Annotated in this window: 50 protein-coding genes, 1 tRNA gene and 1 pseudogene (1 of these 52 cut by a window edge); 28 read left to right on the top strand and 24 right to left on the bottom strand. The window is 61.5% G+C overall.

Going from position 1 to position 57,671, the window contains the following annotated elements; genetic code table 11:
* From CO670_RS16430 to CO670_RS16415, 4 genes are all read left to right on the top strand, one after another.
* A protein-coding gene (locus CO670_RS16430) for a CDP-alcohol phosphatidyltransferase family protein (RefSeq protein WP_097591211.1) crosses the window boundary here: on the top strand, positions 1–39 show its end. Its footprint begins 573 nt before the window's first position; the window shows 39 of its 612 coding nt (coding positions 574–612); its start codon lies beyond the left edge, outside the window; the stop codon is at positions 37–39.
* A gap of 194 nt (positions 40–233) precedes the next feature.
* A complete protein-coding gene (locus CO670_RS16425) occupies positions 234–1,373 on the top strand; it encodes a PspA/IM30 family protein (protein WP_176538958.1) in 1,140 nt (379 codons plus the stop codon).
* Positions 1,374–1,378: 5 nt separating this feature from the next.
* Positions 1,379–2,026 (top strand): OB-fold-containig protein, encoded by a 648-nt coding sequence (locus CO670_RS16420; protein WP_097591209.1) that lies wholly within the window; start codon positions 1,379–1,381, stop codon positions 2,024–2,026.
* Positions 2,023–3,795, top strand: a complete 1,773-nt coding sequence (locus CO670_RS16415) for a flotillin domain-containing protein (RefSeq protein WP_097591208.1) — start codon at positions 2,023–2,025, stop codon at positions 3,793–3,795. Before CO670_RS16420 ends, CO670_RS16415 begins: the two co-directional genes overlap by 4 nt.
* A 22-nt stretch (positions 3,796–3,817) precedes the next feature.
* Here CO670_RS16415 and CO670_RS16410 read toward each other — a convergent pair whose 3' ends face one another.
* From CO670_RS16410 to CO670_RS16375, 8 genes are all read right to left on the bottom strand, one after another.
* On the bottom strand, positions 3,818–4,558 hold the full coding sequence (locus CO670_RS16410; protein ID WP_097591207.1) for a metallophosphoesterase family protein: 741 nt from the start codon (positions 4,556–4,558) through the stop codon (positions 3,818–3,820).
* Positions 4,559–4,560: 2 nt separating this feature from the next.
* Complete coding sequence (gene uraH / locus CO670_RS16405; RefSeq protein ID WP_097591206.1) at positions 4,561–4,917, bottom strand: hydroxyisourate hydrolase; 357 nt, start codon at positions 4,915–4,917, stop codon at positions 4,561–4,563.
* Entirely contained in the window at positions 4,914–5,414 is a 501-nt protein-coding gene (locus tag CO670_RS16400; RefSeq protein ID WP_097591205.1) for an ureidoglycolate lyase, read from the bottom strand. Before CO670_RS16400 ends, uraH begins: the two co-directional genes overlap by 4 nt.
* Positions 5,415–5,418: 4 nt before the next feature.
* Positions 5,419–5,781: a HepT-like ribonuclease domain-containing protein gene (locus CO670_RS16395; RefSeq protein WP_097591204.1), complete on the bottom strand. Its 363-nt coding sequence runs from the start codon at positions 5,779–5,781 to the stop codon at positions 5,419–5,421.
* A complete protein-coding gene (uraD, locus tag CO670_RS16390) occupies positions 5,778–6,278 on the bottom strand; it encodes a 2-oxo-4-hydroxy-4-carboxy-5-ureidoimidazoline decarboxylase (RefSeq protein WP_097591203.1) in 501 nt (166 codons plus the stop codon). The genes CO670_RS16395 and uraD overlap by 4 nt, the downstream gene beginning before the upstream one ends.
* The gene (gene puuE / locus CO670_RS16385; protein ID WP_097591202.1) at positions 6,278–7,201 is read right to left on the bottom strand and encodes an allantoinase PuuE; all 924 of its coding nucleotides are present in this window, start codon (positions 7,199–7,201) and stop codon (positions 6,278–6,280) included. The genes uraD and puuE overlap by 1 nt, the downstream gene beginning before the upstream one ends.
* A gap of 112 nt (positions 7,202–7,313) precedes the next feature.
* Entirely contained in the window at positions 7,314–8,021 is a 708-nt protein-coding gene (locus CO670_RS16380; RefSeq protein ID WP_097591201.1) for a DUF1045 domain-containing protein, read from the bottom strand.
* Between the two features lie 114 nt (positions 8,022–8,135).
* A complete protein-coding gene (locus CO670_RS16375) occupies positions 8,136–9,314 on the bottom strand; it encodes an FAD-binding oxidoreductase (RefSeq protein WP_097591200.1) in 1,179 nt (392 codons plus the stop codon).
* Between CO670_RS16375 and mnmD the strand changes: the two genes are divergently transcribed.
* From mnmD to CO670_RS16360, 3 genes are all read left to right on the top strand, one after another.
* Positions 9,313–10,038 (top strand): tRNA (5-methylaminomethyl-2-thiouridine)(34)-methyltransferase MnmD, encoded by a 726-nt coding sequence (gene mnmD, locus CO670_RS16370; RefSeq protein WP_097591199.1) that lies wholly within the window; start codon positions 9,313–9,315, stop codon positions 10,036–10,038. The genes CO670_RS16375 and mnmD overlap by 2 nt on opposite strands.
* A 70-nt stretch (positions 10,039–10,108) precedes the next feature.
* Complete coding sequence (locus CO670_RS16365; protein WP_097591198.1) at positions 10,109–10,357, top strand: type II toxin-antitoxin system ParD family antitoxin; 249 nt, start codon at positions 10,109–10,111, stop codon at positions 10,355–10,357.
* Complete coding sequence (locus CO670_RS16360) at positions 10,354–10,659, top strand: type II toxin-antitoxin system RelE/ParE family toxin (RefSeq protein ID WP_097591197.1); 306 nt, start codon at positions 10,354–10,356, stop codon at positions 10,657–10,659. Before CO670_RS16365 ends, CO670_RS16360 begins: the two co-directional genes overlap by 4 nt.
* Here CO670_RS16360 and CO670_RS16355 read toward each other — a convergent pair.
* Both CO670_RS16355 and CO670_RS16350 read right to left on the bottom strand, forming a co-directional pair.
* On the bottom strand, positions 10,653–14,039 hold the full coding sequence (locus tag CO670_RS16355) for a response regulator (protein ID WP_097591196.1): 3,387 nt from the start codon (positions 14,037–14,039) through the stop codon (positions 10,653–10,655). The two genes, CO670_RS16360 and CO670_RS16355, sit on opposite strands and share 7 nt — an antisense overlap.
* Before the next feature lie 71 nt (positions 14,040–14,110).
* A complete protein-coding gene (locus CO670_RS16350) occupies positions 14,111–14,383 on the bottom strand; it encodes a hypothetical protein (protein ID WP_097591195.1) in 273 nt (90 codons plus the stop codon).
* Here CO670_RS16350 and CO670_RS16345 point away from each other — a divergent pair.
* The 3 genes and pseudogenes from CO670_RS16345 (at position 14,382) to CO670_RS16335 (ending at position 17,851) form a co-directional block, all read left to right on the top strand.
* Positions 14,382–14,690, top strand: a complete 309-nt coding sequence (locus CO670_RS16345) for a hypothetical protein (RefSeq protein WP_088672958.1) — start codon at positions 14,382–14,384, stop codon at positions 14,688–14,690. The genes CO670_RS16350 and CO670_RS16345 overlap by 2 nt on opposite strands.
* 72 nt (positions 14,691–14,762) lie before the next feature.
* Positions 14,763–15,878: a DNA alkylation repair protein gene (locus tag CO670_RS16340; RefSeq protein WP_097591194.1), complete on the top strand. Its 1,116-nt coding sequence runs from the start codon at positions 14,763–14,765 to the stop codon at positions 15,876–15,878.
* Between the two features lie 246 nt (positions 15,879–16,124).
* Positions 16,125–17,851: pseudogene (locus CO670_RS16335) on the top strand (DEAD/DEAH box helicase).
* A gap of 156 nt (positions 17,852–18,007) precedes the next feature.
* Here the strand turns inward: CO670_RS16335 and CO670_RS16330 are convergent.
* A complete protein-coding gene (locus CO670_RS16330) occupies positions 18,008–18,910 on the bottom strand; it encodes a DMT family transporter (protein WP_097591192.1) in 903 nt (300 codons plus the stop codon).
* A gap of 538 nt (positions 18,911–19,448) precedes the next feature.
* Here CO670_RS16330 and CO670_RS16320 point away from each other — a divergent pair.
* From CO670_RS16320 to CO670_RS16310, 3 genes are read left to right on the top strand one after another with little or no spacing between them, the layout of a single operon-like run.
* Positions 19,449–20,858: a circularly permuted type 2 ATP-grasp protein gene (locus tag CO670_RS16320; protein ID WP_097591190.1), complete on the top strand. Its 1,410-nt coding sequence runs from the start codon at positions 19,449–19,451 to the stop codon at positions 20,856–20,858.
* A complete protein-coding gene (locus CO670_RS16315) occupies positions 20,858–21,799 on the top strand; it encodes an alpha-E domain-containing protein (protein WP_088687099.1) in 942 nt (313 codons plus the stop codon). Before CO670_RS16320 ends, CO670_RS16315 begins: the two co-directional genes overlap by 1 nt.
* Positions 21,800–21,811: 12 nt before the next feature.
* Positions 21,812–22,636 carry a transglutaminase family protein gene (locus CO670_RS16310; RefSeq protein WP_097591189.1) on the top strand — a complete coding sequence of 275 codons (825 nt, stop codon included), beginning with the start codon at positions 21,812–21,814 and terminating at the stop codon, positions 22,634–22,636.
* 312 nt (positions 22,637–22,948) lie between these two features.
* Here the strand turns inward: CO670_RS16310 and araD are convergent, their stop codons facing one another.
* From araD to chvE, 6 genes are all read right to left on the bottom strand, one after another.
* The gene (gene araD, locus CO670_RS16305; RefSeq protein ID WP_097591188.1) at positions 22,949–24,688 is read right to left on the bottom strand and encodes an L-arabinonate dehydratase; all 1,740 of its coding nucleotides are present in this window, start codon (positions 24,686–24,688) and stop codon (positions 22,949–22,951) included.
* A gap of 62 nt (positions 24,689–24,750) precedes the next feature.
* Positions 24,751–26,184 (bottom strand): aldehyde dehydrogenase family protein, encoded by a 1,434-nt coding sequence (locus CO670_RS16300; protein WP_097591187.1) that lies wholly within the window; start codon positions 26,182–26,184, stop codon positions 24,751–24,753.
* A 68-nt stretch (positions 26,185–26,252) separates the two neighbouring features.
* Positions 26,253–27,248 carry an AraD1 family protein gene (gene araD1 / locus CO670_RS16295; RefSeq protein WP_097591233.1) on the bottom strand — a complete coding sequence of 332 codons (996 nt, stop codon included), beginning with the start codon at positions 27,246–27,248 and terminating at the stop codon, positions 26,253–26,255.
* Positions 27,249–27,366: 118 nt separating this feature from the next.
* Positions 27,367–28,572, bottom strand: a complete 1,206-nt coding sequence (gene mmsB / locus CO670_RS16290; protein ID WP_088687094.1) for a multiple monosaccharide ABC transporter permease — start codon at positions 28,570–28,572, stop codon at positions 27,367–27,369.
* Positions 28,569–30,107, bottom strand: a complete 1,539-nt coding sequence (mmsA, locus tag CO670_RS16285; protein ID WP_088672949.1) for a multiple monosaccharide ABC transporter ATP-binding protein — start codon at positions 30,105–30,107, stop codon at positions 28,569–28,571. Before mmsA ends, mmsB begins: the two co-directional genes overlap by 4 nt.
* Before the next feature lie 99 nt (positions 30,108–30,206).
* Positions 30,207–31,271, bottom strand: a complete 1,065-nt coding sequence (gene chvE / locus CO670_RS16280; RefSeq protein WP_088672948.1) for a multiple monosaccharide ABC transporter substrate-binding protein — start codon at positions 31,269–31,271, stop codon at positions 30,207–30,209.
* A 270-nt stretch (positions 31,272–31,541) separates the two neighbouring features.
* Here chvE and CO670_RS16275 point away from each other — a divergent pair, with 270 nt between their 5' ends.
* The 3 genes from CO670_RS16275 to CO670_RS16265 all read left to right on the top strand — a co-directional run bounded on the left by CO670_RS16275 (position 31,542) and on the right by CO670_RS16265 (position 34,324).
* A complete protein-coding gene (locus CO670_RS16275) occupies positions 31,542–32,546 on the top strand; it encodes a LysR family transcriptional regulator (RefSeq protein ID WP_097591232.1) in 1,005 nt (334 codons plus the stop codon).
* A gap of 270 nt (positions 32,547–32,816) precedes the next feature.
* Positions 32,817–33,692, top strand: a complete 876-nt coding sequence (locus CO670_RS16270) for a Hint domain-containing protein (protein ID WP_097591231.1) — start codon at positions 32,817–32,819, stop codon at positions 33,690–33,692.
* 161 nt (positions 33,693–33,853) lie between these two features.
* Entirely contained in the window at positions 33,854–34,324 is a 471-nt protein-coding gene (locus CO670_RS16265; protein WP_097591186.1) for a hypothetical protein, read from the top strand.
* On the opposite strand, the gene CO670_RS16260 is transcribed toward CO670_RS16265, so the two are convergent.
* Entirely contained in the window at positions 34,325–34,606 is a 282-nt protein-coding gene (locus CO670_RS16260) for a hypothetical protein (protein WP_097591185.1), read from the bottom strand.
* Between the two features lie 196 nt (positions 34,607–34,802).
* Here CO670_RS16260 and iolG point away from each other — a divergent pair, with 196 nt between their 5' ends.
* Entirely contained in the window at positions 34,803–35,795 is a 993-nt protein-coding gene (gene iolG, locus CO670_RS16255) for an inositol 2-dehydrogenase (RefSeq protein WP_097591184.1), read from the top strand.
* Between the two features lie 227 nt (positions 35,796–36,022).
* Here the strand turns inward: iolG and CO670_RS16250 are convergent, their stop codons facing one another.
* Positions 36,023–37,246, bottom strand: a complete 1,224-nt coding sequence (locus CO670_RS16250) for an ROK family protein (RefSeq protein WP_097591183.1) — start codon at positions 37,244–37,246, stop codon at positions 36,023–36,025.
* A 227-nt stretch (positions 37,247–37,473) separates the two neighbouring features.
* Here CO670_RS16250 and xylF point away from each other — a divergent pair, with 227 nt between their 5' ends.
* The 5 genes from xylF (at position 37,474) to CO670_RS16220 (ending at position 44,647) form a co-directional block, all read left to right on the top strand.
* Positions 37,474–38,514: a D-xylose ABC transporter substrate-binding protein gene (xylF, locus tag CO670_RS16245; RefSeq protein ID WP_088672943.1), complete on the top strand. Its 1,041-nt coding sequence runs from the start codon at positions 37,474–37,476 to the stop codon at positions 38,512–38,514.
* A 257-nt stretch (positions 38,515–38,771) separates the two neighbouring features.
* Complete coding sequence (locus CO670_RS16240; RefSeq protein ID WP_097591182.1) at positions 38,772–40,085, top strand: sugar ABC transporter permease; 1,314 nt, start codon at positions 38,772–38,774, stop codon at positions 40,083–40,085.
* 14 nt (positions 40,086–40,099) lie between these two features.
* Positions 40,100–40,882 (top strand): ATP-binding cassette domain-containing protein, encoded by a 783-nt coding sequence (locus CO670_RS16235; RefSeq protein WP_097591181.1) that lies wholly within the window; start codon positions 40,100–40,102, stop codon positions 40,880–40,882.
* A gap of 531 nt (positions 40,883–41,413) precedes the next feature.
* Positions 41,414–41,487 (top strand) — tRNA-Arg (locus CO670_RS16230).
* Between the two features lie 268 nt (positions 41,488–41,755).
* Positions 41,756–44,647 carry an N-6 DNA methylase gene (locus CO670_RS16220; protein ID WP_141502315.1) on the top strand — a complete coding sequence of 964 codons (2,892 nt, stop codon included), beginning with the start codon at positions 41,756–41,758 and terminating at the stop codon, positions 44,645–44,647.
* 144 nt (positions 44,648–44,791) lie between these two features.
* Here CO670_RS16220 and CO670_RS16215 read toward each other — a convergent pair whose 3' ends face one another.
* On the bottom strand, positions 44,792–45,091 hold the full coding sequence (locus tag CO670_RS16215; protein WP_097591178.1) for an integration host factor subunit beta: 300 nt from the start codon (positions 45,089–45,091) through the stop codon (positions 44,792–44,794).
* Between the two features lie 546 nt (positions 45,092–45,637).
* Between CO670_RS16215 and CO670_RS16210 the strand changes: the two genes are divergently transcribed.
* A complete protein-coding gene (locus CO670_RS16210; RefSeq protein WP_097591177.1) occupies positions 45,638–47,026 on the top strand; it encodes a DUF882 domain-containing protein in 1,389 nt (462 codons plus the stop codon).
* 613 nt (positions 47,027–47,639) lie between these two features.
* On the opposite strand, the gene CO670_RS16200 is transcribed toward CO670_RS16210, so the two are convergent.
* Positions 47,640–49,268, bottom strand: a complete 1,629-nt coding sequence (locus CO670_RS16200; RefSeq protein ID WP_097591175.1) for a winged helix-turn-helix domain-containing protein — start codon at positions 49,266–49,268, stop codon at positions 47,640–47,642.
* Positions 49,269–49,503: 235 nt separating this feature from the next.
* Here CO670_RS16200 and CO670_RS16195 point away from each other — a divergent pair, with 235 nt between their 5' ends.
* Complete coding sequence (locus tag CO670_RS16195) at positions 49,504–49,830, top strand: GYD domain-containing protein (protein ID WP_176538956.1); 327 nt, start codon at positions 49,504–49,506, stop codon at positions 49,828–49,830.
* A gap of 62 nt (positions 49,831–49,892) precedes the next feature.
* Here the strand turns inward: CO670_RS16195 and CO670_RS16190 are convergent, their stop codons facing one another.
* Both CO670_RS16190 and CO670_RS16185 read right to left on the bottom strand, forming a co-directional pair.
* On the bottom strand, positions 49,893–50,891 hold the full coding sequence (locus tag CO670_RS16190; protein ID WP_097591174.1) for an ABC transporter permease: 999 nt from the start codon (positions 50,889–50,891) through the stop codon (positions 49,893–49,895).
* Between the two features lie 35 nt (positions 50,892–50,926).
* Complete coding sequence (locus CO670_RS16185) at positions 50,927–51,847, bottom strand: ATP-binding cassette domain-containing protein (protein WP_097591173.1); 921 nt, start codon at positions 51,845–51,847, stop codon at positions 50,927–50,929.
* 79 nt (positions 51,848–51,926) lie between these two features.
* On the opposite strand from CO670_RS16185, the gene CO670_RS16180 reads away from it, so the two are divergent.
* Complete coding sequence (locus CO670_RS16180) at positions 51,927–52,907, top strand: NAD(P)-dependent oxidoreductase (protein ID WP_097591172.1); 981 nt, start codon at positions 51,927–51,929, stop codon at positions 52,905–52,907.
* 42 nt (positions 52,908–52,949) lie between these two features.
* Positions 52,950–53,939: a substrate-binding domain-containing protein gene (locus CO670_RS16175; protein WP_097591171.1), complete on the top strand. Its 990-nt coding sequence runs from the start codon at positions 52,950–52,952 to the stop codon at positions 53,937–53,939.
* 41 nt (positions 53,940–53,980) lie between these two features.
* Here the strand turns inward: CO670_RS16175 and CO670_RS16170 are convergent, their stop codons facing one another.
* Positions 53,981–54,850, bottom strand: coding sequence for a LysR family transcriptional regulator (locus tag CO670_RS16170; protein WP_097591170.1), 870 nt, complete (start codon positions 54,848–54,850; stop codon positions 53,981–53,983).
* Positions 54,851–54,982: 132 nt separating this feature from the next.
* On the opposite strand from CO670_RS16170, the gene ampC reads away from it, so the two are divergent.
* Positions 54,983–56,137, top strand: a complete 1,155-nt coding sequence (ampC, locus tag CO670_RS16165) for a class C beta-lactamase (protein ID WP_097591169.1) — start codon at positions 54,983–54,985, stop codon at positions 56,135–56,137.
* Between the two features lie 1,159 nt (positions 56,138–57,296).
* Positions 57,297–57,503: a hypothetical protein gene (locus CO670_RS16160; RefSeq protein ID WP_097591168.1), complete on the top strand. Its 207-nt coding sequence runs from the start codon at positions 57,297–57,299 to the stop codon at positions 57,501–57,503.
* Positions 57,504–57,671 lie beyond the last annotated feature (168 nt).

The following is a 57,671-nucleotide window of genomic DNA, read 5'->3' as shown; positions in this document are numbered from 1 at the left end:
AGCGCCGGTATTCGCGAGGCGCGCACGGCGGGCAGATAGGAAGCGGAACCGATCCGCCGCCGGTTCGTCGGCGGGCAATGTGATCCGAAAACGGTGTCGAACGCTGCTTTTGCGAATTGCTCAGTAAACGCATCTTGTGATCTCTCCTTCTTCCAACGACAAGTTCAACAAAGGTTGTATTTTTCGTACGCCTCCTCTTGAAAGCACAAAAGCGGTGCTTTATGTTTTTATCCATGGCACCCACGAGCAAGACACCGCATCCATCGCTGCTGCGCTACATGCTGGCGCCTGACGAGCAGGCCCGCCAGGCGCTTGATGACACCATTACCGCCTATCGCAGGATGATCGGCATCCTGACCGAACTCATCGACGACAAAGCGGGCGCCAATCTCGTCGTCCTGCATGATCTTGCCTATGAAACCGTCCGCGAGCGGACCGGCCTGCCGGCGCGGCTGGTGACGCTCGGCCTTCGCGATTTCGCCGCCAATCGGGGCATCATCCCCGAGCCGCTGCAGCTGCCACTCGACGATAAGCTCTTCGCCATCAAAGGCCCCTCGGACCTGACGATCGCCACGGTGCACGGACGCGTTGCCGTGCCCTTCGACGTCGCGGGGTATTCCAAGGGATGGGAGAGTATTTTTCCCGCATACCTTGTAGCAGACCATGATCGCTACGAGATTAACATCGGCGTCACGCCGAATTCCGCTCGGATGGAGGAAAACATGACGAATGAAGGCATTCTTTCACGCATGGGTCGCCTGATCGCGGGCATCGCGAATGCGGCGATCGACAAGGCGGAGGGCGTCAACAAGATCGCGGTCATCGAACAGGCGATCCGCGAGATCGATGCGGCTGCGGAGGAAGCCCGCACCGACCTCGGCAAGGCGCGCGCCGAGGAATATCGCATCCAGAGCCGCAAGGACGAAATCGTCGAAGACATGAATGCGCTGGATGAGAAGATCCGCATCGCGGTCTCCTCCGGGCGCGACGATCTCGCAAAGGCCGGCGTCGCCCGTCAGATCGATCTCGAATCCCAGATCGCAGCGCTCGACAAGGCGCTGGCCGATGCGCGCGAGCAGGTGGATGAAGGCCAGAAAGCCCTGCAGGCGGTGCTCGCCACGCGCCGCGAGGCCGACGCCCGCCTTGCCGATTTCAAGCGCAGCATCGCCAAGCATCCCGAAGAGGCTCTCGCCGGCCAGAGCAGACCGACGCCGGGCGCAGATGCTGCCCGCGCCGCCGCGGCGGTCTCGCGGCTGACCGGCGTTCCATCCGGCGAACAGGCTCATAGTTCCGAACTGGACGAACTCGACCGACTGCACCGCGAGCAGGCGATCGAGGCCCGCCTCGCGCGTTTCAAGGCGGATAACCGGTAACGCCGATGGGACTTTTCCTCGCTCCTGAATGCCTTCCCTTTGCGATCGCCGCCGCCGTGCTTGCCGGCCTGACCGTGATCGAGATGCTGGCGACCGTCATGGGTTTTTCGATCACCGAGCTTCTCGGAAAACCGGATTTCCACGGCCATGACGGCATTGCGGGCTACCTGTCCTGGCTCAATGTCGGCGGCGTTCCCCTGCTCATTCTCCTGATGATGACGCTCGGCTTCTTCGCCATTGCCGGCTTCGCCATACAGGCGGTCGCCGTCGCTTTCTGGGCGCCGCTGCCGGCCGCCGTCGCCGCCGTTCCCGCCTTGGTGCTCACCTTCCCCATGGTCCGGGCCTCGAGCCGGACGGTGGCGCGGATCGTCCCGCACGACGAGACCTATGCCGTCGATCTCGACACCTTCATCGGCCGGACCGCGGAAGTGTCGCTCGGCCCGCTCGACCAGGGACTGCCGGGGCGCGTCCGCGTCAAGGACCAGCATGGAAACTGGCATGTTCTGAGAGCCAAGGCCGCCAAGGACGAGGGCCCGCTGAAGATCGGCACTGAGGTTCTCCTCGTCGATCGCAAGGCAGATGTGTTTATCGCCATTCCCGCACTCGCCGATCCGGCCGGCGCGGACAATCAATCTTTCAGGGAGCAGTCATGATGTATGACATTATTCTACCGGCCGGCATTAGCATCGTCCTGATCTTCGGCATCGGTTTTGTCCTCGCCTCTCTCTACACGCGCTCCAGCCGCGACGAGGCCTATGTGCGCACCGGCCTCGGCGGCCAGAAAGTCGTGCTCGACGGCGGCTCCGTCGTCCTGCCGATCTTCCACTCGATCGCCAGGGTCAACCTGAAGACGCTGCGGCTGGAAGTCCGCCGCGGCGAAGGCGATGCGCTGATCACCAAGGACCGCATGCGCGTCGATATCGGCGCCGAATTCTATGTGCGCGTGAAGCCCGACGGCTCCTCGATTGCGCTGGCCGCCCAGACGCTCGGCAGCCGCACCAACGACGCCGAAGCGCTCCGCATCCTGATCGAAGCGAAATTCGTCGACGGCCTTCGCTCGGTGGCGGCGACCATGAATCTCGACGCGCTGCAGGAACAGCGCATGGATTTCGTCAAGGCCGTGCAGGAAGCCGTCGGCGCCGACCTCCAGTCGAACGGTCTCGAGCTCGAATCCGTATCGCTCACCCGTCTCGACCAGACCGACATCAAGCATTTCAACGCCAACAACTTCTTCGACGCGCAGGGTCTCGCGGCGCTGACCCGCATCACCGAGGGTCGCAAGAAGGAGCGGAACGAAATCGTCCGCGATACCGAAGTCGCCATCGCCCAGAAGGACCTGGAGGCCCGCCAGCAGTCGCTCGCCATCGAACGAACCAAGCGCGAAGCCGAGCTCAACCAGGAACGCGACATCGCCAATAAATCCGCCGCGACGCGCGCCGAGACCGCCCAGCAGGAGCAGGCGGCAATACGTGCCGAGGAAGAAGCCCGCATCGCCGCGGAACAGGCAATCGCCGAGCGCGAGGCGGCCGCCAAGCAGGCCCGCGAAAGCGCAAACATCGATTCCGCCCGCGCCGTCCAGCAGCGCGACACCGAAGCCAAGCGTGACCTTCAGATCGTCGCCCAGGAAAGCGCCATCGCCGTCGCCAACAAGAGCCGCGAGGAGTCCGAGGCGAAGGCGGCCGCCGAAACGGCCCGCGCCACCGCGATTGCGGCAGAAGAAAAGGTCGGCACCGCCAAGGCGATCGAGATCGCCGAACGCGAAAAGCAGATCGCGGTCATCGACGCGCGCAAGAAAGCCGAAACCGAAGCCACGGCCGTGACCGTCGGCGCCGAGGCCGAGAAGCAGGCCGCGATCGACCAGGCGGAAGCCATCAAGACGCTGGCGACCGCCGAAGCGGACGCGGCGATCATCAAGGCCAAGGGTATTCTCGAAACCGGCAAGGCCGCGGCCGAGAGCGAGGCATTGCTCAACGACGCCCGTAACAAGTTGAGCGCCGCCATCATCGAATTCGAGATCACCCGCGAGCGCATCCGTATCATTCCAGAAGCACTCGCCGAGGCGGTCAAACCGATCGAAAAGATCTCCGATATCAGGATCTTCGACACCGGCGGCATGCTCGGCCGCGGCGGCGCGAACGGCGGAAACGGCATCGGCATGGGCGACGGACTGGCCAGCCAACTGCTTGCCTACCAGGCCAACAAGCCGATCCTCGACAAGCTTCTGAAGGAAGCCGGCTTCGAAGGCGACGACGCCATCTCATCCCTGCTTGGAAACCTCGATGGCGCAAAACCGGCCGCAGCACCGGCAAAGCCGGCGCTAGCGCCCGCGGCTCCGGTGAAGCCGGCAGCATCGACTGCTCCGGTCGCGCCTGCCGCATCCCCGGCAAAGAGGATCACTCCTTCGGCGCCCGAGAAGGAATGATCGCAGCGCGGGCGGGTGTGGACTATCTCAGCCAGCCCGTCGCCAGCGCGCTCGCCCATTCGGGCCGGCGGTTTTCCGCCGCCAGCCTCGACATGGCAAGATTGTTATAGGCGACGTTCCTGAACTGCCATGTCCATGCCGCACCCGTCTTCTCGAGAATGGCGTAGCCGGCCAGCGGATGGCCGGCTTCGACCTTGTGATAGTGCGGCAGATCGTCGTCATAGGCCGGGCAGCCGACGCTGCCGGGATTGACGATCAGACGGCCGTCCGAGAGACGGACGGCGCGCGGGACATGGCTGTGGCCGCAGAGGATCAGCGGCAGGTCGATGCCTTCGGCAAGCGCCTCGATCGCTTCGATCGGCTTCGGGAAGATATAGCCCTGCGGCGACACCGATTCCAGCCAGTAGAGATTGTCGTCCTTCGGCGTCGCATGGCAGAGATAGGCCTCGCCGCGATAGACCGTATCGAATGGCAGGCTGCGCAGCCAATCGAGATGGGATGGCTTCAATTGCCGGTAGGCGGCGGCATCCGACAGATGCATGGCATCAGGGGCCTGCTCGATCAGATAACGGTCGTGGTTGCCGCGAACCGAAGTCAGCCCGAGCGGTATCAGAATCTCCGCCGTCCGGCCCGCCTCCAGCGGTCCGCTGAAGAAATCGCCGAGATTGACGATCTCCTCGATACCCTGCGCCCGAATATCGGCAAGCACCGCCTCGAGCGCCAGATGGTTGCCGTGAATGTCGGCGATCGCGGCAAATCTCATCTCTAGCTGCCTCGATAGGTGGAATAGCCATAGGGCGAGATCAGCAGCGGCACATGATAATGCGCGGTGACATCGGCAATGCCGAAGCGGATCGGCACGAGATCGAGGAAAGCCGGATGCGGCAGCGGCGTGCCGCAGGCTCTGAGATAATCGCCGGCGTGGAAGACCAGCTCATAGGTCCCGACATGGAAATTTTCGCCAGATAGAATCGGGCCACCATCGACCCGGCCGTCGGCATTGGTCTTGACCGTCGTCACATGCCTGCGGATCTCGCCGTCGATCCGGAAGAGATCGATCCTTATGCCCTCGGCCGGCTTGCCGAGAGCGGTGTCGAGAACATGGGTGGTCAGTCCGGTCATAGGGCTGGCTCTCTGATGATGAAGGGGGTCTCGAAGAAGAATTCCTCGAGATTGTTGCCCGGCCCGTCGCGGTCGACGACCAGGAAATCCGAAGCCTCGCCGAGCGTCATCAGCGGATGGTGCCAGACATTGCGGCGGTAGTTCACGCCCTGATCCCCGCGCGCCAGAAACACCTGCGGCCTGCCAGGGCGTCCGTTCTCGTCCTCGGAAACGACGACGAGGAAGGGGCGGCCCGAAACCGGGGAAAAACTCTGGCTGCCCTGGGGATGGCGCTCCATCATGTCGACGGCATAGGGAAAGCTGCGCGGCTGGCCGCGAAACAGGTTGACGATGACGCGCGCGCCCTCGCCCGCCGCCTCCGCCACGGCCAAGGCATGAAAACGCTCCGTCGTGCCGCCATTGATAAGCCGCATCGAAGCCGGATCGGCTTCGATCACCTCGCCGAAGGGAGCGAAGGCGGATCGGCTGAGCGGGCGGATGTCGAGAAATTCGGACATGGCTTCACTCGCCTTGGGCATGCCAGTTGCGGATCGCGTCGATCGCCGAAAGCAATTCCGGCAGCGTGCGATAGGTCGCCTCCCACATCTCGACGGGATCGAGATCGAAGACGTCCTCGAGAATGCGATTGCCCGTGCCGCAGATTTTCGTCCACGGCAGGTCGGGATGCTCGGTGGCAAATTCCGGATGCGCCACCAGCAGGCGGGACGCCGCAGCACCGATGGTGAAGTGGCAGAATGCCACCGCCTTGAAGGTGAGCTTGTCCCCGGCGAAGGCCGCCCCATCCATTCCGCCGACGAAAGACAACGCTTCGGACGCCGCCTCATACATCTCATTGAGATAGTCGATCGCGCGCCGCTCCTTCATTCGGCCTCCGGCAGCATCGATGCCAGGCGCAGCAGCGCGATCCGCTCGACCTGCGCAGCCGCGGTCGCCAATTCCTCATCCCGGCCGTTGCCGATCCTCGTCTCGAAGGCCGAGAGGATATCGTCCTTGCCGAGCCCCTTGACCGCGATGATGAAGGGAAAGCCGAATTTTTCGACATAGGCCGAATTGAGCTCGGTGAAGCGGGCATGTTCGGCCGGGCTCAGCCGGTCGAGCCCGGCGCCGGCTTGCTCCTTGCGGCTGTCCTCGGTGAGTTCGCCTGCGATGGCGAGCCGCCCGGCAAGATCGGGATGGGCGCGCAGCACGCCGAGACGCTCCTCCGGGCTTGCGGCGCGGAAGGCAGCGGCAAGGGCCGCATGCACGGTTGATGCGGTCAACGGCTCCTTCACGCTGCCGGCGTCATAGGCGCGTTCGGCGATGAAGGGCGAATGTTCGAAGACACCGCCGAAGCGGGAAACAAAATCCTCGCGCGGCAGCATCAGAGCGCGTCCGGCTGATGATGCTTATGCCAGTGTTCCGCGATCTCGATACGGCGCGGAATCCACACCTTGTCGTGCTTCTGCACATATTCGATGAACCGCTTCAGCGCGGCCGCCCGGCCCGGACGTCCGACGAGACGGCAATGCAGGCCGACCGACATCATTTTCGGGCTGCCGTTCTTGCCTTCCTCATAGAGCGTGTCGAAGGCATCCTTCAGATAGGTGAAGAACTGATCGCCCGTGTTGAAGCCCTGCGGTGTTGCGAAACGCATGTCGTTGGTTTCGAGCGTATAGGGAATGATCAGGAAAGGCTTCCCGTCGACGCCCTTCACCCAGAAAGGCAGGTCATCGGCATAGGAATCGGAGGAGTAGAGGAAACCGCCCTCCTCCTGCACCAGCCGCAGCGTATTGTCCGATGGTTTGCCCTGATACATGCCGTAGGGCCGCTCGCCGGTGAGTTCGGTGTGCAGGCGCACGGCTTCGAGAATGTGCTTGCGCTCCAGATCCTCGGGGAAATCCTTGTATTCCAGCCAGCGGTAGCCGTGGCTGGCGATCTCCCAGCCGGCTTCCTTCATCGCCGCGACGGCCTCGGGATTGCGCGCCATGGCCAGCGTCACGCCATAGACGGTCGCCTGCACCTTGAGATCGGTAAACAACCGCCAGAGCCGCCAGAAACCGGCGCGCGAACCATATTCGTAGATCGATTCCATGTTGAGATTGCGCTGCCCCGGCCAGGCCGCCGCACCGACGATTTCCGACAGCAGGCATTCGGATGCCGGATCGCCGTCGAGGATCGAGCTTTCGCCGCCCTCCTCGTAATTGATGACGAACTGCACGGCGATGCGCGCCTCATCGGGCCATTTCGGATCGGGCGTCTGGCGCCCGTAGCCGACGAGATTGCGCGGATAGGTCTCAGATACCATTAAATCACCTTCTGAAAAGACGGGGAACGGTATCATCCGCAGCCGGAATGTCGAGACGGAAACTGCGCGGTGAAATTTATCCTTGTTTCACAGATGCTTAGAAGTCACCTGCTCAGGCGATCTTGCGCGCGCTGACCTTGCCCATCGGATGCAGCGAGTGAACGCGGAACGGACCGCCGGTGCCCTCTTCGATCATCAGCGCGACGTTGGAAACCATGACCGGCTCACCGAGGACAGGCCCGAAGATCGCCCGCAGCGCCGGCTCGATGCGCGGCATGTCGAGTGTATTGACCGGACCCGTCACCGGCATATGGAATCGGAACTCATCCATCACATAGGGATTGCCCCAGCGGTGGAGATTGGCGAACTGGGCGGCTGAAAGGCCGTCCGGGTCGTTCCGCTCGATCTCGGCTTCGCTGAGTGGCGCGCGGAACCGATCGAATTCCTGCACGATCGCCGAAGCGAGATACTGGATCTGCTCGCAGGCAGCGCTCGGCAGCAGGCTGTAGAAATTGCCGAGCCGGGCAATTTCCAGACGCGGCATCCGGAAGGGAAGAACCGTTCCGGAAAAACGCATGAGATCGCGCAGGAGTTGCGATTCCGACATATCGGAAGACAGATGGAACGGCGCCTTCAGAACGCCGTGGAAACCATAGCGTCTCGGTACGGCGGTGTGGAATGCGATCTCGTGAATGCCGAGGCCGCGAACCGCCGGCGGCTCCACCATCTCGCCTGAAAACACGTTTCGGCCAAGCCAATTGGCGGCCACGAGCGACAAAGGGTCGCTCGCCGGGGGCGTGAAGCAAATGGCATAGCGCATGCAATTTCCTCCATCAAGGAAGTGAGCGCCGGTGACTTCAGGCGCTGCCGATGCGCAAGCAGATAGGTGATTTGCATGACAGAATAACGAAACGCAGCCGCACGAAATTCACGTTTAACGTGAAGCCACGGCGATATGGCTTGAAATCGCAAAGCTTTCCGGCAGCGAAAATCCGCAATCCGTATCGCCTGCGATACAAACCGCCGCCTCCGCCAGCCGGTGGGCAAGACCGAAGCTGACCTTGAAGCCGCCGGTCAACGCGACGAGCCGGGGATGATCCGGATGGCGGCCGATCATCGGATCACGGTCGATCGCCTTCGGGCGCAGCCCCGCCCAGCGTTCGACGACGGGCGCGCTGCGAAGCGCCGGCACGATCGCCCGCGCCGCCTCGATCAGCGCGTCGAGCTGGGCATCGGTCGATGTGGGATCGCCGAAGCGGTTTTCGCTGGTGCTGCCGATCGCCGCGTGCCCGCCTTCATGCGCGACGACATAGAGCCCGTCGAGAAAGATCGTCGGCAGCGCCGGATCGATCTCTGCCTTCAACAGCGCCGCCTGCCCCTTCACCGGCTGGCCGAGCGGCTGTTTCAGCCCTGATGTCAGGTCCTGCAGCAAAGGAAAGGATCGATGGCCCGCAGCCAGGATGCAGCGGCCGAACGTGACGGTTTTGCCGCCGATCTCCGCCGTGCCTCGGTCCGGATCGAGATCGGCGACTTCAGCATTTTCCATGATGCGCACATGTTTTGCCCGCTGCAGGAAGGCGGCGAGCGCTGAAATCAGCGACCGCGGGGCGACCCGGCCGGCAAGCGTGTCATGCACGAAGCCGCTCTCGCCGGCAGAGGCCTCGACCCAGCCGTCAACCGGTGGCTTTTCCAGTACATGCCAGTGGAACCGGCGCTCGCCTGCCCGCCAGTGGCGCTCGGCGTCCTCGGAGTGGCCGCGGGCTATAGGGTTGAGATGCGGCTTAGGCAGCGGGATCAGCCGCCCTGACCTGCGGTAACCGGCCGAAAGCCCGGTCTCGGCTTCCAGCGCGGCGACCTCAGCTTCGAGCGAGACCAGCGCATCGAACTGGAACTGCTTCTTCTCCGACCAGCGGTCGGGCATATGCGGCATCAGCGCGCCGAGCAGGCCGCCGCTCGCTCCTCCACCCAGCCTGCCGGCATCGGCGAGAAGGGTGCCGATGCCGCGGCGCTCGGCATGGACGGCCGCCCAGAGGCCCATGATGCCGCCGCCGACGATCAGCAATTCGCAGGATGATTGACCTGAGACCGGCTGAGGACTATCGGCTTTTTCCATGACAGAGGTGAACCCAGATCAGATTGGCGCGGGCGCGCCGCAGCCGCTCGAATGGCGCGACGGCGATATGCCTTATTCCACAGCCTTTGGCGATCATTTTTATTGCCAGACCGACGGACGGCTGGAATGCGGCCACGTCTTCCTCGCCGGCAATGGCCTGCCGGAGCGCTGGAGCGGGCAGCAGGCATTCGTGATCGGCGAACTCGGTTTCGGCACCGGCCTGAACTTCGCCGAAACATGGCGGCAATGGAAGCAGCACCGCGCCGCCGGCCAGCATCTGCATTTCATCTCCTTCGAACTCCATCCGATGCGCGTCGAAGAGATCGCCCGGGCGCTTTCGCACTGGCCGGAGATCGATGCCGAGCGCGAAGCCCTGACGGCCGCCTGGCCGCAAACGCCCGATGGTACCGTCTCGCTCGATCTCGACGATCAGACGCGGCTCAGCGTCGTCTGCGGCGCCGCACTCGACGGCGTCACCGCGGCAAGACCCGGCTTCGACGCCTGGTATCTCGACGGCTTCGCCCCGTCGCGCAACGGCGACATGTGGTCGGAGGAACTGATGCGCGCGGTCAACGAAAAGACCGCCGCCGGCGGCACCTTCGCCACCTATGCCGCAGCCGGCTTCGTGCGCCGCAATCTCATCGCCGCCGGCTTTGTCGTGGAACGCCGCAAGGGGTTCGCCGGCAAGCGGGAAATGCTCTGCGGTGTGAAGGCGGCCCGATAGGATTTGCTGACTCCATCGCGTATTGCTAACAGTTATCAATTCATGCGATAATTCCCCAAAAGGAACGGATATGGCAAGCAGCGCGAACCTCGGACAGCAGCTCGAAAACTATGTAAGCGAACTCGTGAAATCGGGACGTTATAACTCTCGCAGCGAAGTTCTGCGCGAAGGTATCCGACTTGTTGAGGAGCGGGAAAAACGGCTGATAGCGCTTGATTTAGCAATCGGCCAGGGAATCGCCGACGCGGAGGCCGGCCGCATCAAGCCCATCAGGGATGTCGCCGCCCGCCTTAAGGCAAAATATGACGGCCGTTCGTGATCGTCTTCATTACCGCCCGAGCGGAGGCGGACCTTGAGCGTATCGCCGATTATATCGCAATGGACAATCCGCAGCGGACGGTGAGTTTCGTCGATGAGCTGGTGGACCGATGTGAACGTCTGGCGGACGCGCCGAACGGTTTTTCATTGGTGCCACGCTACGAACACACCGGCATCCGTCGCCGTCCTCACGGCAACTATCTGATCTTCTATCGCGTCGACCAAGATCGGATCGAGATCATGCATATCCTGAACGGTGCTCAGGATTTCGAGAGCATCCTGTTTCCTCGAAAGGATCAGTAGCTCGTAAGCACCTGCTGCTCGCCCTTGCCGAGCCATTGCCGGATCTTTTCTTCCAGCAGCTCGGGGCTGATCGGTTTCGACATGTAGTCGTCCATGCCGGCATCGAGGCAGAGTTCGCGGTCGCTTTCCAGCGCATGGGCGGTGACGCCGATGATCGGCACGCGGTGCCCCTGCCCCTTTTCCCGTTCGCGGATCGTCCGGGTCGCTTCATGGCCGTTCATGACGGGCATCGAGACGTCCATCATGATGATGCGTGGCGTATGGCTCTCCCAGGCGGCGACGGCCTCCTGCCCGTTGTTGACGACAAGGAAGGTAAGCCCCGTCGATTGCAGGATCTGGGTGAAGACGATCTGGTTGACCTCGTTGTCTTCGGCGACGAGCACATCCACGAAGTCAGCCGCCCGCTTCTGCGGCGCGGGCTGAGGCGCAGGCTGAGGGACCGGCACGGCGGCTTCGGCCTGCAGCCGGGCAATCTCGGCTTCCGAAGCCTGCTTCACGCGCCGGGCGCGAACCACCTCGACGACGGTGTTGCGCAGCACGTTGGCGCGCGCCGGCTTCATCAGATGCGCCTGGCCGTTCAGCGCCGCGAATTCCTTTTCCGTGCCTGAGATATCCATCGAGGTTAGGAAGATGATCGGCAGCTCGGTGAAGCGGCGATCGGCGCGCAGCCGGCGGGCGACATCGGCGCCGTTCATATCGGGCATGTGATAGTCGAGCACGACGGCATCGACGGTCACGCCGAGATCGGCCGCCGCCTCCAGGATCGCAAGGCCGGTGCCGCCGCCCTCGGCGGCCACGCCGTCGAAGCCCCAGAGCGAAAGCTGCTCGGTGAGGATGCGCCGGTTCACCTCATTGTCGTCGACGACGAGGATGCGCGCGCCCTGCACGTTGATCGGCAGCGGCTTCGGCTCGAGGCGGGCGGCCGCCACCGCAAACGGCAGGTTGACGGTGAAGACCGAGCCCCTGCCCCATTCGCTCTCGACATTGATATAGCCGCCGAAGAGATCGACGAGACCGGCCGTGATCGCCAGGCCAAGTCCCGTTCCCTCATGCCGCCGGGTCGAGGAGGCATCGACCTGCGAAAACTTGTCGAAGACCGATTCCAGCTTCTCCTGAGGGATACCGATACCCGTGTCCTCGATGCGGATGCTCGCCATGATCTCGCCGCCGGCGGCCGCCTGGAAGCCGACATCGACGAAGACATGGCCGCGCTCGGTGAACTTGACGGCGTTGCCGACCAGATTGGTGACGATCTGGCGGAAGCGTCCGGCATCTCCGATCACCGCGGCCGGCAGATCCGGTGCCGCCCGCACCAGGAGCTCGATATTCTTTTCGGCGGCATGCGACGACAGAAGCGTCGCCACGTCTTCCACCGCTTCAACGATGTCGAAGGCGGCTCTGCGCAGTTTCATCTGCCCTGCATCGATCTTCGAGAAGTCGAGGATGTCGTTGATAATCGTCAGCAGCGCGTTGCCCGATTTGACGATGATGTCGATGAAGGTCTTCTGGCGCGTGTCCAGATTGGTCTTGGCAAGCAGTTCCGCCATGCCGAGCACGCCGTTCATCGGCGTGCGGATCTCGTGGCTCATATTGGCGAGGAATTCGGTCTTGGCGCGGTCGGCGGCTTCGGCGCGCGACAGGAGATGGCGCAAATCCTCCTCGCGGCTCTTCAGATCGGTCACGTCGGTAAACAGCGCCACCCAATGCTGCCCGGTGCTGACCGTCGCCTCCATGTTCACCCAGCGCTCGCCGCCGACATGGAACACCGTGGAAATCGGCTGCCTGGCAGCGATATTGGCGCGCCACTCCTGCAGGATCTCGTCCGCCGCGTCGTGGAAATCGCCGCGCGCCGCGCAGAATTCGAACATGCCGAGCCAGCCTTCGCCGGCCGCGATATAATGCGGCGGGATCTGCAGGATATCGGCCATCGCCTCGTTGGACATCTTGATGATGCCGTCCTGGACGATGGCAAGCCCCTGCGACATGGCGTGCGTCGCATCGCGCATCATTTCGCCGACCCGCTCCAGCGCGGCGCGGGTCTCGTGAATTTCCTTTTCCCGCTCGCGCACCGCCGAAATATCGGCATAGGTCAGAAGGATGCGGTCGTTGGAGATGCGCCGGCTGTCGAAGATGACCGATTTGCCGCCTGTCCAGCCGACCTCGATCGGCTCCGGCTCTTCGGCTTCGAACAGGTGCTGGCGGAAGGCATAGATTTCTTCGGGCGTCTGCGTTCCGTCATAACGCCCGAGTTCGTAATTCCGGCGGATGACGTCGATGAAGGGACGGCCGTCGAAGCGATCGTCGAGCGGCAGTTCCCAGATGCTGTAGAATTCGTCGTTGACGTAGAGGATGCGGTGGTAGTTATCGAGGATCAGCACGCCGATCGGCAGCGAACGCAGGATGCTCTCGATATCCCGATGCAACACTTCTTCCTGCTTGCGGGACTCGATCAGCGCCTTCTCGCGCTCCTTGAGGGGCGAGATGTCGGAAAAGGAGCCCACGACATAGGTTCGCCCATCCGCCGTCATGACGCGGTTGACGCGCGAAATGACGGGATAGACGTGGCCGCTTATGCTCGGCATCTCGCTCTCGAGCTCCACCGAAATGCCGTCCCTGAGCGCCAGCAGGTTTTCCTGGTAGATCGGCTCAGCACCTTCCGGCCCGAACATTTCGTGTTCGGTCATTCCCAGATACTCGGAGCGGGCGCGGCCGCTGAAGGTTTCATAATACTTGTTGGCATAGATCAGGCGATGCCTGTCGTCGCGTACGAAGACGGCAACCGGCAGATCCTCAAGCACGGTGCGCAGAGCGTCGAGTTCGTTGATGCTGTCGCCCCACGCCGAATCGCCGGCGGCCGCAGGCCTTGCACCGCCGCGATAGACGGCGTTGACGACCAGCGGGCGGCCGTCTGCCGCAAAGATGCCGATTGGATGATCGAGCTTTTCCAGCGCCTCGCGCACCTGGGCAAGATCGGAATCGTTTACAGTCCGAGAGCTGCCGCCGGTCTCGCTGTTGCCGGCGGCACGGCGCTCGCGGGCTTCGAAGATGCCGAGCACGTAGATCCGCTCCGGCGACGGCGAGAAGCTTTCGATCTGAATGCGCTCATGCTGGAGGCTCGCCGCGTCGAAGCAGATGGCGTTTTCCTCGGTGCCGAACACCAGCGCGCGGCGCTCCTTGTCCTCGCGGTCCTCTTCCTCGGGCCGGTCGAACAGCTCGCGGCTGCGCCTGCCGATGAAGTCGGAAATCTCTCGGCCGAGAAACTCGGCATAGGCCTCGTTGACGGCGACATAGCGCAACTCGCTGTTCTTGACATAGGCCGGGGTGTCCAGATCGGCGATCCGGCGGCAAGCCAATTCCAGTATGTCCCCGGCTGATTTCAAGAAATTGTCGCTCCCGCAATGAATGAAATATCAACTACAAAGACTATAACGCCAAGGCTTTTAACAAGGTTTTAACCATAAATTTGCGCCGCGAAATTTTGCACGTCGGCTCGATGAGCCGAAATACCTTCGATCGGCACTCCGATCCCGCAGAAAACTGAATGAACGCCCTTATCAGCGGCGATCCCACGCGGTTCGATCAGCACCTTGCCGCCTCGGCACCCCTTGAAATCATGACGAAAATTTAATGCCGCAAGCGCTTGCGCGGCCATCGCTCCGCCGCGATCCGGGCCGAGTCTGGAGATGGCTTTATAGAAGCCGGTCCAAATCAAGGAAAATACCATGTCCGTTTTTCATAAGACCATGGCGACGGGCCTGATCGCGCTGACCTTTGCCGGCGCCTCGCTCGCCACCGCCACCACTGCCGATGCCCATCCGCGCGATGCCTTCTGGGGCGGCCTCGCCGCCGGCGTCGTCGGCGGCGCCCTGCTGTCGGAAGCCGCCCGCCCCGCCTACCCGGTTTATCCGGCCTACCCCGCCTATCGTCCCTACCCCGTCTACCGGACCTATTACCGGCCGTCCTACTGCCATATCGAATGGCGGCACGATCGCTGGGGCGAGCCTTATCGCGTGAAGGTCTGCCCGGAATAGAGAAGACCACATCCGGCGCCGCTTGACCTCCCGGCGGCGCCGGTCCAATCCTCCCACAGAGGGAGGATCAGCATGCCGGAACCGCTCAAGAACCTGCTGCACGAGGCGCTGGTCGCCGACATGGCCAATCGCATCGCCGCCCATGCGTCCTCCTTCGACAAGGCCCGTTTCGTTGCGCTCGCGACTGATGGCCTGGAGGCGCTGGAGCTGATGGAGCGCTCTGCCCTGATCCGCGACGCGCTGTTCGCCACGCTTCCCGATGATTTTCCGCAAGCAGCCGCAATCCTGAAGGCGAGCCTGCCGGCATCGGGCAGGCCCGGTCTGACAGGCTGGATGCTGCTGCCGGTCAATCAGTTCATCGCCACGCGCGGCCCCGATCATTTCGATCTCGGCCTCGATCTCCTCAAGGCGCTGACGCCGCATTTCACCGCCGAATTCGGCATCCGTCCTTTCATCCATCGCGACCAGCAGCGGGCGCTGGCCAGCATCTCCGGCTGGGTCGGCGATCCCGACCGGCATGTACGCCGGCTGGCGAGCGAGGGAACGCGGCCGCGCCTGCCCTGGGCCATGCGCCTGCCGCAACTTGTGAAAGATCCCGCGCCGATCCTGCCGATCCTGACCGCTTTGATCGACGATCCGGAGGACTATGTGCGCCGATCCGTCGCCAACAGCCTGAACGACATTGCCAAGGATCATCCCGATCTCGTCGCCGCCTTCATCGCAACCCACATCGACGGCGCTTCGCCCGAGCGCCGCTGGTTGCTGAAACATGCCTCTCGCACGCTCCTGAAGAAAGGCCATGCGCAGGCGCTTGCCAATTTCGGTTTCGGTGCGGCGACCGCGCTGACATGCGAACTGCGCCTTCTCAGCAGCGAGGTCATGTTCGGCGAAGGGCTGGATTTCGAGATCCGCGTGACCAATGCCGGCGCGGTCGAGCACGCGCTGATGATCGACTACGCCATCCACCACGTGAAGGCGGACGGCTCGCTGTCACCGAAGGTTTTCAAGTGCAAGACGATCACGCTGGCGCCCGGCCAGAGCCGGGCGATCGAGCGCCGCCACGCCATGCGGCCGATCACGACCCGGCGCTATTATCCCGGGCAACACCGCATCGCCGTCCTCGTCAATGGTGCCGAAAGCGCATCGGAAAGCTTCGTCCTCAGAATGCCGTCGACGGATGCCGGTTAAGGCTTTTTGTGCACTGCACTTGACTTTCCACACGAATTAGCCCAAATGCGGCTCAGCTTTCACCCTTCCGGCCGCCGCGTGAGCGTGCCCCTGCTAGAAAATACGAAACGCAGGAAGAAGGGACAAAAGCGCATTTCGATAGAGCGCCGCACTCCCATCAGCGGCCAGAAGCGCTGGAAAGCTTTTTCCAACTTGCAAGTTCCCACTTCACGCGGGGTTCTTGACGCCAGAATGAAACCGGATCGCATGGTGCGCTCCGGCGATATCGTTTTGGCGCCCCGAAAGGTTATGCCTTGACCAATTTTGAATCGCTTGGTGTCTCCAAGCCGATCGTCGCTACCTTGTTCCAGCTCGGCATCGAAACGCCGACGCCGATCCAGGAACAGGCCATCCCTCTTCTCATCGCCGGCCGCGACCTGATCGGCCTTGCCCAGACCGGCACCGGCAAGACCGCCGCCTTCGGCCTGCCGCTCATCGAAAAGCTGCTCGCCGACGAGCGCCGTCCCGACAACCGCACGACGCGGACGCTGATCCTCGCGCCGACGCGCGAGCTGGTGAACCAGATCGCCGACAATCTGAAGAAGTTCATCCGCAAGTCGCCGCTGCGCATCAATGTCGTCGTCGGCGGCGTCTCGATCAACAAGCAGCAGCTTCAGCTGGAAAAGGGCACCGATATCCTGGTCGCCACCCCCGGCCGCCTGCTCGACCTCGTCAATCGCCGCGCCATCACGCTGACGACGGTGCGCTATCTCGTGCTCGACGAAGCCGACCAGATGCTCGACCTCGGCTTCGTGCACGATCTGCGCAAGATCGCCAAGCTGGTGCCGAAGAAGCGCCAGACCATGCTGTTTTCGGCCACCATGCCGAAGGCGATCGCCGATCTCGCCGGCGATTATCTCGTCGATCCCGTCAAGGTCGAAGTGACGCCGCCCGGCAAAGCTGCCGACAAGGTCGAGCAGTACGTCCATTTCGTCGGCGGCAAGAACGACAAGACCGAGCTGCTGCGCAAGTCGCTGACCGAAAACCCGGACGGCCGCGCCATCGTCTTCCTGCGCACGAAGCACGGCGCCGAGAAGCTGATGAAGCATCTCGACAATATCGGCTATTCCGTCGCCTCGATCCACGGCAACAAGAGCCAGGGCCAGCGCGAGCGGGCGCTGAAGGCCTTCCGCGACGGCAGCATCAAGACGCTGATCGCCACCGACGTCGCCGCCCGCGGCATCGACATCCCGGCCGTCAGCCACGTCTATAATTACGATCTGCCTGAGGTGCCCGACGCTTACGTCCATCGCATCGGCCGCACCGCGCGCGCCGGCCGCGACGGCATCGCGATTGCCTTCTGCGCCCCTGACGAAGCCAAGCTGCTGCGCGATATCGAGCGCCTGATGGGCATCGAGATATCGGTCGCAAGCGGCGAACCGCCGGCCAATATCAGCAACAGCGGCCCCCGCCGCGGCAACGGCAATGGCAACAACCGCAACCGCGGCGGCCAGGGCCGTGGTGAGGGTCGTGGCGAAGGCCGTGGCGACGCCAACCGCTCGGAGCATCGCGGCAGCCGCCAGCGCCGTGACGGCGAAGGCAGCGAAGTCCGCGCCGGAGGCGAGGAACGCCGCGAGCGCCGTCCGCGCCCTGAGCGCACGGCCCGCAACGAAGATTTCCGCAGCCAGCGCCGCGGCGAAGCGGCCCCCAATCTCGGCCCCGACAATGATCTGGTCTCGACCTCCGATTTCCGTCCGGCAAAGCAGCATCGCCCTGCGCATGGCGGCCCCAACGGCCATCATGCCAATGGCGAGCCGAGCGGTCATCACCGCGGCAACGGCCGCCAAGCCCACGGCCGCCCGGCCCGCAAGCACGGCGAAGACCGCGGCCAGCACCAGGCCCAGGGCGGCGAACCGCGCCGCGAGGGCAATGGCGGCAATCGCCGCGGCGGCTCCGGCTCCCGCAATGGTGGCCAGCGCCGCGAACGCGCCTGATCATCGATCGACTGAAATGTGGAAAGGCCGGGGAAACCCGGCCTTTTTGCTGTCTAAAGCACGTCGCGATCTTTCAGATTCGCTCCCCGTGCTTTAGGTCTTTGTTTTCTCGCGTGTCGTTATCGCAAAACCGCGCACACTTTTGCGCGACACGCTTTAGGCCTCAGCCGGCGTCCGCCGCTCGGCCGCCCTGCGGTTCGTCAGATAGACGCCGGTCACGACGACCACCGTGCCCAAAATCAACGGCAGGGTCAGCGGCTCCCCGAAGGCGATGAAGGCTTCCAGCGCGACGGCCGGCGGCATCAGATAGATAAGCGAAGCGGCGCGCGAGACCTGCCCCCGGCGGATCAAATAGAGCAGCAGCCCGACGCCGCCCATCGACAGGCCGAAGACCGACCATATGAGCGCGCCGTAGGCCTGCGCGGAACCATCGAAATGCTGCTGCTCGAAGATCAGCGACAGCGGCAGGGTCAGGATCAGCGCGCCGACATATTGCAGCGTCGCGATGCTCCTGAGGTCGCCGGATTGCAGGTGTTTCTTCTGGTAGAGCGTGCCGTAGGTGACGGAGCCCATGGCGATGAGGTTGATCGCCAGCGGCACCGCCGCATGGCTGAGATCTGATGTCGCCGGATCGAGGAGTTTCGGCGAAATCGCGATGGCGATGCCGATGAAACCGAGGCCGAGGCCGAACTGCTGGCTCTTCTGCAAGCGCTCGCCGACAAGGAAGGGAGCCGCCATCGCCGTCAGCAGCGGCTGCAGCGCCGCGATGATGCCCGATATGCCGGCCGGCACGCCATTGGCGATCGCCCACCAGAGCCCGCCGAGATAGAAGCCGTGCAGGAAGAAGCCGGAATAGATGGCGCGCAGCCACGTGGCCCGGCTCTTCGGCCATTGCGCCCGCATCACCAGGCAGAGCGCCAGGAACGCCAGGGCCGACAGCGCGTACCTTATCGAAAGAAAGGTGAAGGGCTCGGAATGCAGCGCGGCATATTTCGCCACCACCCAGCCCGTGGACCAGAGGAAAACGAAGACGGCGGGGGCAAAGCGGTCGAGGGACATGGGGCGGCTCGGGCAAAAAGAGATCGCCGTGCTGATAGCCGCAGCCGATGGCCGCGGTCAAAGGCGAAGCGTTGATGCTTATTTGAAATTTCGTTGATGGTTGGGGACAACCGTCGCACCTCAACCCTGGACATACGGGCCGGAGGGGTCCCGGCGTATCCCCACCCACCCTCATCCCTGTGCTCGTCACAGGGATCCAGCGCGCCCAAGTCCTTGGGCGCGAGAGACTCTCTTCAACTGCCTATGGAGTCGTTCACGGCGCAGACGCGCCGTGGCTGGATTCCTGTGACAGGCACAGGAATGAGGGAGCAAGCGGAAAGGCCGCGCCTCCTCATATCGGCCGAACGAAAAACCATCATCTGCTCAGATTTTACGCAGTTTTTACAGAGCAACCGTCCACCATTCCGGCCACCCCTGCCTCAAACACCCGAAAACTCCCATCTTTCCCGCACCGCAAAATCTTTTCCTCGAACTGCGCATGGTTCTTGCATTGCAATTTGCGTTGTATTCAAATGAACAAAAAAGGGGAGCCGCACCTTTGGCATTTGATGAAATGATTACCGGGGACGAGAGTCCTCGTCCGCCTTATGAAAAATACTTCGAGTGGTACAACAGCCAAGATCGGGCGCATCTGATTGCCAAGTCCCGCGATGCGGAAAACATCTTCCGGAAGACCGGCATCACCTTCGCGGTCTACGGCCACGCCGACAGTTCCGAAAAACTCATCCCCTTCGACATCATTCCCCGCATCATCTCGGCCCGCGAATGGCGCAAGCTCGCCCAGGGCATCGAGCAGCGGGTGATCGCGCTCAACGCCTTCCTGGACGATATCTATCATAAGCAGGAGATCATCCGCGCCGGCCGCGTTCCGCGCGAACTGATCGAAAACAACGTCGCCTTCCTCTCCGAGATGATCGGCTTCCGCCCGCCCGGCGGCGTCTATACCCATATCGTCGGCACCGACATTGTGCGCACCGGCGAGGACCAGTTCTACGTGCTGGAGGACAATGCCCGCACGCCTTCCGGCGTCAGCTACATGCTGGAAAACCGGGAAACCATGATGCAGATGTTCCCGGAACTCTTCCATGAGAACAAGGTGCAGCGCGTCGAGGATTATCCCTATCTCCTGCGCCAGAGCCTCGCCTCGCTCGCCCCTCCGGGCTGCACCGGCAAGCCGCGCGTGGCGGTGCTGACACCCGGCATCTACAATTCCGCCTATTACGAGCATTCCTTCCTCGCCGACATGATGGGCGTCGAGCTGGTCGAAGGCTCGGATCTGCGTGTCATCGACGGCAAGGTGAAGATGCGCACGACCCGCGGTTACGAGGCGATCGATGTGCTCTACCGCCGCGTCGACGACGACTTCCTCGATCCCCTGACCTTCCGGGCCGATTCCGCCCTCGGCATTCCCGGGATCATGGACGTCTACCGCTCCGGCAACATCACCATCGCCAATGCGCCGGGCACCGGCATCTCAGACGACAAGGCGATCTATTCCTACATGCCCGAGATCGTCGAATTCTATACCGGCCGCAAGGCGCTGCTCGAAAACGTGCCGACCTGGCGCTGCTCGGAAGCCTCCAGCCTGAAATACGTGCTGGAGCACCTGGAAGAGCTGGTCGTCAAGGAAGTGCACGGCTCAGGCGGCTACGGCATGCTTGTGGGACCGACGGCGTCGAAGAAGGAGCGCGCCGATTTCGCCGAGAAGCTGAAGGCCAAGCCGAACAATTATATCGCCCAGCCGACGCTGTCGCTCTCCACCGTGCCGATCCTCGTCAACAAGGGGATTGCGCCGCGCCATGTCGACCTTCGCCCCTATGTGCTCGTATCAGACAAGGTTCAGATCATTCCGGGCGGGCTCACCCGCGTCGCCCTGAAGCAGGGCTCGCTGGTCGTCAATTCCAGCCAGGGCGGCGGCACCAAAGACACCTGGGTATTGGAGGACTGATGCTCGGAAGAACTGCAAACGGCCTCTACTGGATGTTCCGTTACATCGAGCGTGCCGAAAATATTGCCCGCCTGGTCGATGCCGGTCTGCGCATGTCGCTGACCCGCAGCAGCGCCGGTGACGACAACTGGGACGGCGTGCTGCAAAGCGCCGGCGTGCGCGAGGCCTATGACGAGGGCCACGCGAAGCTCACCAATGCCGATGCGATCGACTATCTCCTGCGCGATCGCTCCAATCCGTCGAGCGTCATGTCCTGCATCGACTCCGGCCGCAACAATGCCCGCATGGTCCGCACCGCGCTGACGCGGGAGACCTGGGAGGCGACCAACGAATGCTGGATCGAGCTGAAATCGCTGCTCGAAAAGCGGGTGAAGGCCGCCGACCTGCCCGAGGTGATCGATGTCATCAAGCGCCGCGCCGGCCTCATCCGCGGCGCCTTCCATGGTTCGACGCTGCGCAACGAGCTCTATAACTTCGCCCGCATCGGCACTTTCATCGAGCGGGCCGACAATACGAGCCGCATCCTCGATGTGAAATATTACGTGCTGCTGCCCTCCGTCTCGGCCGTCGGCTCCTCGCTCGACAATGTGCAGTGGGAATCGATCCTGCGCTCGGTCTCCGCACACCGCGCCTATAGCTGGGCCTATGACGGCGAATACCGGGCGATGAATATCGCCGACTTCCTCACCCTCAATGTGCAGATGCCGCGCTCGCTTGCCTATTGCTACGAGAAGATCGTCAGCAATCTCGGCTATCTCGCCCAGGATTACGAGGAGCGGCTTCCGGCCCACGATACCGCCGATGCGATCCGCACCACGCTGCAGACGCGGGCGATCCGCGACATCATGGATCAGGGCCTGCACGAATTCCTGGAGGATTTCGTCTCGCGCAACAACCAGCTCGGCATGGAAATTTCCGACGGCTACCGGTTCTACGTTTAAGCGGATCAGAATATGAGACTGAAAATCAGCCACCTCACCGAATACCGCTACGACGAGCCGTCGAAATTCTCCCTGCAGCGGCTGCGGCTGACGCCGCCGACGACGCCAGGCCAGAAGGTGCTCGGCTGGTCGCTGAAGGTCGAGGGCGCCACCCCCGAAGTGGAATATGACGATCAGTACGGCAACCACGTCAATCTGGTCTCGCTGGAAGGCGAACAGCAGACGACGCGCATTCTCGCCGAGGGCGAGGTCGAAACGGAAGATCTCAACGGCGTCATCGGCCCGCATACCGGCTTCTGCCCGCTCTGGCTTTTCCTGCGCGAGACGCCGCTGACCAAGAGCGGCAAGCTGGTGAAGGAACTGATCAAGGGCGTCGACGGCGATAACGAACTCGCCCGCATGCATGCGCTGATGGCCGCCATCCACGAGGCGGTCGATTACAAACCGGGAACCAGCGATACGGCGACGACGGCGGAACAGGCGCTGGAGAAGAAGAGCGGCGTCTGCCAGGACCATGCGCATGTCTTCGTTGCCGCCGCCCGTGCTCTGCAGGTGCCGGCGCGATATGTCTCCGGTTATCTGATGATGGAAGAAAAGGTCGAACAGGCGGCGACCCATGCCTGGGCCGAGGCGCATATTCCCGGCCTCGGCTGGGTCGGCTTCGATCCGGCCAACGAGATCTGCCCGGATGCCCGCTACGTCAGGACCGCCTCCGGCCTCTGCTACCGCGACGCCGCGCCGATTTCAGGCATGCGTATCGGCACGCCGGGCGAAACCCTGTCGGTCACCGTCAAGGTGGAGGATGGCGGCCAGATGCAAAGCCAGAGCCAGAGCTGAGGGCTCCGAAGGACAGAACGCGGCCTCTCGTTTCCCCTTCTCCCCGAGGGGAGAAGAGATTTGCCGCAGCTTCTCCGTCCCTCGCACGCTCTCGCAGCACGTACTCTCGCGCCCGCGAGCATGACTAACGCATGTCGCGCAAAAGTGTGCAGCGGTTTTGCGGCAACGACATGCAAACAAAACCTGAAGCGCAAGGAGCGAATCTGAAAGATCGCGACGCGCTTTAAGGAATAGCTTCGCGCTTCGCAAACAGCCAAAGGCGGGGCTCTCACCCCGCCTTTTCAACGATCCCAATCTCGGATGCGTTCAAGCTCAGTGGCTGTCCTTGCCGACAGCGTTTCCGCGACATCCCTTGAGGAAGTCGAGGTCGGCGCCGGTGTCGGCGCCTTCGACATGCTGCTGGTGCAGGAAGGCGTAGCCCGATGTCGGCAGATCGTGGTTCGGCTGCCATTCGGCGAGACGCCGCGCCAGTTCCTCGTCTGATATGTCGAGATGCAGGCGGCGGTTCGGCACGTCGAGCTCGATCATGTCGCCGTTCTTGACGACCGCGAGCGGTCCGCCGACGGCGGCTTCCGGAGAAGTGTGCAGAACGACGGTGCCGTAGGCCGTTCCGGACATGCGGGCGTCGGAAATGCGCACCATGTCGAGGATGCCCTTCTTCAGCACCTTGGGCGGCAGACCCATGTTGCCGACTTCGGCCATGCCGGGATAGCCCTTCGGTCCGCAGTTCTTCATGACCATGACGCAGGTCTCGTCGATGTCGAGGTTGTCGTCGTTGATCTTGGCCTTGTAGTCGTCGATATCCTCGAACACGACTGCCCTGCCCCGGTGCACCAGCAGATGCGGCGAAGCGGCCGAAGGCTTCAGCACCGCGCCCTTCGGCGCGAGATTGCCGCGCAGCACGACGATGCCGCCGGACGACGTCAGCGCCTTTTCAGCCGGCAGGATGACATCCTCGTTCCAGTTGATGACTTCCTTGACCTCGTCCCAGACGGTTTCGCCGGAGACGGTCAGCGCATCCTTGTGCAGCAGGCCCGCCTCGCCGAGGCGCTTCAGCACGACAGGCAGGCCGCCGGCGTAGAAGAACTCTTCCATCAAGTACTTGCCCGACGGCATCAGGTTGACGATTGTGGGAACGTCGCGGCCGCAGCGGTCCCAATCATCAAGCGTCAGATCGATGCCGACACGGCCGGCGATAGCCAGAAGATGGATGACGGCATTGGTCGATCCGCCGATCGCCGCATTGGTGCGGATGGCGTTCTCGAAGGCCTGCTTCGTCATGATGTCGGAGGGCTTCAGATCGTCCTTGACCATCTGCACGATGCGGCGGCCGGTCAGCTGCGCCATGACCTTGCGGCGGGAATCGACGCCCGGGATCGCAGCATTGCCCGACAGCGCCATGCCGAGCGCTTCGGCCATCGACGCCATCGTCGAGGCGGTGCCCATGGTGTTGCAGGTGCCCGAAGAACGGCTCATCGACGCTTCCGCCTCGAGGAATTCGGCCTGCGTCATCTCGCCGGCCTTTACCATTTCGGAGAATTTCCACAGATGCGTGCCGGAGCCGACGCGCTCGCCACGGAAATAGCCGTTCAGCATCGGGCCGCCGGTGACGACAATCGATGGCAGGTCGACGGAGGCGGCACCCATCAGCAGCGACGGCGTGGTCTTGTCACAGCCGACGAGCAGCACGCAGCCATCCATCGGCTGGCCGCGGATCGCTTCTTCGACCGCAAGGGCGGCGAGGTTGCGGTACATCATCGCGGTCGGGCGGAAGGTGTTTTCGGAGGCCGAGAACACCGGCACCTCGAGCGGGAAGCCGCCGGCTTCCCAGACACCCGCCTTCACCTTCTCGGCGAGTTCCCGGAGATGACCGTTGCACGGGGTCATATCCGACCAGGTGTTCAGGATGCCGATCACCGGCCGGCCATCGAACAGGTCGTGCGGATAACCCTGGTTCTTAAGCCAGCCGCGATGATAAATCACGTCGCGGCTCGTACCGCCGTACCATTCCTGCGACCTCAGCCTGCGCGGCCATTCCGCTTTCTTTTTCATAATCTCTGTCCTTCAGCATATCCCCGGACCGCCTCGTACGGCCCGGGTCATCTCGCTTCGTCTCAAGCCAGCGTGTAGGCCGTCTTGACGGTTGTGTAGAACTCGGCGGCGTATTTGCCCTGCTCGCGCGGACCGTAGGACGAACCCTTGCGGCCGCCGAACGGCACGTGGAAATCGACGCCTGCCGTCGGCAGGTTGACCATGACCATGCCGGCCTCGGAATTGCGCTTGAAGTGCGTCGCATGTTTCAGGCTGGTGGTGGCGATGCCGGCCGAAAGCCCGAACGGCGTGTCGTTGGCGATGGCAAGCGCTTCGTCGTAATCCTTCGCCCGGATCACCGAGACCACAGGTCCGAAGATTTCCTCGCGCGAGATACGCATCTGGTTGGTCGCTTCGGTAAACAGCGTCGGCTGCAGGTAGAAGCCGGGCGTTTCGCGGGAGATGACCTCGCCGCCGAAGGCGAGCTTGGCGCCCTCCTTCTTGCCGATCTCGATATAGTCGGTATCGGTCTTCAGCTGCCGCTCGTCGACGACGGGACCGATATGGGTGCCGGCCTTCAGCGCATTGTCGACGACCAGCGTCTTCAGCTTCTCGGTCAATGCGGCGACGAACTTGTCGTGGATACCTTCGGTGACGATCAGGCGTGACGATGCTGTGCAGCGCTGGCCGGTCGAGAAAAAGCCGGAATTGGCGGCAGCCTCGACGGCGACGGAAAGATCGGCGTCGTCGAGCACGACCATCGGGTTCTTGCCGCCCATTTCGAGCTGGAACTTGCGGTTATGCTCGATGGAGGCGGCCGCGACCCGCCGGCCGGTGCCGGTGGAGCCGGTGAAGGTGATGCCGTGAATGTCGGGGCTTTCGAGCATGGCCTGGCCGACGACCGAGCCCTTGCCCATGACGAGGTTCAGAACGCCCTTCGGCAGGCCTGCGCGATGCAGGATATCGACGATCGCCCAGGAACAGGCGGGCACCAGCTCGGCCGGCTTGAAGACGATGGTGTTGCCATAGGCGAGCGCCGGCGCGATCTTCCAGGCCGGAATGGCGATCGGGAAGTTCCACGGCGTGATGATGCCGATGACGCCGAGGCCCTCGCGGGTGATCTCCACGCCGATGTTCGGGCGCACCGACGGGATGACCTCGCCGGCCAGCCGCAGCGCTTCGCCTGCGAAGAATTCGAAGATCTGCGAAGCGCGGATGACCTCGCCGGTCGCTTCCGGCAGGGTCTTGCCTTCCTCGCGGGCGAGCAGCGCGCCGAGCTCGTCCTTGCGCGCCATGATCTCGTCGCCGGCCTTCTTCAGGATGACGTGGCGTTCCCAGATGCCCGAGCGCGACCAGGCCGGGAAAGCAGCTTTCGCGGCGGCGATGGCATCGGCGACATCCTGCGCATCGGCACTGGCATAGAGGCCGACGACCTCGTTCGTATCCGACGGGTTGATGTTCTTCGTCGCGTTCGTGCCGACCCATTCGCCGGCGATCAGATTTTGATAAATGGTCATGGGCTCAACAAGCCTCCTTTACCGTTTACAAACACGGCCCGGCCGCGGACGCGGCCCGGCCTCGAAAATCAGAGCTGCTTGACGGCAATCTCTTCTTCGGCCGCCACCTTCAGCGGGTTGCGCAGCGGCAGGCCGAATTCGGCGACTTCGATCTCGAAAAGGTCGCCCTCTTCCGTCTTGATGCCATCGGCAAAGGAAAGCGTCGCCGTGCCGAACATATGGACATGCACATCTCCCGGAACCCGGAAGAGACCATATTTGAAATGGTGATATTCCAGGTTGGCGAAGGTGTGCGACATGTTCGCCTCGCCCGACAGGAAAGGCTTTTCGAAGATCACCTTGTCGCCGCGCTTGATGCGCGAGGTGCCGCGGATATCCTCCGGTGCCGCGCCGATGCGGATCTCCGGACCGAAGCTTGCCGGGCGCAGCTTCGAATGGGCGAGGAAGAGATAGTTGATCCGCTCGGTGACGTGATCGGAAAACTCGTTCGACAGCGCAAAGCCGATGCGGAAGGGCGAGCCGTCCTTGGCGATGACGTAAATGCCGGCCATCTCAGGCTCTTCGCCGCCATCGAGCGCGAAGGAAGGGGAGACGAGCGGCGCACCGGGGGCAGCAGCGCCATAGCCGTTGCCCTTGTAGAACCATTCGGGCTGTACGCCTTTTTCGCCGGCCTTCGGCTTGCCGTTCTCGAGGCCCATCCTGAACATCTTCATCGAGTCGGTCAGCGTTTCCTCGGCCGCCTCGGTCGTCTTCTTATGCATGGAATCGCGGGTGGCGGCCGAGCCGAGATGGGTCAGGCCGGTGCCGGTCAGATGCAGGTGCGCAGCATCGGGATGGGTAATCGGCGGCAGGAAACGGCCTTCGGCATAGGCCTTCTCCAGATCGACGGCATCGCCGTAGCCATGGGCTTCGATGACCGATGCGAGCGACTTGCCGCCGTCTGCCGCTTCCATCGCCAACGCATAGACGCTGCCGGCATTCTTGACCGATTTGGCAGCGCCGCCCAGCTCGCGGACGGCGACGACGATCTCTCCGTTGGCACCCTTGATTTGCGAAATAAGCACGACTTCGATCCTTCTCGTTCCGGCGAAGACAGCAAAAGCTCCGCCTGTCCGGCTCCGTGAGGAGCCGGAATCCATCTTTCATATGACTGCGAATGCCTGGACTGGCGCCTGTCGGCGCTCAGCCCTTGTTCTTGTTGTAAACGTCGAAGAACACGGCGGCGAGAAGCACCGCACCCTTGACCATCTGCTGGAAGTCGATGCCGAGGCCGACGATCGACATGCCGTTGTTCATGACGCCCATGATGAATGCGCCGATGACCGCACCGGTGATCTTGCCGACGCCGCCGGAAGCCGAAGCGCCGCCGATGAAGCAGGCCGCGATCACGTCGAGCTCGAAGCCGACGCCGGCCTTCGGCGTTGCCGAGTTCAGGCGAAGGGCCACGATCATGCCGGCAAGACCTGCGAGCACGCCCATGTTGACGAAGGTGTAGAAGCTGAGGCGCTGCGTGTTGATGCCCGAAAGCTTGGTCGCCTTTTCATTGCCGCCCATGGCGTAGATGCGGCGGCCGATCGTCGTGCGTTTGGTGACGAAAGCGTAGATCGCGATCAGCACCAGCATGACGACGAGAACGTTCGGCAGGCCCCTGTAGCTGGACAGGAGGTAGCCGAGCGCCAGAATAGCGCCGGAAACGATCAGATTCTGGACGACGAAGAAGCCCATCGGCTCGACGTCGATGCCGTGGCTCTCATTCACCTTGCGGCGGCGCCAGGCGAGGTAGAAGAGGATGACCGGCAGGATGACCGTCAGGATCAGCGAGGTCGACTGGACGGGCGTGCCGAACAGGTCGATCATATCGCCCGGCAGGAAGCCGGTGCTGATGACCTGGAATTCCTTCGGGAACGGGCCGATGTTCTTGCCGTTCAGTACCGTCAGCGTCAGGCCGCGGAAGACGAGCATGCCGGCGAGCGTCACGATGAAGGACGGGATACGGTGATAGGCGATGAAATAGCCCTGCGCCGCGCCGATAAAGCCGCCGACGATGAGGCAAATCAATCCGGCGAGCCAGAAATTCATGCCCCATGAGACGGTGAAGATCGCCGCGAGCGCGCCGACGAAGGCGACGATCGAACCGACCGAAAGGTCGATGTGCCCCGCCACGATGACGAGCAGCATGCCGAGCGCCATGATGACGATGAACGAATTCTGCAGGACCAGGTTCGTCAGGTTGACCGGCTTGAAGAGAATGCCGCCGGTGTAGAACTGGAAGAATACCATGATCGCGACGAGCGCGATGAGCATGCCGTATTCACGAATGTTGCCGCGGATGTAGTCGGCAACGGAAACGACGTTGCTTTCCTCGGTTGCTGGGTTGACCGGAGTCATTGTCTCTTCTCCCCTGAGCGCATGATAGCGCGCATGATGGTTTCCTGGCTTGCTTCTCCCTTCGGCAGTTCGGCGACGATGCGTCCTTCGTTCATCACGTAGATGCGGTCACAAGTGCCAAGCAGTTCGGGCATTTCCGATGAGATCATCAGAACGCCCTTCCCATCGGCGGCAAGCTGGTTGATGATAGTATAAATTTCGTACTTTGCGCCAACGTCGATGCCTCGGGTAGGCTCGTCGAGGATCAAAATCTCGGGATCGGAGAACAGCCACTTCGACAGCACCACCTTTTGTTGGTTGCCGCCGGAAAGATTGACCGTTTCCTGGAAGATGCCGTGCGAACGAATGCGCAGCTTCGACCGGTAATCCGTCGCGACCTTCATCTCCTTGATGTCGTCGATGACGCTGTTGTTGGAGATTCCTTCGAGATTGGCGAGCGTCGTATTGTGCAGGATCGTGTCGTTGAGCACGAGGCCGAGCTGTTTGCGGTCCTCGGTGACATAGGCAAGACCTGCGTCGATCGCCTTGCGCACGGTGCTGACATCAACGGCCTTGCCGTCGACGAAGACTTCGCCGCTGATCTTGTGCCCATAGGACTTGCCGAAGACGCTCATGGCGAATTCGGTGCGGCCCGCACCCATCAGGCCGGCGATGCCGACGACCTCGCCCTTGCGGACGTTGACGTTGATGTCGTGCAGCACCTGGCGATCGCGGTGATGCTGGTGATAGGCGTTCCAGTTCCTCACTTCGAAGATCGTCTCGCCGATCGGCACGGAGCGCGGCGGATAACGGTCGGCGAGGTCGCGGCCCACCATGTTCTTGATGATGATGTCTTCGCTGATCTCGTCGGCGTGACAGTCGAGCGTCTTGACGGTCATGCCGTCGCGCAGGACCGTGATCTGGTCGGCGACCTTGCGGATCTCGTTCAGCTTGTGGGAAATGATGATCGAGGTGATGCCCTGGTTGCGGAACTCGATCAACAGATTGAGCAGCGCGTCGGAATCCTTCTCGTTCAGCGAGGCCGTGGGCTCGTCGAGGATGAGCAGCTTCACGCTCTTCGACAGCGCCTTGGCAATCTCGACCAACTGCTGCTTGCCGACGCCGATATCGGTCACCAGCGTGTTCGGGGATTCGCGCAGGCCCACCTTCTGGAGAAGCTGCTTCGTGCGGTTATACGTCTCTTCCCAGCTGATGATGCCGCTCTTGGCGTTCTCGTTGCCGAGGAAGATGTTTTCGCCGATCGACAGCAACGGCACGAGCGCCAGTTCCTGGTGGATGATGACGATGCCGATTTCTTCGGAGTCCTTCAGCACTCTGAAGTGACGTGTCTCGCCTTCATAGACGATGTCGCCTTCATAGCTTCCCGTGGGATAGACGCCCGAGAGCACTTTCATCAGGGTCGATTTACCGGCCCCGTTTTCGCCTACCAATGCGTGAATTTCACCCTTGCGAACCTTGAGGTTCACGTTCTCCAGCGCCTTGACGCCCGGGAACGTCTTGGTGATGCTCCGCATTTCTAGGATGGTGTTGTCCATAGTCAAAGTTCCAGCGCCTTGAGCCGCCGAGCGGCCTGGCGATCATAAAATCGAAGGCCGGAACCCGCAAGCACGGGCTCCGGCCTCCTGTTTAACTTCTTACTTCAGCTTGTCTTCGGTGTAGTAACCGCTGTCGACGAGGATCTGCTTGTAGTTGGTCTTGTCGACGGCAACCGGCTTCAGCAGATAGGACGGAACGACCTTGACGCCGTTGTCGTAGGTCTTCGTGTCGTTGACTTCGGGCTCCTTGCCGGACATGACGGCATCGACCATGGCAACCGTGACCTTGGCGAGTTCGCGGGTGTCCTTGAAGACCGTCGAGTGCTGTTCGCCAGCGATGATCGACTTGACCGACGGGATTTCAGCGTCCTGGCCGGAAACGACCGGAAGCGGCTGGTCAGCCGAACCGTAGCCGACGCCCTTCAGCGAGGAGATGATGCCGATCGAAAGGCCGTCATAGGGAGACAGGACAGCATTGACCTTGGCGTCGGTGTAGTTTGCCGAGAGCAGGTTGTCCATGCGGGCCTGGGCCGTTGCCGGATCCCAACGCAGCGTGCCGACCTTGTCCATGCCGGTCTGGCCGGACTTCACGACGAGCTTGCCGGAGTCGATGTAGGGCTGCAGGACCGACATTGCGCCATCATAGAAGAAGAAGGCGTTGTTGTCGTCCGGCGAACCGCCGAAGAGTTCGATGTTGAACGGGCCCTTGCCATCCTTGAGGCCGAGGGCGTCAACGATGGAGCCGGCCTGCAGAACGCCGACCTGGAAGTTGTCGAAGGTGGCGTAGTAGTCGACGTTGGCCGAGTCGCGGATCAGGCGGTCGTAAGCGATAACCTTGATGCCGGCGTCGTGAGCCTTCTGGAGAACGTCGGAAAGCGTGGTGCCGTCGATCGAAGCGATGACGAGAACCTTGGCACCCTTGGTGACCATGTTTTCGATCTGCGAAAGCTGGTTCGGAATATCGTCGTCAGCATACTGCAGGTCGGTCTTGTAGCCGGCGGCCTCGAGCTGCTTGACGATGTTGTTGCCGTCGTCGATCCAGCGAGCGGAGGACTTCGTCGGCATTGCAATGCCTACGAGACCCTTGTCCTGCGCCATGGCAGGCATAACAAACGAAGCGACGCCGAAGGCAGCCGCAGCCATCAATGAGATAATGGATTTCATTTCTCTCTCCCTTGTTAAACATTGGCGGACAAAAAATCGTCCGCCCCGAAACTGTGGCAGGTTCCGTATTGGATAGTTACTTCAGATGGTGAGAAACGAAGTAGGTCTCCTCCACGATCTCACACGTGTTGAGTGCCAACCAGCACACGGCGGCAAACTGGTATGGATTCCTATAACTGTCAAATAGAATAAGTGGTAAAGTGCATAACAATTTTGGTATATCGTTAAAAAGTATTACTTTTGATGGAGCGCGGCGAGGAGGCCGCAACCATGACGATCATCTCCGAGCCATTTTCGATGGATCATGTCGATATCCACAGCGATAACTTCGGCGACGACGGCCTTTTGCGTGCGGGACTTAAGCTGAATCACCTGCGCATGATCGTCGCAATCGAAGATAGCGGACAGATTTCCGCAGCTGCGGAAGTCCTGAACATTTCGCAGCCCGCAGCGTCGCGAATGCTGTCCGAAATGGAGTCGATCACCAAGACTCAGCTCTATGAGCGCGTCGCCCGCGGCGTGGTGCTGACGACCTTCGGCGCGGCCCTTGCCAGACGCGCGCGCAAGATCCTTCTGGAGCTGCGCGAGGCGAGCCGCGAGATCGGCGAATTGAAGAGCGGCAAGGGCGGCGCAGTCTTCATCGGCGCGGTGACGGCGCCGGCCATGAGCCTCGTGGTGCCGGCGATCAACAAGGTGCGCAAGGCCTATCCCGGCATCGAAATCAACATCCAGGTGGAGACCAGCAACGTGCTCGCCCGCGAGCTGCTCGCCGCCCGCCACGACTTCATCATCGGCCGCATTCCCGACGATCTCAATCCGCGCCTCTTCGAGGTGGCCGAGATCGGTATCGAGCGGGCCTGCCTGATCGTGCGCAAGGGCCATCCGCTGCTGAAACAGAAGCCGAGTAGCCTCGCCGACGTCAGGGATTACGACTGGGTGTTCCAGCCGCCCGGCACGCTGCTGCGCCGCACGATCGAGGACATTTTCCTGTCGCGCGGGGTGCCCCTGCCCGAAAACATCGTCAACACCTCCTCGCTGCTGCTCACCTGCGCCATCGTCTGCGAAACCGACGCGATCGCCCCCGTCGCCATCGACGTCGCCCATTTCCTCGCCAGCCAGGGCGCCAAGGCCTCCGACGTGCGTATGCTGCCGATCGATTTCGACATCAACGTCAAGCCTTACAGCCTGATCACCGCGAGGGAACGGGCGCTGCCGCCAAGCGCCAGGCTGCTCTATGACATCATTCTGGAGGAGAGCCGAAAGCAGGCGGGCTGATGGCCCCAAGGCGGCCCCGTCCCGCGAGACGCTATATGGGCCGTTTTCCAGCCATTCAACCGCTCCCTCGCCTACGCAGTTCGATTCTTTCGCGTATCGGTAGAATATAAATCTTCTGCTTTTTGATGCCGGCAACAGCGTTTTTCGGGAACCAGGCAGACCATGCCTACGTCATTGTTGGTAGGCTACAGCGCAATCTGGTGAAATTGAACGGGATGCAACCCATTGTAACATCGGCCGGTATCAATGTTTTTTCAGGAGACCGCCGACATGTCATCGAAGGAAGATCCGAAGCTGCCACGCAACACTGCGCGCAGACATTTTCTGGGTGTCGCCGCAGCCGCCGGCGCTCGTCTCGCCGGCATTGCAACCTTGGCCACGGCAATTTCCACCTCTCCGGCCAACGCCCTAGGGCGGCTTTGGGGACGGGGCGGCTCCGGTGGACGCGGAGGTTCTGGCGGGAGCGGCGGCTCAGGCGGAAGCGGTGGCTCCAGTGGCGGCGGCAGCGGCCCAAATTGCTTCCTGCGGGGCACGGCGATCCTCACCGATTGCGGTGAGAAGTCTATCGAGAATCTCAGCATCGGCGATCGCATTGCCCTTCCTGACGGCAGCACCCGCGCGGTGAAGTGGATCGGCCGCCAAAGCTTCAGGAAGAGCGGCAAGAACTGGCAAAAATCCGTCGTGCCGATCCGGGTTTCCCGCCACGCACTGGACGGACACACCCCCCATTCGGATCTCTATCTGTCGCCCGGCCATGCGCTGTACCTGAACGGCGTTCTGATCCAGGTGAAAGACCTCGTCAACGGCACGACGATCGCACCGGTCACGCCCGCCGCCGGCATGTCGATCGACTATTATGCGGTCATGCTCGATACCCATGAAGTTATCCTCGCCGAAGGTGCTGCGGCCGAATCCTTCCGGCTGCATGACAGCAATTACGAGCACTTCTGCAACTTTGCGGAATATCGGCGTCTCTATGGCGACGAGCGCGTCGTGATGGCGTCCTTTGCGCCGTTGCTGGCAGGCGGCTGGTCACATTTGAAAGCGCTCCTCCTGCTCGGCGTTTCGCCGCTGGCAAGGGTGCCCGATCCATTCGGGAATGCCTGCGAAAGGATCGACGCGCAAGCCAGGGAACTGTCACTCTGACAGGGCCGGAGTGCGCAGGGGATCGCGATCATATCAAATGAAGACATCAAGCGTGGCGCGCATCATCGCGCCGCGCTTGACGACATCGGCCTTCTCTTCCTCCGCTGCCGGCAAGCTCTGCGCCATCTTGCCAGGCTCTAATGTCTCCGAGAGGAAGGCGCATGCTGTTCGGACAATCGGTATTTCAATCAGTCCTCGAGCGGCTGAAGGCGGAGGAAGAGCCGGACGATGAGGCCGAGGCGCCGGCGGCCCACCGCGTGTCCGGTCTCGCCACCGGCCTCGCCTTCGATGTGATGCAAGGTGTCTCGGCCGCCTCGCAGCGCATCGGCCAAGCCTATTTCGACAATCTGGAACTCGATGCCGCGGCCGCAACCGCAGCGGAACCGGCGCGGCCGCCCGAGCCAGAGCCTGTGATGCCGGACCATCTCACCCGCACGGCACCGGCAGAAGTCGCGGCCGAACTGGCGATCTCCGCTGCCGACACGGCTCTGACGCTTGGCGAGAAGCGCCGCGCCTTCGCCCGCGCCAATCATCCCGACGGCGTCGCCCTGCCCTTCCGCGACAATGCGACCAAGCGGATGATGCTCGCCAATCTGCTGATCGACGAAGCGCTGCGGCGTCTCGCGCGCTGATTATTCCGCCTGTCCGTCCTTCGAAGACTTGTCGGTGGCCGCCGCGGGCTCTTCGTCTTCCTCGTCGTCAGCCTGCACGGCCGGCTCCGTCGTCCGCGGCTGCGGATCGAAGGTCCAGAACAGCACATAGAAGGCATAGGCGCCGGCCCCGCCCGAGATCACGCCCCAGAAGGGATCGCCGGTGACGAACTCGACCGTGGCCCAGGCAAAGCAGACGGCAACGATGGCTATGCGCACCCAGAGGCGGCGATACGCCGGATGGTTCGGATCGATCAGTTGCATCTTTGTCCCACGGTCGCATATGTCACGCATGCCCCGGCATGCATCGCGCATGCCCCCGGCATGTGCCGCTTGTCTTTAGTTCGAATCTTGCAAATGTGAAAGAGCCGCGGGCTTGACGCGACGCAGAGAAGGTGGAATGAAAATTCCAGATTTTTGGCAATTCGGTTTATTTGTTCCGAATTCTAGGGAGGTTGAAATGACAGTGAGATTTGGTCTTCTCGGCGCCGGCCGCATCGGCAAGGTTCATGCGAAGGCCGTCAGCGGCGACGCCAATGCGACGCTGGTTGCGGTCGCGGACGCCTTTCCGCAGGCCGCCGAAGCCATCGCTTCCGCCTATGGCTGCGAGGTCCGCACCATCGAGGCGATCGAAGCCGCCAAGGATATCGACGCCGTCGTCATCTGCACGCCGACGGACACCCATGCCGACCTGATCGAGCGCTTCGCCCGCGCCGGCAAGGCGATCTTCTGCGAAAAGCCGATCGATCTCGACGTCACCCGCGTCAAGGCATGCATCAAGGTGGTGGAAGAAACCGGCGCCAGGCTGATGGTCGGCTTCAACCGCCGCTTCGATCCGCATTTCATGGCCGTGCGCAAGGTCATCGACGACGGCAAGATCGGCGATGTCGAAATGGTGACGATCACCTCGCGCGATCCCGGCGCCCCGCCGGTCGATTACATCAAGCGCTCGGGCGGCATCTTCCGCGACATGACGATCCATGATTTCGACATGGCCCGTTTCCTGCTCGGCGAAGAGCCGGTCTCGGTGCTGGCGACCGCCGCCGTCCTCGTCGACAAGGCGATCGGCGAAGCCGGCGATTATGACAGCGTCTCGGTGATCCTGCAGACCGCCTCCGGCAAGCAGGCCGTCATCTCCAATTCCCGCCGCGCCACCTATGGCTACGACCAGCGCATCGAAGTGCACGGCGCCAAGGGCATGGCGGCAGCCGAAAACCAGCGCCCGGTCTCGATCGAAGTGGCGAACGGCGACGGCTACACCCGCCCGCCGCTGCATGATTTCTTCATGACCCGCTACACCGAAGCCTATGCCAACGAGATCGCAGCCTTCATCTCCGCGATCGAAAAGGGCACGAAGATCTCGCCTTCCGGCGCCGATGGCCTCGCAGCGCTGGCGCTCGCCGACGCCGCGGTCCAGTCCGTCAAGGAAGGCAAGCTGATCAAGCTCGGCTGACGGCCCTCTCCCGACCGGAAGCCATGCATGAGATGGCCGGGCAAACGCCCGGCCATTTCGCGTTTGATGACAAAATGTATTGAAGACCCCTCCCCACAAGGGGGAGGGGCCAACCTGCCGTGCCTAACGACTTCCCTTTCACCGTTTCATCCGCAGAAAGGGTCGATGCTTGCCGCAGTCTGCCGCCGCGCGTAAGTCCCTCCCCCTTGTGGGGAGGGGTTTTGGCCCTACTCCCCGCCCTGAACACCCGAGACCACGATATCCTGGTCGATCACCGACAGCGCCCGGTTGAGATGCCCCTCGAAGACCAGGATCGGCTCTTCGGCGACCACCCGGATCTCCGGCATGCCCTCCATGCGCACGATATGCGACTGGCCGAGCCCCTCTTCGACACCTTGCCGGAGCAGGTCGTAATAACGCGTGCCCGGCCCGGTGATGGCGATCGGCATGCGCTCCGTCAGGCTCAGCATGCGCGACAGGCCGTTGCCGAGCGCCAGCCCCGCCTGACGGAAGGCGAAGGCGGAGGTGCGGTGGCCCTGGCGGGCGCGCAGGGCGATCTTGTCGAGTTCCGCCACCGGCACGAATTTGGCCGGGATCGTATCGAGCGGCACTTCGAAGGCGCTGCGCAGGATGGCGTAGAAGCCGGCATAGGCCTCGATGCAGCCGCGCGTGCCGCAGCGGCAGAGGCCGCCGCCCGCCATATGCAGCATATGCCCGAAATTCGGCGCCGAGACCTCCTGCCCCGTCGGCCCTCCCCGCCGGACGATGCCGAGGCCGATGCTGTGGCCGAGCGAAAGCGCGGCGAGCGAGCGGAAATCGGCGCCCTTGACGATCTCCTCGCGTGCGCCCAGCGCCGCGGCAACCAGCAGCGTCTCGTTGTCGAGAATGACCTTCGCCTGCCAATCGGGCCGCAGCGCCGATTCGAAATCGATCTGCTCGCTGCCGAAGATCGGCGACCAGAGAAGAACCGGCTCGGTCGAATTCACCAGCCCCTTGCTGCTGATCGAGATCAGCAGCACCTTTTCCTGGGTGATCTTGGAACGATCGAGAATGCGCGACAGCCCGGCGCGCACCCCTTCCGCGAAACGGGCGGCACCCGAAGGATCATGCGAGCGCTCCTCGCTGAAGCGGTCGATCAGCTTGCCGGCATAATCGACCAGCGAATATTGCACCGCATCCGAGGAGATGATGACGACGATCAAGTAGCCGCAGTCGCGCCGCTGACGCAAAAGCACGCGCGGCCGGCCGCGGCCGCTCGCCGCCTGCTGCTCGGATTTTTCGATGATCTGGGCCTTTTCCAGATCGGCCGTGATCGCCGAGATCGTGGCCGAGGAAAGCCCGGTATGGTCGGATATCTCGGTATGGGCGAGCGCGCCGTGGCGGCGCAGCACGGACAGCACGAGCACGCTGTTTCTCTGCCGGACCAGCTCCGTGCTCGACTTGGTCAGCATGAATGCCGCCCTCTCCTCCTGCTTGCCCCACCCTTGGTTTCCACTGCATCTCCGGCCGCTGTTGCGCAAGCGAATTAAGCCGGCAGTGCAGTGTTGACAGTTGAAAAAATCTCTGACATCAAATTTCTCGACTGTCGAGAAAAAAATCCGAACCTTCTCGACAGGCTTATCGCGGTGGCCGGAGGAAGCATGGGCTGGGCCGGTCGCAACTCACTCGGGAGGACATTATGAAGTCTATTTTGAAGCTGATGGCAGGGGCTGCCATCCTCGTTTCCGTGCATACTGCCGCCATGGCTGCCGATCTCGTCGTCGGCGTTTCCTGGTCGAATTTCCAGGAAGAACGCTGGAAGACCGATGAAGCCGCCATCAAGAAGGCTCTCGAAGCCAAGGGCGCCAAATATATTTCCGCTGATGCGCAGTCTTCCGCCGCCAAGCAGCTCACCGACGTCGAATCGCTGATCTCGCAGGGCGCCAACGCGCTGATCATCCTCGCCCAGGATTCCGACGCCATCGGCCCGGCGATCGAAAAGGCCGCCGCCGAAGGTATTCCGGTCGTCGGCTACGACCGCCTGATCGAAAACCCGGCCGCCTTCTACATCACCTTCGACAACAAGGAAGTCGGCCGCCTGCAGGCCGAAGGCGTCTTCAAGGCCAAGCCGGAAGGCAACTACGTCTTCATCAAGGGCTCGTCCTCCGACCCGAATGCCGACTTCCTGTTCTCGGGCCAGCAGGAAGTGCTGAAGGCCGCGATCGATGCCGGCAAGATCAAGAATGTCGGCGAGGCCTATACCGACGGCTGGCTGCCGGAGAACGCCCAGCGCAACATGGAGCAGTTCCTGACCGCCAACAACAACAAGGTCGACGCCGTCGTCGCCTCCAACGACGGCACGGCCGGCGGCGCGATCGCAGCGCTCGACGCCCAGGGCCTCGCCGGCTCCGTTCCGGTTTCCGGCCAGGACGGCGACAAGGCGGCGCTCAACCGCATCGCCCTCGGCACGCAGACGGTTTCCGTCTGGAAGGACAGCCGCGAACTCGGCACACGCGCCGCTGAAATCGCTCTCGACCTCGCCGGCGGCAAGGACATGAGCAAGATCGACGGCGTTCAGGCCTTCAAGGGCGGCCCGAAGGGCGTCGAAATGCAGTCGGTCTTCCTGAAGCCGCTCGCCATCACCAAGGACAATCTGAACGTCGTCATCGACGCCGGCTGGATCTCCAAGGCTGAAGCTTGCCAGGGCGTCAAGGCCGACACGGTCGCCGCCTGCAAGTAAGCGAGCGCAACCGGAATTGCCGGCGCCGCAGCGGAAACACCGTTGCGGCGCCGGATGCGGATGAGAACGCAAACGACCAGCTTTTCTCCGCCTCGCCGCACCATCGCGGATCTTCCATTCCTGCCGGAACGATGCCGCGAAGCCGCGCGACCGCAGGGATCATCGAGATGGTCAATTGAAGACAGACGAATGACGCCGAGGGCAGTTTCGCGCATGCCGGCGTACCCGTCCAAACAGAATGGGGGAACGGCAAACCCATGGCCGAAATGGTAAAATCAACGACTTCGAGCGGACCGAGAACGGCGGAAGCCAATCCGGTGACCCGCTTCTTCCGCGCGACAGAGATCGACACGCGCCTGCTCGGCATGATCGGCGCGCTCATCATCATCTGGATCGGTTTCCACATCATCACCGGCGGCCTGTTCCTGACACCGCGCAATCTCTGGAACCTCTCGGTCCAGACGACCGATATCGCGATCATGACGACGGGCATGGTGCTGATCATCGTCACCCGCAACATCGATCTGTCGGTCGGCTCCGTGCTCGGCCTCTGCGGCATGATCATGGGCGTGACCCAAGCGCAGATCCTGCCGCAATATCTGGGCTTCGACAGCCCCTTCACCTGGGCGATCACGCTTCTCGTCGGCTTGATCGCCGGCTGCCTGATCGGCGCCTTCCAGGGCATCATCATCGCCTTCCTGAACGTTCCCTCCTTCATCGTCACCCTCGGCGGCCTGCTCGTCTGGCGCGGCGCGACCTGGCTCGTCACCAGCGGCCAGACGGTCGCCCCGATGGACCAGACCTTCCGCATCATGGGCGGCGGCGCCGAGGGCTCGATCGGCGCCACCTGGAGCTGGGTCGTCGGCATCGCCGCCTGCCTCTTCGTCATCGCCAGCATCGTCGGCTCGCGCCGCCAGCGCCGCCGCTTCGGCTTCCCGCGCCGGCCGATCTGGGCGGAATATTTCCTCGCCACCTTGAGCTGCGTGCTGATCCTCGGCGCGGTCTGGATCGCCAACAGCTATTACTGGCCGATCAACATCGCCAAGAAATATGCCGAGACCAACAATATCCCCTGGCCCGAAACCGGCCTGGATATCCCTTACGGCATCGCCGTGCCGGTGCTGATCGCCATCGTCGTCGGCATCATCATGACCTTTATCGCGACGAGGCTGCGCTTCGGCCGCTACGTCTTCGCGATCGGCGGCAACCCCGAGGCGGCCGAACTCGCCGGCATCAAGACCCGCTGGGTCACGGTGCGCATCTTCGCGCTGATGGGCATTCTGGCAGCCGTCGCGGCGGCGATCTCCACCGCCCGCCTCAACGCCGCCACCAATGCGCAGGGCACGCTCGACGAGCTCTACACCATCGCCGCCGCCGTCATCGGCGGAACGTCGCTCGCAGGCGGCACCGGCACCATCGCCGGCGCCATGCTCGGCGCGCTCGTCATGCAGTCGCTGCAGTCGGGCATGGTTCTCGCCCATGTCGATACGCCGCTGCAGAGCGTCGTCGTCGGCACCGTCCTCGTCGTCGCGGTCTGGCTCGACACCGTATACCGCTCCCGTGCCAAGTGAGAGGAGCCCTAGACATGGCTGATCAACGCACTCCCCTCGTGGAACTGAAAAACATCTCGATCTCCTTCGGCGGCATCCATGCCGTGGACAATGCCTCGGTCGATCTCTACCCCGGCGAAGTCGTCGCCCTTCTCGGCCATAACGGCGCCGGCAAGTCGACGCTGATCAAGATCCTCTCCGGCGCCTACAAGCGCGACTCGGGCGATATCCTGATCAACGGCGAGCCGGCCGACATCCGCAATCCGCGCGATGCCAAAAAATACGGGATCGAGACGATCTACCAGACCCTCGCCGTCGCCGATAATGTCGACGCCGCAGCCAACCTCTATCTCGGCCGCGAGCTGAAGACCCGCTGGGGCACGCTCGACGACGTCGCGATGGAAGCCTCGGCCCGCGAAGTGATGGGGCGGCTCAACCCCAACTTCAAGCGCTTCAAGGAGCCGGTGAAGGCGCTCTCGGGCGGACAGCGGCAATCGGTGGCGATCGCCCGCGCGATCCTCTTCAACGCCCGCATCCTGATCATGGACGAGCCGACGGCGGCACTCGGCCCCCAGGAGACGGCGCAGGTCGGCGAGTTGATCAAGCAGCTGAAGAAGGAAGGCATCGGCATCTTCCTCATCAGCCACGACATCCACGACGTCTTCGACCTCGCCGACCGCGTCTCGGTGATGAAGAACGGCCAGGTCGTCGGCCACGCCCGCACCGAGGACGTGACCAAGGACGAGGTGCTCGGCATGATCATCCTCGGCAAGGTGCCGCCGAAAGCCATCCCCGGCCCCGGCGCCATGCTGATCTGATCGCCGCGAGATCATCGCCAGGAACATCCAGCTCCGCCGCCCGCAAGGCCGGCGGAGTTTTTTTACGCTTGTGGGTTCTCCACCCGATGCATTTCGGCTGGCAAAGAGGTTTGGAAGGACGTTTTTAAGGAGGCCCAACATTTTCAAAAATGCGCAAACCGACGAAGCCCTCTGCCCCTCCCATCTATTTTTTAAAATGTTGCCCCTTCTTAAAAACCTCCTTGTCAGAGATAACTGACTGATTTCTCTCATCTCCAGTGGAAGAGAGGTTTTTAAGCGACCGAAAATCGGCTCTTCTGTTTTGTATACAGGCTTCGCCCTCTCAGCCGCATCAAGCCAAAACCAGCCAGCAAACGCGCGCCAACCCGCAAACCGGACGACGCACCAAACCCTCGGCCGCCCGGGCCTGACGGATGAAAATACCCGCCAAACCGCAAGCACCCGTATTTCTGAGAATTTCCCGATTGAAGCCAGCCGCAAGCTAGGCTAAGAACCACCCATCGGACAGGCGATTCAAACCGCCTTCGGCATGCACCCGTAGCTCAGCTGGATAGAGTGTTGGATTCCGATTCCAAAGGTCACAGGTTCGAATCCTGTCGGGTGCGTTTCCAAACTTACTGAAATAACTGACTTATCAAATTTTTTGCCCTTAAAACAGGGCAATATCGGTAGGCTGAGCGCTAACGCAACTCTTACGCCTCGCAAACCGTCCTTGGCTCAATCATTCGCCGAGCCCAATACGGTCTACATTAATATCAATCAGCCGAGCTGAATGTTGTGCCTTCGCATCTGGTCGTGCCCAACAGAGGGTTCGCTTTTCAGCAACCATATGATATCGCACGAGAACAATTTTAAGGTTTTTGGCGAGCAGGAATGAGTAGTCATCGCAATCGTGAAGAGGCCGTAAATACTCAGCTCGCGCTGTTTATCTCGAAGCTCGGGGTTACAGCGGACGCGGAGACTATTCATGTCCACGGCAAACACCGTCCAGATGTGCTGTTTCAGCTTCGAGGCCTTCGCGCTGTCATCGAAGGAAAATTTGCAGATACGCCCAATGCTGACGATGTTGTGCTTGGCGATGCTCGAAAGCGCGTAAAGGCCGGCATCGCACACATCGCGGTTGCAACCGTGTATCCCCACGAATTGCGATCTGCCCCGACAACGAAAATCATCGACGTGTTGGCAGGGGTCCAACTTCGCTATCGGATCGTCACTGAGACTTTCGAAAGCGATAGCTGGTTCGAAGGCTCACCTTCTGCGCTTATGGAATCCCTTAGACGGGCCCAAGAATCACTGATCCAGGATGATATTGTCGAAAAGACAGCGAAGCGCCTTTCGGTTCACCTTCAAGGTATCGCCAAGCTCTGGATCGGCCAGCCCGGAGCCTGCGACCGGCTTTCAAAACTGCTCGGGATTGGCATCCCCAAGAAAGAGGACAGCAAAGCGGCCCTCGAACGGCGCGAGACGGCGGCGAAAGTTTCAGCGCTGGTTCTGGCAAACGCCTTCATTTTCCAAGAGCAGCTTTCGTTGACAGATGAGCGGGTCGAAACCCTTCGCACCCTCAACAAGGAAACCGACCTTGTCGGCGCGACTTCGAAGCATTGGCGCTGGATCTGGGAGAACATCAACTACGTTCCCATCTTCCAGCTTGGCGAACGCATTCTCGATCAACTTCCGGCTAGCGCCACCACGACCGAGAATATTAAATCCCTGCTGGGCGAAGCCCACCAGATTTGTGCGGAACAGGCAGCCCTTCGCCACGACCTCATGGGCCGCATCTATCATTGGCTCCTGCACCACGCAAAATATCTCGGCACCTATTACACCTCAGTTTCATCGGCCACGCTCCTTTTGAAGGTTGCGCTTGATCTCGATTGGTCTATTGATTTCGGCGGCGCGCGCGAACTCGCGGAGTTCAAGGTTGCCGACCTTGCCTGCGGAACCGGAACGCTGTTGATGGCGTCAGCGCAGGCGCTAACAGATGCCTATATCAAGACCCGCGCCGAAACGGATCGATCGATAGAAGCTAAGGACCTAGCTGTTCTGCATAGCACGTTGATGCAAAACGTCATCCACGGTTACGACATCCTACCGTCAGCCGTCCATCTGACTGCCTCAACGCTCGCCCTCTTGGCGCCAGAGGTCGCTTTCCGTCAGATGAATCTTTTCGTGATGCCAATTGGCGTCGATCACGGTACAGCGCGATTGGGCAGCCTTGACTTCCTCGACGGCGACCAGCTTCAAACGCAGTTCGCGCTCGACAACACGCATCTTGACGCCGTTCAGACAGGTGCCTCGAAATCAGCTTATGCGAATGCTAAGGTGCCAAAACTCGACCTTTGCGTGATGAATCCCCCATTCGTCAGCAGCCGTTACGGAAACCGTCTCTTTGGCTCTATTCCGGAGGATCGGCCCCAACTGCAAAAGGAACTGTCTCGACAGGCGAAGAAGCTCGGAATCAGCGCAACTGCCGGACTTGGCGCGCTGTTCGTACCACTTGCTGACAAGCACCTGAAACCTGGCGGACGGATGGCCTTCGTTTTGCCTGTCGCGCTCGCCAGCGGTGAGTCGTGGGGTGCCGTGCGGAAGTACTTGGCAGACCGCTATCACCTTGAGATGGTAATCACGAGCCACGATCCGAGCCGTACGAACTTTTCGGAAAACACCGACCTTTCCGAGCTTTTGTTCGTCGCCAGAAAACTCAAAAGTGGAGAGAAAGCGGGAAAAACCCGCTACGTCACCTTGAAGCGCAATCCGACCACAATTCACGAGGCTCTGGACACCGCCTCCCGAATTTCAGTGGCACTTAAAGAAGTCGACAAAACGAGGAATACGGCGACCATCAAGGGAAGCGGGCGCATCTTAGGCGAGGTCACGTCGCTGCCAGCGCCCGAAGGAGCCGAGAATTGGACCAGTGCTATCTTCTCGCAAAGCTACCTTGCGCAGATACATTGGCATTTGGTCAAGGACAACGCTCTCGTTTTCCCTGGGACGGCAAAGAAGCATGTACTACCCCTTTGCCGTCTCGGTGAAATAGGCGTTCTTGGGTACGATGTGCGCGATATCACTGATGCATTCGAGGTTGACCGCACAGTATCACAATGGACGCCTTATGCAGGCTTCTGGGATCATGACGCTGAGAAGGTTTTACAGATTGCACAGAAGCCCAACGCCTTTCTAACCGCACGCACAAAGCCTCTAGAAGGGCGAAATCTCAAAAGCGCAACGGCGGTCTGGGACAAAGCCGGAAATATCCTTCTCGTTTCGCGTCTGAGAACGAATACTCACAAAGTCATTGCTACCGGCTTTGATCAAGATGTACTCGGCAATACCTGGTGGGCATTCAAGGATATAGGCCTTGCAGCAGATCAGCGAAAGGCGCTCCTATTGTGGCTCAATAGTAGCTTCGGACTACTGCTTTATTTCGGGCGACGCGCCATCACTCAGGGCGCATGGATGCAGATGAAGAAGCCTGCCTGGGAGGGGATGCCGGTGCTTGACGTTCGCGGTATCAACGCTGCAACGACTGCCAAGCTTGCAAGTACCTACGATTTGCTGTCTTCATCTATCCTCCATCCTCTTGCTCAACTGGATGCCGACCCAACTCGGCTGAAAATTGATCAGGCAATTTGCGATGCACTTGCATTGCCGTCTCTTACGCCTGTCCGCGAATTGCTGGTACGCGAACCGGGCCTGACCGGACGTGACGGAGTAAGCGGCCTAGCGGCTTCGAAACTGATCAAGCCCGACGACGACGAAGAATAAAGCCATAAGCCAAGCATCATTATTGCGCGACTAGCTACGCCAGCGGCACGACAACCCCGCTCTGTCGATCTTTTTGATCTTGTCCACGGCAAATCCGCCATGGTTCAAGGTGCTTTCAAGGATGGCTCGATGCCATCTCAGAAATCAATCGTCTTCGTCGATGATGCCCGGATTCAGGCGCTCGCGCAGTTCCTTACCGGTCTTGAAGAAGGGAACCCACTTTTCTTCAACGAAAACACTTTCGCCCGTGCGCGGGTTTCGGCCTGAGCGGGACGGGCGATTCTTGACCGAAAATGCGCCGAAGCCGCGCAACTCCACGCGGTTTCCGCCTGCCAGGGCATCGGTGATCTCATCGAGTACGGCGTTCACGATATTCTCGACGTCGCGGTGGTAGAGATGCGGATTGCGCGCTGCAACGATCTGAACCAGTTCTGACTTGATCACGAGTACCCCCTAATCAATAAGATATTTTCAACGCCAAGCTGCCAAAGGGACACAAAACCGTCAAGGAACAAGGTGATGGTATCGAAGGTGCCTGGGTAGTATCCCCATAAAAAGGTTTTCCCGTGGTTAGGTGGCATAAATCAATTTCGTTGAAGGGAGATTGCCAAGCCCACACGAATTAGGTGATAAAGATTTGGCCGTCATCGAATCACTTCTACGAAGAACAGCAGCAGTGTGCACCAAGTCAATGATCGGCGTGTAATCAGAAGCGCCGAGAATGACTACAACCATCTAGAGAACCAGATGGTAACGCTCAAAGACCATGCGCCGCCACCGAACGCCAGCATAGCACAGCCCCACACAATGCACGCGATGCTCCCCCGATCTACAGCCGCAGGCGGCGATAGCGCCTCACATTGCCCATACCCTCAACTTTACCGAGCCTCCACACCCACTCGTTAGCAATTTATTGACCATAAGCTGGCTTTACTAAACCCGATGGATGCGGAGTTCCCGCCCGTCGCCAAATGTTTAGTGTAGGACGGTTTGTTCGTGTTGAAGTATCCAGTGCAAGTTTTGTCGGACGGAGCCTTGGGCGGCATTGCCACGCTCCTCTCACGTGCAAAACGCTTTGCGGCGCAGACCCTCTTGCCGGCCCTGATTGCGCTCCCGGCCCTCATCGGCTCTGCCTCCCTCGCCTCGGCGGAAGATCGCGCCCTCAAGCTGTTCTTTACCCATACGGGCGAGAAGGCCACGATTACCTACAAGCGGAATGGAAGGTTCGATCCAAAGGGCCTTGCCCAGATCAATCGGTTCCTGCGCGACTGGCGAAGGAACGAGCCGACCAAAATGGATCCCCGGCTGCTGGACCTGGTCTGGGAGGTGTATAAGCGCAGCGGCGGCAGGGACTACATCCACGTCGTTTCCGCCTATCGCTCCCCTGCCACCAACAACATGCTTCGCAACCGTTCGCGCAGCACTGGAGTCGCCAAGAAGAGCCAGCACATGCTGGGCAAGGCGATGGATTTCTATGTTCCCGGCGTGAAGCTTGCGACTCTGCGTGCCACTGCCATGCAGATGCAGGTCGGCGGCGTCGGATATTATCCGACCTCGGGATCGCCCTTCGTGCATCTCGACGTCGGCAATGTCAGGGCCTGGCCCCGCATGAGCAGGCAGGAACTCGCGCGGATATTCCCGAACGGGCAGACGATGCATCTTCCGGCCGATGGCCGGCCTCTGCCGGGATACAATCAGGCGGTCGCGAACTACAAGAGGCGCGTCAGCCCCACCGCGATCCAGATCGCCAGCACCGCTGGAGAGGATGAAGACGTAGCCGCATCGCCGAGCGACGCCAAAGACAGCAAGCTCGTGACGGCGCTTCTGCCGACGCCGAAAAGCCGGGCGTTGAATGCGCTCGCGCTGCAGACCGGCGCGGCCGGGCGGGAGGACAAAGGCTCCGCTCCAGATCTCGCATCCTTGCCGATTCCGATACCGGCGATGCGCCCGCCTGCCCTCGCTGACGAGGCGGAGGCGGACGACGAACTGGAGACTGCGTCGATCGGCCCGATCGCCGCACTTCCGGAGAGACGGCCCTCGGCATTGCCTGATCACGCCCGCTTCCATCCCCGCATCGTTGCGCCGGAGGCTTCCAGGCAGGGCGCTGGTATGATCGCCTCCCTGCCCATGACCGCTTCCTGGGAAGAAGCAAACTTCCTTGGATCGACCTCCGAGACCGCGCTGATGACATGGGCGCTGCATTCTCCCGGCGAGACCGTTGCATTGAGCCCGCCGCGCGTCTCCCCCCGCACGGTTCATCGTGAGGCTAATGTCGCGACGCCGCGTAAGGATGTCATCCCGGTCGCTGCCAGCGGCCCGGTCGCTGCCAGCGTCCCCTTCGATGCCAGCCGGTTCGCGGTGTCGTCCCCGGAGGGCTGACCGCGATCGTCAGGTTACGCGCCTCGTCCGAGACAAAGCGTCTCGCAAGGCGAGCAGTTCAAAGAACCGCCGCCTCGCGTTTTGCTCAACGACTCCGGTTTCAGAGCGGCAAGCCGTTGGGGTCAGGCTGCGGCGTGGGTGCGGGTGCGGGTGCGGGTGTCGGCTTGGATGTGGACGTCGGCGTCGGCGTCTTCATCGAACTCCCGTTTGATTCACTTCGCCCGAACGCCAGTGCCTGGTCCCACAGCTCCTTTTGAGCTTTATCGTCCAGCTTCCGCTGCTCAATGTCCGCGGACATCTGCTGGCACCCCTCAAGAATGCTGGCAGCGATGAGAAGGGTTGCGCAGAGAACGACACTGTATCGGATACGCCTGACTGGAAATGGCATGCGAGTATGGCCCCCTCGATAAAGATTGCACGCGGCTCTTGGCTCGACGCGCCGCGCTCGTGATCATTCAACAGCCGTTGCCCTGGCCTTCGTCTTCAGAAGGGACGTGACCGCCAGGGGCAGCGGCGGTCGTGGCTATCAGAGGATTGTTTGCTCAATATTTGAGGGCGCAGAAAACCGGCATGCCGGCTGGCGCGGGCGGCAAAGACAGATATGAGCGATGGCTCAGGCGCCGGCGGCGGAACCGATGCTGCGCAGGACGAAATCGGGAATAGCCTGCCTGCCGTACAGGCGCGAGACATGCGCGATCATGTTGCGCATGACGTTTGCGCGCCCCTCCTGCGAGGTGACGTGGCGCGCGGAGGTGAAGTAGAGATATTCGATCGCCGCGGCGGCGTAATCCGGCCCGAGGGCGGCAAGCGCCCGTTCCGAGGCGTCCGGCAGTTTCCGATCCGGCTGCGCCGCCATCCAGCCGATCATCAAGGCGATCTGCGGCGGGCAATCCGAACCGAGATTCGGTATATCGGTGGCCAGGGCGGCCGAAGAAGGGCTGTGGCCGGCAGCCAGCAGGGCAATGCACTTCAAGACCCTGAGATGGCGATGAAACTCCGTGCCCGCTTCGCCCGCCTTGATGCCCCGATCGAAGAAAGCGACCGCTTCGTCGAAACGGCCGCGGGCGCAGCTGAGCTGCCCGAGAATGGGCAGGCCGGCGGTGGAATCCTGCGTGCGGGTGAGCGCCCGCTCGGCCAGTTCGGCGGCAAGGTCGAGATGGCCGCGATTGATGAAATAGAGAAGCTTGGCGGCCCCCAGCATCAAGAGCGGCTTGTCCTCGATTTCGGGCAGGCACTCCAGCACGGCGCCTTCGATCTCGCTCTCGGTGCGATCGCGCTCTTCCAGGCTGATGCGATCCCCGAACGGATTGGTGAGGACAAGGCGCGCGAAGAGGTGAAGGCCCCATTGGATCGCGGCGTCTGCATCGAAGGGATCCTGCTCGCGGCTGCTGGCAAGCCGCTCGCCGCTGGCCAGCCATTTTGGGTTCGAGGTCGACAGCAGCTGTGAGGCGCTTTTCAACCGAGCCTCAGGCGTTTCATGCGTGGGTACTCCGAGCCCGTCGGAGGCGTCGTTCAGGGCCTGCTGCAGGGCTGCGACAACGCCTTCGGAGAGGCGCGCCGCCTCGTTCACGAAGGACAGGTCGTCCGCGGTATCGAGATGCAGGCGGAAGGCCTTGACGATGCGCTTTGCGGGCATTTCCCGCAGCGTGGCCGCACAGTTGAGCCGGCCGCTATCGCCATGAAAACCGGCATCGGCATGAAAACTCACCTGCAGTAGATAGCGCGCCTTGTCATAGGCGGCGAGAAGGTTTCTTTCCGTAATGGCGACCTTCCGGCCGGCGCCGATCGCCGGTGCGATCCTGTCGCGGAGCCTGTCCACCAGCGACAGGCCTTGCTGGCGCAGCGGATGTTTCTCAAGCTCGAAGCTGGGAGCGATGATCATGAAGGCATCGATCGGGCCAGGCCGGGATGGAGTGGCGATCCAGACGTAGCCCTCGCCATATTGGGTCGCGATGTAGAGGGGGGACTTGGCGTTGTCGCCGAGCTTCAGCCGCAATCTGTTGACCAGAAAATCGATATTGCGGTCGGATGCATCCGAGCCCGGCTGGGCGATCTCATCCAGCAGACGGTTGCGGCTCATGAGACGGCGCGGATTGCCGGTGAAAGCCAGCAGCAGAGCGCGCTCGTTTCTGGTGAACTGGATCGTCTGCCCATTGCGATGGGCAAACATGCAGGCTTCATCGATGACCAGATCGCCGAAGCGGAGATCCTGTGCCTTGCCCGTATCCGCAAATGAAATCATCTCGACCCAAACGCCTGATGGGCAAACACCGCATGTTGCGCGCCTGAACGGCTCGGCTCCACCCCAACCCCGAACTGCTTATAAGGCCAATATCGGCAAAACAATATACGTCGTTTGACAGACCCTGTGGGCGGCTTTGCGACCGAACGCAGGAGAGCCCGATACGCACATCGAATGACTGGCATTCCCTTCGGCTTGAGCGTTTACTGTATCGCTCTGGCGGAGGAGGCAAACCATGGCCATGTATCTCACGCGTTTCAGTTACACGCCCGAGACCTGGGCGCGCATGATCGAAAACCCCGAAGATCGCCGGGAGGCGGCACGGAGCTACATCGAATCCGTAGGCGGAAAACTCCACGGGTTCTGGTACGCCTTCGGCGAGCATGACGGGTGGAATTTGTGGGAAGCGCCGGACAACGTATCGATGGCGGCTGTCGCGCTTGCGATCGGCGCAGGAGGCGCGCTCAGCTCGATGGAAACCACCGTCCTCCTCGAGGTCGACGATACGATCCGCGCTTTGGAAAAGGCGAAGTCGATCCGCTATCGTCCACCGGCAGCGTAGGCGGGCCGCGCGCTCGACGGTCGTTTCGCTTCTGTTGCCCGACCGTCCGATCGGGGCGGCGCCTACTCGCTCTGCCTGAAATTCCGTATCCGATCAAACAGCACCGCCAGCACGATCGCCCCGCCGATAAACGTCCCCTGCCAGAACGCATTGATGCCGAGCAGGCCGAGACTGTTGCGGATCACCTCGATCAGCGCCGCTCCCACCAGCGCGCCAAAAGCGGTGCCCACACCGCCGGCGAGGTTGGCGCCGCCGATGACCGCGGCGGCGATGACCTGGAGTTCCATGCCGGCGCCGATATTGGTGGTGACGGCGCCGAGCCAGCCGGTCTGGACGATGCCGGCAATGCCGGCCGAGAGCGCCGAGATCATGTAGACGGCGACCTTGATGCTGCGCACGGGAACGCCGGTGAGTGTCGCTGCGTGCTCGTTGCCGCCGATCGCGAAGACATAGCGGCCGAACCGCGTCCAGCGCAGCACAAAGCCGGTGAGCAGCGCCAGGATGACCATGTAGAGCACCGGATTGGCGATGCCGAGAAACCAGGCGCCACCGCCGAGCGCCAGCAGCTGGTCATGATCGGGACCGAACTGGAAGACGACGGTGTTGTTGGAGGCGACCATGGCGAGGCTGCGCGCCACCGACAGCATGCCAAGCGTCACCACGAAGGGCGGAAAGTCGAGATAGGCGATCATCACCCCGTTGAAGGCACCGACCAGAAGCGCCGTGCCGATCGCCGCTGCGATGCCGACCTCGATGCTGTAGCCGGCGTTCATGGTGACCGCCAGCACCATGCTGCAGAGGCAGAGCACCGAGCCGACCGAGAGATCGATGCCGCCGGTGATGATGACGAGCGTCATCCCGAGCGCGATGATGGCGACGAAGGTGACGTTGCGGGTGATGTTGTAGAGATTCTTCGCCGTGGCGAAGGAGTCGGTGGCGAAGGACAGGAAAAGGCAGGCCAGAAGGACGGCGATCAGCACCCAGAAGGTCTGGCTGCCGACGAATTCCGAAAGCCGGCTTTTCTCTCTCTGCGCAATGGTCTGCTCAAGGGTGGTGGCCATCTCAGACTTCTTTTCTCCCGATCGCGCCGAACCGATCAAACCTGTTCGATGGCGCCTGTGATAAGACCCGTGACTTCCTCCGGCGAACTCGCCGCAATCGATTTGTCGGCCACCTTCCTGCCGCGGCGCATGACGATCACCCGGTCGGCGACGGTGAAAACGTCGGGCATGCGGTGGCTGATCAGGACGACCGCGATGCCCCGGTCGCGCAGTTCGCGGATCAGGTTGAGCACCTCGGCCACTTGGCGGACGGAAATGGCCGCCGTCGGCTCGTCCATCAGCACGATCTTGGCTTCCGACAGCATAGTGCGGGCGATCGCCACCGCCTGGCGCTGACCGCCCGACATCTGCTTGACGAGATCGCGCGGCCGCGTTTCCGATTTCAATTCCTTGAAGATCTCGCCGGCCCGCCGGTACATCGTCTTGTAATCCAGGATCTTGAGGGGGCCGATGCCGCGCCTGAGCTCGCGCCCGAGGAAGACGTTGGCCGCCGCCGTCAGATTGTTGCAGAGCGCCAGGTCCTGATGGACGATCTCGATGCCATGCTGGCGGGCCTCGACCGGCCGGTGCATGACGATCTCCTTGCCCTCGAGGCGCATCGTGCCTTCGCTCGGCCGGAAGTTGCCGGCAATCATCTTGACCAGCGTGCTTTTGCCCGCGCCGTTATCCCCCATCAGGCCGACGACCTGGCCGGCTTCGAGCGTGAACGACACGTCGTTCACCGCCTGGATGGCGCCGAAATGCTTTGAGATATTGGTGAGTTCGAGAACCGCTGCCAGTCGACTACCCTCCCCGCAAGCTGCAGGCCTGCCCTCACCGGCGGCTGCCGATACCCGGCTGCCAGTTAGGCGCCTGCGACCTCGCTCGGCCGATCTCCTCCCGGAAAAGCGATTACGTTCATTAATGCAAAAGTACCAGAAATCGTCAATCAAGTGTCCGCTAAAACGGCTCCTCATCACAAAAATCTATTTTGTACGATAAATACAGATTGACGCCGGAAACGGGCGGATATTAGCTGTTGCTGGGAGAGAGAGCATGCTGATCCTTGTCACCGGGGCTACGGGCAAGGTCGGGCGGCGCTTCATAGCTGGGCTGCTTGACGAGCCGAGATTTTCCAATGCACGCATTCGCGCGCTTTGTCACAATCGCGCGCTCGAAGAAACCGACCGTATCGAGGTGGTCAAGGGTTCGATCGCCGACGGCGATGCCGTGGCAGCGGCAATGGTCGGCGTCACCCATGTCCTGCATCTCGCCACCTGCAAGGAAACGCCCGCCGACGTCATGAATGTGACCGTCAAGGGCCTCTTCTGGCTGCTCGAAGCCTTCCGCACCAGCCCCGCGGCAAAACAGTTCATCCTCATCGGCGGCGACGCCGGCATCGGCCATTTCTTTTATCGCCATGACGGGCCGGTGACCGAAAAGACGCCGCATCGCGCCTATCCGGGCTGCTACGCGCTCTCCAAGGTGCTCGAAGAGGTGATGCTCGAGCAGTTCGCCATCCAGTACGGCATCAACACCTGCTGCCTGCGTGCGCCCTGGATCATGGAGAAGGACGATTTCAAATTCACCCTCTCCTTCGGCGACGACGTCTTCGGCGGGCCGGACTGGAAGACGCTCGTTCCGCCGGCCGATGCCGAGCGTTATCTCAGAGACGGCACGGTGCCGCTGCTGCGTGATGCCGACGGGCGGCCGCTGAAGCGTAATTTCGTGCATGTCGACGATCTCGTCTCGGCGATCCTCGCGGCGATCGACAATCCGCGCGCGAGAGGCGAGCTCTTCAATATCGCTATGGATCGTCCCGTCGATTATGGCGAGGTCGCCGCCTATCTCGCCCGCACGCGCGGGCTCGGCTCCGTCGACATTGCAAGCGGGTTCCACTCCAACTGGATGGATAACAGCAAGGCGAAATACCTGCTGGACTGGCGCCCCGTCTACGATCTCGAAAAGCTTATCGATTCAGCCTGGGAATACCGGCGTTCAGGGGAGGAGCCTCGTATCGTCTGGTATCCCGGTTGATTACGGGCGGGCAATCGTGCCCGCTTTCAAAGGGAGGAAGCTATGAGGAAGGCATTACTGATTACAGCAGCCGTCCTGGCGTTCACGGCCGGAGAGGCCATGGCCGCCAAGAAGCAGCTGGTCATCGTCGTCAAGGGCCTCGACAACCCGTTCTTCGAGGCGATCAACCAGGGCTGCCAGAAATGGAACAAGGAAAACGCGTCTTCGGAATATGAGTGCTTCTACACCGGCCCGGCATCGACCTCCGATGAAGCCGGCGAGGCGCAGATCGTCCAGGATATGCTCGGCAAGGCCGATACGGCCGCCATCGCTATCTCGCCGTCCAACGCCAAGCTGATCGCCCAGACGCTGAAGACCGCCAATCCGAGCGTTCCCGTCATGACGCTCGATGCCGATCTTGCGGCGGAAGATGCGGCTCTGCGCAAGACCTATCTCGGCACCGACAACTACCTGATGGGCGCGCGGATCGGCGAATACATCAAGAAGGCCAAGCCGAGCGGCGGCAAGATCTGCACCATCGAAGGCAATCCCGGCGCCGACAACATCCTGCGCCGCGCACAGGGCATGCGCGATACGCTGAGCGGACAGAAGGGGCTTGCCGAACTGAAGGGTGAAGGCGGCTGGACGGAGGTCGCGGGCTGCCCGGTCTTTACCAATGACGACGGCGCCAAGGGCGTGCAGGCGATGACCGACATCCTCGCCGCCAACCCCGATCTCGACGCCTTCGGCATCATGGGCGGCTGGCCGCTGTTCGGCGCACCCCAGCCCTATCGCGACCTGTTCAAGCCGATGGCAGACAAGATCGGCAAGAACGAGTTCGTCATCGGCGCCGCCGATACGATCGGCGACGAAGTGGCGATCGCTAGGGAAGGTCTGGTAACCGCCCTCGTCGGCCAGCGGCCGTTCGAAATGGGCTACAAGGCGCCCTCGGTCATGATGGACCTGATCGCCGGAAAGGCCGTCGAAGACCCTGTCTTCACCGGGCTTGACGAGTGCACCAAGGATACCGTCGACATCTGCATTCAGAAATAAGCTGCGGTTTGAGCGCTCGCGCGGGCGAGCGCTCAAACACGTCACAGGTTGGAAAAGATCCAGTCGGAAAAGGCGCGCATCGCCGCCGTGACCGGCCTCGATTGCAGGCGCGTCAGCCAATAGCTTCCGAGCGATATGGCTGTCGGGAACGGCTGCACGATTGCGCCCGAGGAGAGGTGCCGGGAAAACATCGATGGCGGCGCCAGCGCGATACCCAGTCCCTGGAGTGCGGCCTCCATCATGCCGACGGAGGAATCGAAGACGATGCCGGCATTGACCAGCGCCGCCGGCGGGGCGCCGGCCGCCCGAAACCACGTGCTCCACTCATCCGTCCGATAGCTGCGAAGGAGCGTCGCGCCGGCAAGATCGGCGGGCGATTTCAGATTTTCCGCCAACTCGGGAATGCAGAGCGGCGAGAGCGGCGCGTCGAACAGGCGGACCGCCTCGGTACCGTGCCAGGACCCGCTGCCGAAGCGGATGGTGAAGTCGAGCCCTTCCGCAGCCGGATCGACGCGGTTGTTGTTCGTCGAAATCCTGATGTCGATGAAGGGATGGCGGCGCTGGAAATCCGAGAGCCGCGGCAGCAGCCAGCCGACCGCGAACGTCCCCACCGCACCCAGAAACAATAGTTCCCGGACTTGGCCCGCCTCGATCCTGTCCAGCGTCGTCGCCATCTGATCGAAGGAAGCGGTCACCGTCGGCAGCAGCGCTTCGCCTTCCGCCGTGATTTTCAAACCGCGGGGAAGACGCTGAAAGAGCGATACACCCAGCCGCTTCTCCAGCCCCTTGACCTGCTGGCTCACGGCAGCCTGGGTCACGCAGAGCTCGATTGCGGCGCGGGTGAAGCTCAGATGCCTGGCAGACGCCTCGAAGGCTCTCAGACCGTTCAAAGGGAGGAATGGCCGAACCATCTTTAGCCCTAGATTTTCTTGCAGCTGCCGCGAGATATCATCGTTTGTGATCGCAAGACAGCGCCGTTAAACGCCATCCACATGCACTTTTGTGCGGATATTGACCGCCCTGTGATCTGGAGGATGACGAAAATGAAGCGTGACTGGATAAAAATTTTATCGGCGGTTCTGATCTCCACATGCGCTTCCACGAGCGGCTTTGCCGCCGACGAGACGAAAGTGAAGGCGATCGCAGACGCCGCGATCAAGCCGCTCATGGAAAAACACGCCATTCCCGGCATGGCCGTCGCCATGTCAGTCGACGGGCAGGATCACATCTTCAATTACGGCGTCGAGTCGAAGGACACGGGTAAGCCCGTTGCGCCCACCACCCTGTTTGAACTCGGCTCGATCAGCAAGACCTTCACGGTGACGCTGGCCTCCTATGCGGAAGCGAATGGCGCACTTTCGCTCTCGGACAGGGTGGACAAATATCTCCCCGCGATGAAGGGAAAGCCGTTCGGCGACGTCGCGCTGATGAATCTCGCCACTCACACGGCGGGCGGATTTCCGCTGCAGGTTCCGGACGAGGTCCACAGCGAAAAGCAGCTGATGGTCTATCTCCAGGCCTGGCAGCCCTCATATGAAGCCGGAACCCAGAGAAGCTACGCCAATCCGAGCATCGGCATGCTCGGCTATATCACGGCGAAAGGCATGGGCGGTGATTTCACGAGCCTGATGCAAGACCGATTATTCCCCTCGCTCGGCTTGAAAAGCACCTTTATCGACATTCCGAAATCGCGAATGGCGGACTATGCCCAAGGCTACAAGCGCACCGGCGAACCGGCCCGCATGACGCCGGCTCTTCTTTCGCCCGAAGCCTACGGCGTCAAATCCACCGCAGGCGATGTGATCCGCTTCATCGATGCGAACATGGGCCTGATCAAACTCGATGGGAAACTCCAGCAGGCGATCGCCAATACGCATATCGGCTATTTCGAGACCGGCGGGATGACCCAGGACCTGATCTGGGAGCAATATTCCTATCCCCCGGCCTTGAAGACGCTGCTGGAGGGCAATTCGGCGGCGATGCTGAAGACCATCCCGGTCTCGGAACTGAAACCCGCAAGGAAACCGCGCGACGATGTGTGGATCAACAAAACAGGCTCGACCAACGGCTTCGGCGCCTATGTTGCCTTCGTCCCCGAAAAGCGCCTCGGCGTCGTCATTCTCGCCAACAAGAACTATCCCAACGAAGATCGTGTCTCCGCAGCCTACGACATACTAACCGCGCTCGCAGAAAAATGATCCCCGGCTTCTGAATTTCGATCCTCGCGCGCCGGCAAGCAGCCAGATCGCAAGATCCGACAGAAGGGAATCTATGAATATCATGGAGATGCATGATTACATCTTGATGATAGCCGGCTGAAAAAGATCAAAAAATATACACTTATGCGCAATAAATAACAATTATCCCAATAATAATCTGTGACAATATGGAATTTTACTGCAATCATACCTACGCAAAGTGCAAACATTCCTATCTGAGGACCCGTCAACCACCCCGGCGGGTCCTCAACTTTTTTAAAGTAGCTATCGCAGCGGGATCCACTCGGTGCCAAGGCGTGTTCTGGCGGATACCAAGACTGTCGTCAGCGCGAGGCGAAAACGAAAGCAAAGCATCGCACCGATAATATTTCTGCAAAACCAGCAATCTATCACCTGAGTCAGTCAACAGAAATAAAGTTGTGACGTCAGTCACTGTCATGATGAAGATATTATTGAAGGCTATACAGCGACAATTACCTATGTAATCCACACCAGTAAATACATCTACTGATCATCACATGTCTAAAGTTTGATCATCTTATCATTGATATATAAATACAACCTCTGTATGAAATCGTTTATTTTATCTTTTGATAAAATTTTCACCTTTGTGCACAAAATTTACCCAGGCGCCTTGCCGCTTAAATGGCCGTATTCTCTATCGGGAAAGAGCGGAAAAATTGCCATCAGAAGCGGCCTTCATATCCGGTCGCGGGCAACCGATAGGCTGTCGGCATCATCGACGGCCACGGCTTTTTTTGAGCCGTTCCCGTGTGCGCGCACGTCGAAACCTGCTCATACACGGTAGCATCATCGATCCTCAGCGCGCTCATATGTGATGGTAAATCAGATAGTTAAGCCGCGCACCCCAAGAATCCCGCCGCGCGCCTCGTGGGTCTCGGAATATCCCTCCATCGGGCTTCAACTGAGCTGTCGATGCGACCTGCTTTCTTTGACGGCCCCACCTGCCGGGCTGTCCGATATGCCCAGATAACCCCTTGCGCGCTGCGATTCCGCATGCTCCGACCTGTGTCGAAATGGTCGCACTCGGCAGCCGAATCAACGCTTCATAAAGCATTTGCTTGCTCAACTTAAAATTTGTGTCATGGTCACTGTAAGTAGTGAGGGAGCCGACCAGATGAGTGATATAGCATCGCAGATTCCGGAATTTGGTTACGATGAGCGCGTGATGATCTGCCGCAAGCAGATCGAGAAGGCGGTTTATCAGTTCATTGCAAGCACGAAGGTCGACGGATGCGATCCGGCGGAAGTCGCAATGGCCATCGCAGATATCGCCGACGACTACATTTTGCTTCTGGCTCAGAAGCGCAATTTGACCCATTGAGGTCCCGAACCGGCGGCAAGACAGCCCACTCGTCCATAGGACGCGCGGATCGCGATTTCGCAACCGCTTCTCCGGTGGAAGTTAAGCTGAGAAGACCGCCACAACTGCTTCAAGCCATCCCGGGATGGCGGCAGATGAAGAGCGCTACGCTCACTCAACGCTCCCGCT

The organism is Rhizobium sp. J15 (genome assembly GCF_002531825.1).
GTDB lineage: Bacteria > Pseudomonadota > Alphaproteobacteria > Rhizobiales > Rhizobiaceae > Rhizobium.
The sequence above is the reverse complement of the archived record's forward strand: the minus strand, read 5'-3'. Positions and strand labels throughout refer to the sequence as shown.

Coding starts and splice junctions, on each gene's coding strand:
- CO670_RS16425 (WP_176538958.1), top strand. CDS start 234: ATGGCACCCACGAGCAAGACACCGCATCCATCGCTGCTGCGCTACATG.
- CO670_RS16420 (WP_097591209.1), top strand. CDS start 1,379: ATGGGACTTTTCCTCGCTCCTGAATGCCTTCCCTTTGCGATCGCCGCC.
- CO670_RS16415 (WP_097591208.1), top strand. CDS start 2,023: ATGATGTATGACATTATTCTACCGGCCGGCATTAGCATCGTCCTGATC.
- CO670_RS16410 (WP_097591207.1), bottom strand. CDS start 4,558: ATGAGATTTGCCGCGATCGCCGACATTCACGGCAACCATCTGGCGCTC.
- uraH (WP_097591206.1), bottom strand. CDS start 4,917: ATGACCGGACTGACCACCCATGTTCTCGACACCGCTCTCGGCAAGCCG.
- CO670_RS16400 (WP_097591205.1), bottom strand. CDS start 5,414: ATGTCCGAATTTCTCGACATCCGCCCGCTCAGCCGATCCGCCTTCGCT.
- CO670_RS16395 (WP_097591204.1), bottom strand. CDS start 5,781: ATGAAGGAGCGGCGCGCGATCGACTATCTCAATGAGATGTATGAGGCG.
- uraD (WP_097591203.1), bottom strand. CDS start 6,278: ATGCTGCCGCGCGAGGATTTTGTTTCCCGCTTCGGCGGTGTCTTCGAA.
- puuE (WP_097591202.1), bottom strand. CDS start 7,201: ATGGTATCTGAGACCTATCCGCGCAATCTCGTCGGCTACGGGCGCCAG.
- CO670_RS16380 (WP_097591201.1), bottom strand. CDS start 8,021: ATGCGCTATGCCATTTGCTTCACGCCCCCGGCGAGCGACCCTTTGTCG.
- mnmD (WP_097591199.1), top strand. CDS start 9,313: ATGACAGAGGTGAACCCAGATCAGATTGGCGCGGGCGCGCCGCAGCCG.
- CO670_RS16375 (WP_097591200.1), bottom strand. CDS start 9,314: ATGGAAAAAGCCGATAGTCCTCAGCCGGTCTCAGGTCAATCATCCTGC.
- CO670_RS16365 (WP_097591198.1), top strand. CDS start 10,109: ATGGCAAGCAGCGCGAACCTCGGACAGCAGCTCGAAAACTATGTAAGC.
- CO670_RS16345 (WP_088672958.1), top strand. CDS start 14,382: ATGTCCGTTTTTCATAAGACCATGGCGACGGGCCTGATCGCGCTGACC.
- CO670_RS16350 (WP_097591195.1), bottom strand. CDS start 14,383: ATGGTATTTTCCTTGATTTGGACCGGCTTCTATAAAGCCATCTCCAGA.
- CO670_RS16340 (WP_097591194.1), top strand. CDS start 14,763: ATGCCGGAACCGCTCAAGAACCTGCTGCACGAGGCGCTGGTCGCCGAC.
- CO670_RS16330 (WP_097591192.1), bottom strand. CDS start 18,910: ATGTCCCTCGACCGCTTTGCCCCCGCCGTCTTCGTTTTCCTCTGGTCC.
- CO670_RS16315 (WP_088687099.1), top strand. CDS start 20,858: ATGCTCGGAAGAACTGCAAACGGCCTCTACTGGATGTTCCGTTACATC.
- CO670_RS16310 (WP_097591189.1), top strand. CDS start 21,812: ATGAGACTGAAAATCAGCCACCTCACCGAATACCGCTACGACGAGCCG.
- araD (WP_097591188.1), bottom strand. CDS start 24,688: ATGAAAAAGAAAGCGGAATGGCCGCGCAGGCTGAGGTCGCAGGAATGG.
- CO670_RS16300 (WP_097591187.1), bottom strand. CDS start 26,184: ATGACCATTTATCAAAATCTGATCGCCGGCGAATGGGTCGGCACGAAC.
- mmsB (WP_088687094.1), bottom strand. CDS start 28,572: ATGACTCCGGTCAACCCAGCAACCGAGGAAAGCAACGTCGTTTCCGTT.
- mmsA (WP_088672949.1), bottom strand. CDS start 30,107: ATGGACAACACCATCCTAGAAATGCGGAGCATCACCAAGACGTTCCCG.
- chvE (WP_088672948.1), bottom strand. CDS start 31,271: ATGAAATCCATTATCTCATTGATGGCTGCGGCTGCCTTCGGCGTCGCT.
- CO670_RS16275 (WP_097591232.1), top strand. CDS start 31,542: ATGACGATCATCTCCGAGCCATTTTCGATGGATCATGTCGATATCCAC.
- CO670_RS16270 (WP_097591231.1), top strand. CDS start 32,817: ATGTCATCGAAGGAAGATCCGAAGCTGCCACGCAACACTGCGCGCAGA.
- CO670_RS16265 (WP_097591186.1), top strand. CDS start 33,854: ATGCTGTTCGGACAATCGGTATTTCAATCAGTCCTCGAGCGGCTGAAG.
- CO670_RS16260 (WP_097591185.1), bottom strand. CDS start 34,606: ATGCAACTGATCGATCCGAACCATCCGGCGTATCGCCGCCTCTGGGTG.
- iolG (WP_097591184.1), top strand. CDS start 34,803: ATGACAGTGAGATTTGGTCTTCTCGGCGCCGGCCGCATCGGCAAGGTT.
- CO670_RS16250 (WP_097591183.1), bottom strand. CDS start 37,246: ATGCTGACCAAGTCGAGCACGGAGCTGGTCCGGCAGAGAAACAGCGTG.
- xylF (WP_088672943.1), top strand. CDS start 37,474: ATGAAGTCTATTTTGAAGCTGATGGCAGGGGCTGCCATCCTCGTTTCC.
- CO670_RS16240 (WP_097591182.1), top strand. CDS start 38,772: ATGGCCGAAATGGTAAAATCAACGACTTCGAGCGGACCGAGAACGGCG.
- CO670_RS16235 (WP_097591181.1), top strand. CDS start 40,100: ATGGCTGATCAACGCACTCCCCTCGTGGAACTGAAAAACATCTCGATC.
- CO670_RS16220 (WP_141502315.1), top strand. CDS start 41,756: ATGAGTAGTCATCGCAATCGTGAAGAGGCCGTAAATACTCAGCTCGCG.
- CO670_RS16200 (WP_097591175.1), bottom strand. CDS start 49,268: ATGATTTCATTTGCGGATACGGGCAAGGCACAGGATCTCCGCTTCGGC.
- CO670_RS16195 (WP_176538956.1), top strand. CDS start 49,504: ATGGCCATGTATCTCACGCGTTTCAGTTACACGCCCGAGACCTGGGCG.
- CO670_RS16190 (WP_097591174.1), bottom strand. CDS start 50,891: ATGGCCACCACCCTTGAGCAGACCATTGCGCAGAGAGAGAAAAGCCGG.
- CO670_RS16185 (WP_097591173.1), bottom strand. CDS start 51,847: ATGAGGAGCCGTTTTAGCGGACACTTGATTGACGATTTCTGGTACTTT.
- CO670_RS16180 (WP_097591172.1), top strand. CDS start 51,927: ATGCTGATCCTTGTCACCGGGGCTACGGGCAAGGTCGGGCGGCGCTTC.
- CO670_RS16175 (WP_097591171.1), top strand. CDS start 52,950: ATGAGGAAGGCATTACTGATTACAGCAGCCGTCCTGGCGTTCACGGCC.
- CO670_RS16170 (WP_097591170.1), bottom strand. CDS start 54,850: ATGGTTCGGCCATTCCTCCCTTTGAACGGTCTGAGAGCCTTCGAGGCG.
- ampC (WP_097591169.1), top strand. CDS start 54,983: ATGAAGCGTGACTGGATAAAAATTTTATCGGCGGTTCTGATCTCCACA.
- CO670_RS16160 (WP_097591168.1), top strand. CDS start 57,297: ATGAGTGATATAGCATCGCAGATTCCGGAATTTGGTTACGATGAGCGC.